At 74.5% G+C, this 55,551-nt stretch carries 55 protein-coding genes and 1 pseudogene (2 of these 56 cut by a window edge); 29 read left to right on the plus strand and 27 right to left on the minus strand.

The window, feature by feature from the left end; genetic code table 11:
• The 4 genes from ACZ6Y7_RS13905 to ACZ6Y7_RS13920 all read left to right on the plus strand — a co-directional run.
• Positions 1-459 carry the 3' portion of an ABC transporter permease gene (locus ACZ6Y7_RS13905; protein ID WP_465758382.1) on the plus strand. 456 nt of this gene lie to the left of the window's left edge, so 459 of the gene's 915 nt are visible here — the last part of the coding sequence; its start codon lies beyond the left edge, outside the window; its stop codon occupies positions 457-459.
• A 16-nt stretch (positions 460-475) separates the two neighbouring features.
• Positions 476-1,528 carry an ABC transporter ATP-binding protein gene (locus ACZ6Y7_RS13910; RefSeq protein ID WP_465758133.1) on the plus strand — a complete coding sequence of 351 codons (1,053 nt, stop codon included), beginning with the start codon at positions 476-478 and terminating at the stop codon, positions 1,526-1,528.
• Positions 1,518-2,615 (plus strand): ABC transporter ATP-binding protein, encoded by a 1,098-nt coding sequence (locus ACZ6Y7_RS13915; protein ID WP_465758134.1) that lies wholly within the window; start codon positions 1,518-1,520, stop codon positions 2,613-2,615. The genes ACZ6Y7_RS13910 and ACZ6Y7_RS13915 overlap by 11 nt, the downstream gene beginning before the upstream one ends.
• A gap of 163 nt (positions 2,616-2,778) precedes the next feature.
• Entirely contained in the window at positions 2,779-3,828 is a 1,050-nt protein-coding gene (locus tag ACZ6Y7_RS13920; protein ID WP_465758135.1) for an ABC transporter ATP-binding protein, read from the plus strand.
• Between the two features lie 67 nt (positions 3,829-3,895).
• Here ACZ6Y7_RS13920 and ACZ6Y7_RS13925 read toward each other — a convergent pair whose 3' ends face one another.
• The 5 genes from ACZ6Y7_RS13925 to ACZ6Y7_RS13945 form a co-directional block, all read right to left on the minus strand.
• Complete coding sequence (locus ACZ6Y7_RS13925; RefSeq protein ID WP_465758136.1) at positions 3,896-5,623, minus strand: ABC transporter family substrate-binding protein; 1,728 nt, start codon at positions 5,621-5,623, stop codon at positions 3,896-3,898.
• Positions 5,624-5,740: 117 nt separating this feature from the next.
• Positions 5,741-8,125 carry a peptidoglycan binding domain-containing protein gene (locus tag ACZ6Y7_RS13930; RefSeq protein WP_465758137.1) on the minus strand — a complete coding sequence of 795 codons (2,385 nt, stop codon included), beginning with the start codon at positions 8,123-8,125 and terminating at the stop codon, positions 5,741-5,743.
• Positions 8,126-8,368: 243 nt separating this feature from the next.
• Positions 8,369-8,827 (minus strand): DUF6113 family protein, encoded by a 459-nt coding sequence (locus tag ACZ6Y7_RS13935; protein WP_465758138.1) that lies wholly within the window; start codon positions 8,825-8,827, stop codon positions 8,369-8,371.
• Positions 8,824-9,732 (minus strand): N-acetyl-1-D-myo-inositol-2-amino-2-deoxy-alpha-D-glucopyranoside deacetylase, encoded by a 909-nt coding sequence (gene mshB / locus ACZ6Y7_RS13940; protein WP_465758139.1) that lies wholly within the window; start codon positions 9,730-9,732, stop codon positions 8,824-8,826. Before mshB ends, ACZ6Y7_RS13935 begins: the two co-directional genes overlap by 4 nt.
• Positions 9,733-9,763: 31 nt before the next feature.
• The gene (locus tag ACZ6Y7_RS13945) at positions 9,764-9,958 is read right to left on the minus strand and encodes a DUF2304 family protein (protein ID WP_402219191.1); all 195 of its coding nucleotides are present in this window, start codon (positions 9,956-9,958) and stop codon (positions 9,764-9,766) included.
• A 318-nt stretch (positions 9,959-10,276) separates the two neighbouring features.
• Here ACZ6Y7_RS13945 and ACZ6Y7_RS13950 point away from each other — a divergent pair, with 318 nt between their 5' ends.
• From ACZ6Y7_RS13950 to ACZ6Y7_RS13975, 6 genes and pseudogenes are all read left to right on the plus strand, one after another.
• Positions 10,277-12,430 (plus strand): S9 family peptidase, encoded by a 2,154-nt coding sequence (locus tag ACZ6Y7_RS13950; protein WP_465758140.1) that lies wholly within the window; start codon positions 10,277-10,279, stop codon positions 12,428-12,430.
• A 257-nt stretch (positions 12,431-12,687) separates the two neighbouring features.
• Positions 12,688-13,578: pseudogene (locus tag ACZ6Y7_RS13955) on the plus strand (ABC transporter ATP-binding protein); the annotation flags it as partial.
• A complete protein-coding gene (locus ACZ6Y7_RS13960; RefSeq protein ID WP_465758141.1) occupies positions 13,575-14,297 on the plus strand; it encodes an ABC transporter permease in 723 nt (240 codons plus the stop codon). The pseudogene ACZ6Y7_RS13955 and the gene ACZ6Y7_RS13960, both read left to right, overlap by 4 nt.
• 8 nt (positions 14,298-14,305) lie before the next feature.
• Positions 14,306-15,607: a sensor histidine kinase gene (locus tag ACZ6Y7_RS13965; RefSeq protein ID WP_465758142.1), complete on the plus strand. Its 1,302-nt coding sequence runs from the start codon at positions 14,306-14,308 to the stop codon at positions 15,605-15,607.
• Between the two features lie 54 nt (positions 15,608-15,661).
• The gene (locus tag ACZ6Y7_RS13970) at positions 15,662-15,844 is read left to right on the plus strand and encodes a hypothetical protein (protein WP_465758143.1); all 183 of its coding nucleotides are present in this window, start codon (positions 15,662-15,664) and stop codon (positions 15,842-15,844) included.
• A gap of 13 nt (positions 15,845-15,857) precedes the next feature.
• Positions 15,858-16,208, plus strand: a complete 351-nt coding sequence (locus tag ACZ6Y7_RS13975) for a hypothetical protein (RefSeq protein WP_465758144.1) — start codon at positions 15,858-15,860, stop codon at positions 16,206-16,208.
• A gap of 115 nt (positions 16,209-16,323) precedes the next feature.
• On the opposite strand, the gene ACZ6Y7_RS13980 is transcribed toward ACZ6Y7_RS13975, so the two are convergent.
• Positions 16,324-16,824, minus strand: coding sequence for a GNAT family N-acetyltransferase (locus ACZ6Y7_RS13980; protein ID WP_465758145.1), 501 nt, complete (start codon positions 16,822-16,824; stop codon positions 16,324-16,326).
• On the minus strand, positions 16,818-17,759 hold the full coding sequence (locus ACZ6Y7_RS13985) for a helix-turn-helix domain-containing protein (protein ID WP_465758383.1): 942 nt from the start codon (positions 17,757-17,759) through the stop codon (positions 16,818-16,820). The genes ACZ6Y7_RS13980 and ACZ6Y7_RS13985 overlap by 7 nt, the downstream gene beginning before the upstream one ends.
• 106 nt (positions 17,760-17,865) lie before the next feature.
• Here ACZ6Y7_RS13985 and ACZ6Y7_RS13990 point away from each other — a divergent pair, with 106 nt between their 5' ends.
• The gene (locus ACZ6Y7_RS13990) at positions 17,866-18,495 is read left to right on the plus strand and encodes a response regulator (RefSeq protein WP_465758146.1); all 630 of its coding nucleotides are present in this window, start codon (positions 17,866-17,868) and stop codon (positions 18,493-18,495) included.
• A gap of 62 nt (positions 18,496-18,557) precedes the next feature.
• Here ACZ6Y7_RS13990 and ACZ6Y7_RS13995 read toward each other — a convergent pair whose 3' ends face one another.
• Entirely contained in the window at positions 18,558-19,466 is a 909-nt protein-coding gene (locus ACZ6Y7_RS13995; protein WP_465758147.1) for a transglutaminase family protein, read from the minus strand.
• A 96-nt stretch (positions 19,467-19,562) separates the two neighbouring features.
• The gene (locus ACZ6Y7_RS14000; protein ID WP_465758148.1) at positions 19,563-20,576 is read right to left on the minus strand and encodes a GNAT family N-acetyltransferase; all 1,014 of its coding nucleotides are present in this window, start codon (positions 20,574-20,576) and stop codon (positions 19,563-19,565) included.
• Between the two features lie 130 nt (positions 20,577-20,706).
• Here ACZ6Y7_RS14000 and fdxA point away from each other — a divergent pair, with 130 nt between their 5' ends.
• Positions 20,707-21,033, plus strand: a complete 327-nt coding sequence (gene fdxA / locus ACZ6Y7_RS14005; protein WP_465758149.1) for a ferredoxin — start codon at positions 20,707-20,709, stop codon at positions 21,031-21,033.
• Between the two features lie 20 nt (positions 21,034-21,053).
• A complete protein-coding gene (gene dapC, locus ACZ6Y7_RS14010) occupies positions 21,054-22,202 on the plus strand; it encodes a succinyldiaminopimelate transaminase (protein ID WP_465758150.1) in 1,149 nt (382 codons plus the stop codon).
• Positions 22,203-22,303: 101 nt separating this feature from the next.
• Here the strand turns inward: dapC and ACZ6Y7_RS14015 are convergent, their stop codons facing one another.
• Together ACZ6Y7_RS14015 and ACZ6Y7_RS14020 are read right to left on the minus strand one after the other, a co-directional pair.
• Positions 22,304-23,107, minus strand: a complete 804-nt coding sequence (locus ACZ6Y7_RS14015; protein WP_465758151.1) for a hypothetical protein — start codon at positions 23,105-23,107, stop codon at positions 22,304-22,306.
• Positions 23,108-23,412: 305 nt separating this feature from the next.
• Positions 23,413-24,477, minus strand: coding sequence for a VldE C-terminal domain-containing protein (locus ACZ6Y7_RS14020; RefSeq protein WP_465758152.1), 1,065 nt, complete (start codon positions 24,475-24,477; stop codon positions 23,413-23,415).
• A 133-nt stretch (positions 24,478-24,610) separates the two neighbouring features.
• On the opposite strand from ACZ6Y7_RS14020, the gene dapE reads away from it, so the two are divergent.
• Together dapE and ACZ6Y7_RS14030 are read left to right on the plus strand one after the other, a co-directional pair.
• Positions 24,611-25,687 carry a succinyl-diaminopimelate desuccinylase gene (gene dapE, locus ACZ6Y7_RS14025; RefSeq protein WP_465758153.1) on the plus strand — a complete coding sequence of 359 codons (1,077 nt, stop codon included), beginning with the start codon at positions 24,611-24,613 and terminating at the stop codon, positions 25,685-25,687.
• Between the two features lie 115 nt (positions 25,688-25,802).
• On the plus strand, positions 25,803-26,612 hold the full coding sequence (locus ACZ6Y7_RS14030; RefSeq protein WP_402219147.1) for an LOG family protein: 810 nt from the start codon (positions 25,803-25,805) through the stop codon (positions 26,610-26,612).
• Between the two features lie 65 nt (positions 26,613-26,677).
• Here ACZ6Y7_RS14030 and folP read toward each other — a convergent pair whose 3' ends face one another.
• Positions 26,678-27,490 (minus strand): dihydropteroate synthase, encoded by an 813-nt coding sequence (gene folP / locus ACZ6Y7_RS14035; protein WP_465758384.1) that lies wholly within the window; start codon positions 27,488-27,490, stop codon positions 26,678-26,680.
• 181 nt (positions 27,491-27,671) lie between these two features.
• On the opposite strand from folP, the gene ACZ6Y7_RS14040 reads away from it, so the two are divergent.
• Both ACZ6Y7_RS14040 and ACZ6Y7_RS14045 read left to right on the plus strand, forming a co-directional pair.
• A complete protein-coding gene (locus ACZ6Y7_RS14040; RefSeq protein WP_465758154.1) occupies positions 27,672-28,172 on the plus strand; it encodes a DivIVA domain-containing protein in 501 nt (166 codons plus the stop codon).
• A complete protein-coding gene (locus tag ACZ6Y7_RS14045) occupies positions 28,169-28,795 on the plus strand; it encodes a DNA-3-methyladenine glycosylase I (protein WP_465758155.1) in 627 nt (208 codons plus the stop codon). Before ACZ6Y7_RS14040 ends, ACZ6Y7_RS14045 begins: the two co-directional genes overlap by 4 nt.
• Here the strand turns inward: ACZ6Y7_RS14045 and ACZ6Y7_RS14050 are convergent.
• A complete protein-coding gene (locus tag ACZ6Y7_RS14050) occupies positions 28,792-29,592 on the minus strand; it encodes an enoyl-CoA hydratase-related protein (RefSeq protein ID WP_465758156.1) in 801 nt (266 codons plus the stop codon). The two genes, ACZ6Y7_RS14045 and ACZ6Y7_RS14050, sit on opposite strands and share 4 nt — an antisense overlap.
• Positions 29,593-29,891: 299 nt before the next feature.
• Between ACZ6Y7_RS14050 and ACZ6Y7_RS14055 the strand changes: the two genes are divergently transcribed.
• On the plus strand, positions 29,892-30,059 hold the full coding sequence (locus ACZ6Y7_RS14055) for a DUF3117 domain-containing protein (protein ID WP_014137929.1): 168 nt from the start codon (positions 29,892-29,894) through the stop codon (positions 30,057-30,059).
• A 108-nt stretch (positions 30,060-30,167) separates the two neighbouring features.
• Here ACZ6Y7_RS14055 and ACZ6Y7_RS14060 read toward each other — a convergent pair whose 3' ends face one another.
• On the minus strand, positions 30,168-30,806 hold the full coding sequence (locus ACZ6Y7_RS14060; RefSeq protein WP_465758385.1) for an O-methyltransferase: 639 nt from the start codon (positions 30,804-30,806) through the stop codon (positions 30,168-30,170).
• 287 nt (positions 30,807-31,093) lie between these two features.
• Here ACZ6Y7_RS14060 and sigE point away from each other — a divergent pair, with 287 nt between their 5' ends.
• From sigE to ACZ6Y7_RS14080, 4 genes are all read left to right on the plus strand, one after another.
• Positions 31,094-31,825, plus strand: coding sequence for an RNA polymerase sigma factor SigE (gene sigE, locus ACZ6Y7_RS14065; RefSeq protein WP_465758386.1), 732 nt, complete (start codon positions 31,094-31,096; stop codon positions 31,823-31,825).
• Positions 31,822-32,847 (plus strand): zf-HC2 domain-containing protein, encoded by a 1,026-nt coding sequence (locus ACZ6Y7_RS14070; protein ID WP_465758157.1) that lies wholly within the window; start codon positions 31,822-31,824, stop codon positions 32,845-32,847. Before sigE ends, ACZ6Y7_RS14070 begins: the two co-directional genes overlap by 4 nt.
• A gap of 170 nt (positions 32,848-33,017) precedes the next feature.
• On the plus strand, positions 33,018-33,452 hold the full coding sequence (locus ACZ6Y7_RS14075; RefSeq protein ID WP_465758158.1) for a sec-independent translocase: 435 nt from the start codon (positions 33,018-33,020) through the stop codon (positions 33,450-33,452).
• Between the two features lie 223 nt (positions 33,453-33,675).
• A complete protein-coding gene (locus ACZ6Y7_RS14080; protein ID WP_465758159.1) occupies positions 33,676-34,344 on the plus strand; it encodes a hypothetical protein in 669 nt (222 codons plus the stop codon).
• Between the two features lie 100 nt (positions 34,345-34,444).
• On the opposite strand, the gene ACZ6Y7_RS14085 is transcribed toward ACZ6Y7_RS14080, so the two are convergent.
• The 4 genes from ACZ6Y7_RS14085 to ACZ6Y7_RS14100 all read right to left on the minus strand — a co-directional run bounded on the left by ACZ6Y7_RS14085 (position 34,445) and on the right by ACZ6Y7_RS14100 (position 38,248).
• Positions 34,445-35,605, minus strand: coding sequence for an Mrp/NBP35 family ATP-binding protein (locus tag ACZ6Y7_RS14085; protein WP_396532441.1), 1,161 nt, complete (start codon positions 35,603-35,605; stop codon positions 34,445-34,447).
• Positions 35,606-35,661: 56 nt separating this feature from the next.
• A complete protein-coding gene (locus tag ACZ6Y7_RS14090; RefSeq protein WP_465758387.1) occupies positions 35,662-36,237 on the minus strand; it encodes a DUF1003 domain-containing protein in 576 nt (191 codons plus the stop codon).
• A 49-nt stretch (positions 36,238-36,286) separates the two neighbouring features.
• Positions 36,287-37,579, minus strand: a complete 1,293-nt coding sequence (locus ACZ6Y7_RS14095) for a magnesium transporter MgtE N-terminal domain-containing protein (protein WP_465758160.1) — start codon at positions 37,577-37,579, stop codon at positions 36,287-36,289.
• Between the two features lie 129 nt (positions 37,580-37,708).
• Complete coding sequence (locus ACZ6Y7_RS14100) at positions 37,709-38,248, minus strand: hypothetical protein (protein ID WP_465758161.1); 540 nt, start codon at positions 38,246-38,248, stop codon at positions 37,709-37,711.
• 141 nt (positions 38,249-38,389) lie between these two features.
• Here ACZ6Y7_RS14100 and ACZ6Y7_RS14105 point away from each other — a divergent pair, with 141 nt between their 5' ends.
• Positions 38,390-39,325, plus strand: a complete 936-nt coding sequence (locus tag ACZ6Y7_RS14105; RefSeq protein ID WP_465758162.1) for a DMT family transporter — start codon at positions 38,390-38,392, stop codon at positions 39,323-39,325.
• 3 nt (positions 39,326-39,328) lie between these two features.
• On the opposite strand, the gene corA is transcribed toward ACZ6Y7_RS14105, so the two are convergent.
• On the minus strand, positions 39,329-40,450 hold the full coding sequence (gene corA / locus ACZ6Y7_RS14110) for a magnesium/cobalt transporter CorA (RefSeq protein WP_465758163.1): 1,122 nt from the start codon (positions 40,448-40,450) through the stop codon (positions 39,329-39,331).
• A gap of 426 nt (positions 40,451-40,876) precedes the next feature.
• Here corA and ACZ6Y7_RS14115 point away from each other — a divergent pair, with 426 nt between their 5' ends.
• Positions 40,877-41,518, plus strand: a complete 642-nt coding sequence (locus ACZ6Y7_RS14115) for a suppressor of fused domain protein (protein WP_465758164.1) — start codon at positions 40,877-40,879, stop codon at positions 41,516-41,518.
• A 174-nt stretch (positions 41,519-41,692) separates the two neighbouring features.
• Here the strand turns inward: ACZ6Y7_RS14115 and ACZ6Y7_RS14120 are convergent, their stop codons facing one another.
• From ACZ6Y7_RS14120 to ACZ6Y7_RS14140, 5 genes are all read right to left on the minus strand, one after another.
• Positions 41,693-42,553, minus strand: a complete 861-nt coding sequence (locus ACZ6Y7_RS14120) for a PHP domain-containing protein (RefSeq protein WP_465758165.1) — start codon at positions 42,551-42,553, stop codon at positions 41,693-41,695.
• Between the two features lie 56 nt (positions 42,554-42,609).
• Positions 42,610-43,248: a DUF6758 family protein gene (locus tag ACZ6Y7_RS14125; RefSeq protein WP_391553644.1), complete on the minus strand. Its 639-nt coding sequence runs from the start codon at positions 43,246-43,248 to the stop codon at positions 42,610-42,612.
• Positions 43,249-43,553: 305 nt separating this feature from the next.
• Positions 43,554-43,712 carry a hypothetical protein gene (locus ACZ6Y7_RS14130; protein ID WP_157849739.1) on the minus strand — a complete coding sequence of 53 codons (159 nt, stop codon included), beginning with the start codon at positions 43,710-43,712 and terminating at the stop codon, positions 43,554-43,556.
• Positions 43,713-44,114: 402 nt separating this feature from the next.
• Positions 44,115-44,990 (minus strand): alpha/beta fold hydrolase, encoded by an 876-nt coding sequence (locus ACZ6Y7_RS14135; protein ID WP_465758166.1) that lies wholly within the window; start codon positions 44,988-44,990, stop codon positions 44,115-44,117.
• Positions 44,991-45,245: 255 nt separating this feature from the next.
• A complete protein-coding gene (locus ACZ6Y7_RS14140; RefSeq protein ID WP_465758167.1) occupies positions 45,246-47,288 on the minus strand; it encodes a DEAD/DEAH box helicase in 2,043 nt (680 codons plus the stop codon).
• Between the two features lie 694 nt (positions 47,289-47,982).
• On the opposite strand from ACZ6Y7_RS14140, the gene ACZ6Y7_RS14145 reads away from it, so the two are divergent.
• Entirely contained in the window at positions 47,983-48,714 is a 732-nt protein-coding gene (locus tag ACZ6Y7_RS14145) for a ferritin-like fold-containing protein (RefSeq protein ID WP_402219103.1), read from the plus strand.
• 27 nt (positions 48,715-48,741) lie between these two features.
• Here the strand turns inward: ACZ6Y7_RS14145 and ACZ6Y7_RS14150 are convergent, their stop codons facing one another.
• From ACZ6Y7_RS14150 to ACZ6Y7_RS14160, 3 genes are all read right to left on the minus strand, one after another.
• Positions 48,742-49,068, minus strand: a complete 327-nt coding sequence (locus ACZ6Y7_RS14150) for a hypothetical protein (RefSeq protein WP_465758168.1) — start codon at positions 49,066-49,068, stop codon at positions 48,742-48,744.
• A gap of 139 nt (positions 49,069-49,207) precedes the next feature.
• A complete protein-coding gene (locus tag ACZ6Y7_RS14155) occupies positions 49,208-49,435 on the minus strand; it encodes a DUF3107 domain-containing protein (protein ID WP_360259579.1) in 228 nt (75 codons plus the stop codon).
• A 131-nt stretch (positions 49,436-49,566) separates the two neighbouring features.
• Positions 49,567-50,229, minus strand: a complete 663-nt coding sequence (locus ACZ6Y7_RS14160) for a TetR/AcrR family transcriptional regulator (protein WP_465758169.1) — start codon at positions 50,227-50,229, stop codon at positions 49,567-49,569.
• A gap of 220 nt (positions 50,230-50,449) precedes the next feature.
• Between ACZ6Y7_RS14160 and ACZ6Y7_RS14165 the strand changes: the two genes are divergently transcribed.
• The 4 genes from ACZ6Y7_RS14165 to ACZ6Y7_RS14180 all read left to right on the plus strand — a co-directional run.
• Complete coding sequence (locus tag ACZ6Y7_RS14165) at positions 50,450-51,352, plus strand: alpha/beta fold hydrolase (RefSeq protein ID WP_465758170.1); 903 nt, start codon at positions 50,450-50,452, stop codon at positions 51,350-51,352.
• Positions 51,353-51,740: 388 nt separating this feature from the next.
• The gene (locus ACZ6Y7_RS14170; RefSeq protein ID WP_465758171.1) at positions 51,741-53,375 is read left to right on the plus strand and encodes a DUF3492 domain-containing protein; all 1,635 of its coding nucleotides are present in this window, start codon (positions 51,741-51,743) and stop codon (positions 53,373-53,375) included.
• A gap of 62 nt (positions 53,376-53,437) precedes the next feature.
• Positions 53,438-54,520: a hypothetical protein gene (locus tag ACZ6Y7_RS14175; protein WP_465758172.1), complete on the plus strand. Its 1,083-nt coding sequence runs from the start codon at positions 53,438-53,440 to the stop codon at positions 54,518-54,520.
• Between the two features lie 100 nt (positions 54,521-54,620).
• Positions 54,621-55,551: the 5' portion of an NAD-dependent epimerase/dehydratase family protein gene (locus tag ACZ6Y7_RS14180; protein WP_465758173.1), read on the plus strand. It continues 89 nt past the right edge of the window; the window shows 931 of its 1,020 coding nt (coding positions 1-931); its start codon is at positions 54,621-54,623; its stop codon lies beyond the right edge, outside the window.

Raw genomic sequence — 55,551 nt, forward strand, 5'->3', positions numbered from 1 at the left:
GGCGCCCTGGTGCTGCTGAACGCCTTCTCCACCCGCACGGTGTGGAGCGTGGTCATCGCGCTGGGCGTGCTCGGCTGGACCCAGATCGCCCGCGTGATGCGCGGCGCGGTGCTCACCGTCAAGCAGTCCGACTTCGTGGTGGCCGGGCGGGCGCTCGGAGCGGGGACGGGCCGGCTGATGTTCCGGCACATCCTGCCGAACGCGATCGCCCCGGTGATCGTCGTCGCGACCATCGCGCTGGGCGGCTACATCGCCACCGAGGCGACGCTGAGCTTCCTCGGCATCGGCCTGCAGGACCCCACCATCTCCTGGGGCATCGACATCTCCTCCGCCCAGAAGGTGATCCGGACGGCGCCCTACGTGCTGTTCTTCCCGGCCGCGGCGCTCTCCGTCACCGTGCTGGCCTTCATCATGCTGGGCGACGCGGTGCGCGACGCCCTCGATCCGAAGCTTCGCTGAGCGAGGGGAGCGCATCGTGAGTACAGCGGTGGACGCCGCCAAGGGCGAGCGGGAGGCGCCGTACGAGGGGCCGTTGCTCGACGTACGGGACCTGCACGTCGAGTTCGTCACCCGGGACGGCGTGGCCAGGGCCGTGAACGGCGTCAACTACGACGTCCGGGCCGGCGAGACGCTGGCCGTGCTCGGGGAGTCCGGCTCCGGGAAATCGGTGACGGCGCAGGCGATCATGGGCATCCTGGACATGCCGCCGGCCCGGATCCCGCGCGGTGAGATCCGCTTCCGCGGCCGGGACATGCTGAAGATGGGCAAGGAGGAACGGCGCAGGATCCGCGGCCAGAAGATCGCGATGATCTTCCAGGACGCGCTCTCCTCGCTCAACCCGGTGCTCAGCGTGGGCTACCAGCTCGGCGAGATGTACCGGGCCCACCACGGGAGCTCCCGCAAGGACGCCAAGGAGAAGGCCGTCGAGCTGATGGACCGGGTGCGCATCCCCGCCGCCCGGCAGCGGGTGAACGACTACCCGCACCAGTTCTCGGGCGGCATGCGCCAGCGGATCATGATCGCGATGGCGCTGGCGCTGGAGCCGGACCTGATCATCGCGGACGAGCCGACCACCGCTCTGGACGTCACCGTGCAGGCCCAGGTGATGGACCTGCTCGCCGAGCTGCAGGCCGAGTACCACATGGGCCTGATCCTGATCACCCACGACCTCGGCGTGGTCGCCGACGTCGCGGACAAGATCGCCGTGATGTACGCGGGCCGGATCGTGGAGACCGCCCCGGTGCACGAGCTGTACGCGCGGCCCGCGCACCCCTACACCCGGGGCCTGCTGGACTCCATCCCGCGGCTGGACCAGAAGGGCCAGGAGCTCTACGCGATCAAGGGCCTGCCGCCCAACCTGCTGCGGATCCCCCCGGGCTGCGCCTTCAACCCGCGCTGCCCCCGCGCGCAGGACATCTGCCGGGCCGAGGTGCCGGAGCTGTTCCCGGTCACCGAGGAGGACGGCACACCGCTGGAGGGGCGCGGCAGCGCCTGCTTCTTCTGGAAGGAGACCCTCCATGACCGCTGACGGGGCCGGCGCACTGGGCGCGGCGGTGCCGGAGGACGCCGCCTTCGCGCAGGAGGTGCCGCGCGGCGAGCCGATCCTCGAAGTCCGGGAGCTGGTCAAGCACTTCCCGCTGACCCGGGGCATCCTCTTCAAGAAGCAGGTCGGCGCGGTGAAGGCGGTCGACGGGGTCAGCTTCGACCTGATGCAGGGTGAGACGCTCGGCATCGTCGGCGAGTCCGGCTGCGGGAAGTCCACGCTGGCCAAGGTGCTGATGAACCTGGAGCCGGCCACGGCGGGCTCGGTCCGCTACAAGGGGGAGGAGATCTCCCGTTTGTCGGGGTCGGCGCTCAAGGCCGTCCGCCGGAACATCCAGATGGTGTTCCAGGACCCGTACACCTCGCTGAACCCGCGCATGACGGTCGGCGACATCATCGGTGAGCCGTTCGAGATCCACCCCGAGGTGGCGCCCAAGGGCGACCGCCGCAAGGCCGTCCAGGACCTGCTGGACGTGGTCGGGCTCAACCCGGAGTACATCAACCGGTACCCGCACCAGTTCTCCGGCGGCCAGCGCCAGCGCATCGGCATCGCCCGCGGTCTGGCGCTCAAGCCTGAGATCATCATCTGCGACGAGCCGGTGTCGGCGCTGGACGTGTCGGTGCAGGCGCAGGTGATCAACCTGCTGGAGCAGCTGCAGGGCGAGTTCAACCTGTCGTACATGTTCATCGCGCACGACCTCTCGATCGTCCGGCACATCTCGGACCGCGTCGGCGTGATGTACCTGGGCAAGATGGTCGAGATCGGCAGCGACGCCGAGATCTACGACCATGCCACGCATCCGTACACCCAGGCGCTGCTCTCCGCGGTGCCGGTGCCGGACCCGACGGCGCGCGAGTCGCGGGACCGGATCGTGCTCACCGGGGACGTCCCCTCGCCGGCGAACCCGCCGTCGGGCTGCCGCTTCCGCACCCGCTGCTGGAAGGCGCAGCAGCGGTGCGAGGTGGAGGTGCCGCTGCTCGCCTCGCCGGCCTGGCTGGAGGGGGCCGCGTTCCACGACTCGGCCTGCCACTTCGCCGCGGAGCGCGGGGCCGGGCAGGGCGCGGCGCAGTAGCCGCTCGGAGCGTCCAGGGCGCGTCCCCTTGCGGGGGCGCGCCCTTCCGGTTCGCCCCGTAATGGAAAAGAGATCTGCCGCGGGCTCGCCAAGTGTCCTCCGCTCCTTGATAGTTGCTCTGCGCCTGTCGATGGTCGCTGCTGCGCTGAGGAGGGCTGCCCACATGGACGCGGTGGAGGTGATCGGCGGCGGACGGGAGAGCCTGGCGCCCGGGACCCCGTTGCTGGAGGTCGAGGACCTGCACGTGGAGTTCCACACCCGGGACGGCGTCGCGCGGGCCGTCAACGGGGTGAGCTACGCGGTCGCGGCCGGCGAGACGCTGGCGGTGCTCGGGGAGTCCGGTTCGGGGAAGTCGGTGACGGCGCAGGCGGTCATGGGCATCCTGGACATGCCGCCGGGGCGGATCACCCGGGGGCGGATCCTGTTCCGCGGCGAGGACCTGCTGACCATGAGCGACAACGGCCGGCGGGCCGTGCGGGGCCGGCGGATCGCCATGATCTTCCAGGACGCGCTGTCCGCGCTCAACCCGGTGCTCAGCGTGGGCTACCAGCTGGGGGAGATGTTCCGGGTGCACCACGGTGTGACCCGCAAGGAGGCCCGGGAGAAGGCCGTCGAGCTGATGGACCGGGTGCGCATCCCCGCCGCCCGGCAGCGCGTCGGCGACTACCCGCACCAGTTCTCGGGCGGCATGCGCCAGCGGATCATGATCGCGATGGCGCTGGCGCTGGAGCCGGACCTGATCATCGCGGACGAGCCGACCACCGCCCTGGACGTCACCGTGCAGGCCCAGGTGATGGACCTCCTGGCCGAACTGCGGGAGGAGTTCGGCATGGGCCTGATCCTGATCACCCATGACCTCGGCGTGGTCGCCGACGTCGCGGACAAGATCGCGGTGATGTACGCGGGCCGGGTCGTGGAGACCGCCCCGGTGCGCGAACTGTACGCGCGGCCGGCGCACCCGTACACCCGGGGCCTGCTGGACTCCATCCCCCGGCTGGACCAGAAGGGCCAGGACCTGCACACCATCAAGGGCCTGCCGCCGAGCCTGCTGGCCGTCCCGGAGGGCTGCGCCTTCCACCCCCGTTGCGACCGGGCGCAGGACCGTTGCCGGGCCGAACTCCCTCCGCTGGTGCCCGTGGTGGGCGAGCGGGGGGAGGAGCTGGCGGGCCGCCGCAGCGCCTGCCACTACTGGCGCGAGACGCTGCACGGCTGAACCCGCCCGGCTCGCCCGGCTCGCCCGGCTCGCGCTGCCCGTCTGGCCCGCCCGGCGCGCCCGGCGGCTACTGCGGCTGCTTCACGAAGCCGACGTTCTCCCAGACGATGTCCGACAGGCCCTGCGCGCCGATGTTGGCGAGGTCGGCGCGGGCGCCGTACAGCTGCGGGCGCTGGTAGAGCGGCAGCACGCCGGCCACCTTCCAGAGCTCGCCGTCGGCCTGGTTGATCGCCTCGGAGACGGCGGCCGCGTCGGCCGCGGCGGCGGCCCGGTCGAGCGCGCCGTCGGCCGCCGGGCTGCCCGCGCCGGTGTGGTTGGTGCCGCCGTTCTGGGCGAAGTTGGCGCGGCTGCCGCTGGCCGGGAAGGGCGTGCCGATCAGCGAGTAGGCGGTGAGGTCGAAGTCGTTGCGGTTGATGTACTTGTCGAAGAACTCGTTGGCGGCGGCGGTCACGGTGGTGACCTTGATCCCGACGTCCTTGAGCATCTTGGTGGTGTTCGCGGCCTCGTTCTGGGCCGGGGTGACACCGGCCGGGACGACCATCCGCAGGTTCAGCTCGCGGCCGTCCTTCTTCCGTACGTCGCCGTCGAGCTTCCAGCCGGCCGCGTCCAGCTTGCGGGCAGCCTCGGCGGGGTCGTAGCGGGCCAGGCCCAGGGAGTTGTCGCGGTAGCCGTTCTGGTTGGCGACCAGCAGGTGGTTGTTGAGCGGGACGGCGGGCCAGTCCAGGCCGTTGAGGTCGGCGCGGATGACGGCGTCCCGGTTGATCGCCTGGAACACGGCCTGGCGCACGGTCGCGTCGCTCAGCGCGGGGGTGCGGGCGTTCAGGGTGAGCTGGCGGAAGTCGGGGCCGCCGGCCCGGCGGACGACGGCGCCCCTGGTGTTCCGGATGGTCTGGTAGCCGGCCACGTCCGGACCGTTGTCGACCAGGTCGAGCTGCCCCTTCGCGAAGGCGGCGGCCATCGCGTCGGGGAGCATCGCGTGGAAGACGATCCGGTCCAGCATCGGCTTGTCGCCCCACCACGCCGGGTCGGCGACCAGGGTGACGGTCTGCGCGGCGCGGTCGAGCTGTTCGACCTTGAACGGGCCGGCGGTGACCGGTATCGCGTCCAGGTAGGCGGTGTTGAACAGCTCCGGGGTGGAGATCCGGCCGGCCGGCAGCAGCGGGGCGTTGCCGGCGCCGTTGAACATCGACTGCCACTCCGAGAACGGCCGGTCGAAGGTCATCACGGCCTGGAAGTCGTCCTTGCCGCGCTCGACCGAGGAGACCAGCTCGAAGCCGGTGGTGCTGGACGGCTTGTACGCCGGGTCCTTGCCGTTCAGGGCGCGCCAGTTGGCCTCGATGTCCCGCCAGGTGATCGGGGTGCCGTCGGACCAGTGCGCCTTCGGGTTGAGCGTCCAGGTGACCACCTGCCGGCCGTCCTTCAGCTCGGAGTGCGCCTCCTGGAGGTAGGCGGGGTTGACGGTCTGGGCGCCGGCCGCGTCCGAGCGGAAGAAGGTCGGCAGCAGCGGCTTGGTGACGGCGATGGTCGAGGACTCGTTGCCGTCGTTGTGGATCGGCGACCACTGGTGGGAGAACTGGGTGATCGCCAGGTTCAGGGTGCCGCCCTGGCGCAGTCGGGCGCGGTCGTGCGGGTTGATGTCGACCGAGGTGAGCTTGGGCGTCGAGGGGGCGGACGGCAGGGCGTCGGCGTCGGCGTCGCCCTGGCCGGAGGCGCAGGAGCAGAGTGCCAGCGAGAGGGTGAGGGCGGTGAGGCCGGCGAGCAGGGCCGTCCCGTGGTGCTGGAGGCGGCGGGCCATCGGCGTGCTCCCGAGGTGGATGTGACGGAAGGTGTGGCGTCACATCTTGGTGACCGGGAGGGTGAGTTGTCGAGGGGCGGGACCGGATGCGGCCCCGCCCCCGACGGCGGCGGTGCGTCAGACGGCGAACTTGAAGGTGCGGTCCTTGTCGCCGGTCTTGTCGAAGACCGAGGCGACGCCGTCCGCGACATCCTGCGGGGTGATCGCGGCGAGCTGGCCGTTCTTCTTGACCTTCACCTTGTCGAACACGTTGCCCAGCTGGGCGGCGAGCGCGTCGAGGTCCCACTTGGGCACGATCTTGCCCGAGGCGTCCGGGACCAGAGTGAGCGCCTTGGCGGCCGTCTTCGCGCCGAAGTCCCAGGTCTTGGTGCCGGCCACGACGTGCACCTTGCCGGCGGCGATCTGCTTGCCGAGGCCGTCGGCCGCGGCCTGCAGGGCCTGGGCGGAGACCTTCGGCTGGGCGGCCGTGACGGCGAGGGCGATCGGCTGGTCGGGCTTGCCGGCCGCGCGGTCGCGGTAGGCCTGCTCGATGGCGTCCACGGCGCTCGCCGAGTCCACCGCCTGGCCGGCCCGTCCGGGGACGACGACCGGCTCGCCGTTGTCGCCGAACTTGACGTAGCCCTCCTGCAGGCCCTGGCCGGACCCGGCGGCCAGCGAGTCGAGGGCGGCCTTGAGCTTGGCCCGGTCGACCTTGACCTCCGGCGCGACGGCCTTGCTGCCGCCCTGGAGGGACTTGATGACGTCGACCGGGTTGTAGCTGTGCTGGGCCAGACCGTCCACCGTGGCGGTGGTGTCGAAGCCCAGGCCGGCGACCGTCGGGTCGAGGTCCACGGCCTGGTCGCCGATCTTCAGCTTGAGCGGCTGCTGACCGGCCTTGCCCACCGACTCGTCCAGGGTGTGGATCGCCTGGTCACGGCTGTCGCCCCCGATGTCGGTGCCGAGCACCACGGTGCCCTTGGGCACGTCGGACTGGTTGAGCATCAGACCGGTGCCGTACGCGGCGGCGCCGAGGAACAGCACGCCGGCGATGCCGTAGACGCCCAGCTTGACCAGCTTCTTGCCGCCGCCCCGCTTGGCCGTGGCCGGCGCCTTGGCGGACTCGGCCTTGGCCGGTGCCGGGGCGGGCGCCGGTGCGGGGGCGGGTGCGGGAGCGCCCTTGGCGCCGTCGGGCCGGGGGCCGGCGGCCGGCAGCGGGGTGACTGCGGTGGCCTCGGGGTCGAGGCCGGACTGCTGTGCGCGGCCGGGCTGCGGACCGGCGCCGGGGGCGCCGGGGAAGAGCCCGCCGGGGGCCGCCGGGGCGGCGGGGCCGTCCTGGCCGGGGGCGGCCGGACGCGGCTGGCCGGCGAACGGGTCGGTGCCGGTCGGCGCCGAGGCGAACAGGCCCGGCTGCGGGCGGCCGTCGCCGCCGCGCCGGCCGTCGTCGTGGGGCAGGCCGGGTATCCCGGCCGGCGGGGTGTTCGTACGGATCGGCGCGAAGCCGTCGACCGAGGTGTCCTCGGGGTTCGGCTCGGCGGTCGGCGCGCCCTGCGGGCCGTTCGGGCGGCCGTTCGGCTGGAAGCCGCCCCGCGGGCCGGGCTGCTGCGGGCCGCCCGGGCGGGGGCCGTTCTGCTGCGGCCGGTTCTGCTGCGGCCGGTTCGGCTGGGTACCGTTCTGCCGCGCGCCGTTCTGTCGGGCGCCGTTCTGCCGGTCGGCGCCGCCGCGCGGGCCGCGGGTGCCGGCGTCGGGGCCGGGGGTCGGGGCGAACGGGTCGGCGACGGGCGCGAACGGGTCCGCGGGCTCGTAGACGCCGGGCTCCTCCGCCGGGGCGGCGGCGCGGCGCGGCGCGGCGGGCGCCGAGGGAGCGCCCGGGTTGGGCGACGTGCCCTGGGCGGGCACCGGACGGCCGCCCGGGGCGCCGTTGGCGCGGGCGGCGGCTCCGCCGGCCGGACGGGCGGCCTGCGGCCGCGGTTCGGCGGCACCGGGCCCGGCCGGGGCGGTGGGCGCGCTCGGGGCGCCGGCCGCGACGGCGGCCGGGGCGGGCTCGGCGGCCGGGGCCTTCTTGGCGCGCGGCCGGAACCAGGCACCGGTGGACTCGGACTCCGAGGTCGCCGGCGGGATCGGCGGGATCTGCCACTCCGGCGGCAGGTTCGGCGGGGTGGCCGTGCCGCTGCCGCCCTCCATCACCCCGAGGACCGGCGAGGCGGGTGCCTGACGGTGCCGCGGGCCGCCCTGCTCGGGGGCCTCCTCGGCCGGGCCGTCCTCGTTCTTGACGGCACTGCGGACGACGACCGGCGGGATCGGACGCGAGCCGGGGATGTTGATCCGGACCCGGGTGGTCAGGGTGGTCTCGGTCTTCGGACCGTCGTCCTCGCCGCCCGACGCGGCGCCCTGGCCGGCGCCGGCCGCGGCCCGCTCGCCGCCGGGGAGCCCGGGCGTGCCGTAGGGCGGGGTGCCCGACGGGTAGGCGTCCGGGCCCGTGCGCCGAGGCGTCGGGTGGGCGTTGTCAGATTCGCGGCTGCTCAATGCTGCTCTGCTCCGGGTTCGCGGGCGGGCCGTGCGGCGCGACCGCGGTTCGTGGTCGCCGGGCCCGGCTGGGGCGGGCGGCGGTCGGGTACGGCGTTCTGCGGGACCACCATACTGGGAAGAACTGAGCGGTGAACGGCTTCGGACAGATCCTGATACGTCCGGTTCCTCCGGTATGAGAGTAAGGCCGTGTGCTCCTGACTGCGCGTCGTACGGGGTACCGTACGCAGCGCTCCGCCGGGCTCAGCGCGGTGGGCCGGGCACCCCGGGGAACCAGCTGGTCCGGGTCGGCAGGGTGGCGCAGATCACGCCCAGCACCGAGCCGGCGAACAGCCAGGCCAGCGAGGTGGCGTTGGACCACAGCACGTTGTCGCCCTCCGGCCGGGGCACGATCAGCAGCACCATCGCCAGGAACCACCCGGCCGCGGGCATGCCCGCGCCGAGCCGGGTGCCGGTGATCCGCAGGCCGGCGTAGAAGGTGGCGGCGGTCGCGGCCAGCGCCAGCAGGACTCCCACCGGCGGCCACAGGGCCTGCACAAAGGATCCGCAGACCGACACCGCGATGCCCAGCAGGAAGAACAGGACATACGCCGCGATCCGGGCGGGGCGCGGGGGTTGGGCCTCGGCCAGCCGCTGCTCGCGGGTGCCGAGGACGGTCGCCGCGATCGAGCGGCGGGGTGTCCGGGCGGCGGGCTTGCTCATCGTGCGTCCTCCCCGGCGCTCGCGGCGGTGTCGTCGAGGCCCGCGAAGAGGTCGTCCTCCGGGTGGCCCGGGCCCGCCTGGCCGCGCACCAACTGGTAGTACTCGGTGGCGAACAGGGGCTGGGCGAGGTGGTTGGAGAGCGCGAAGAAGGCGCCGTCCACGGTGATCTGGGTGGCGTGCGCGGCCAGCGCGGCGGTCTTGCGGTCGACGTACGCGGCGCCGTCCAGCTCGGTGGTGACCACCTCGTCGGCGACCACGCCGGGGACGTCGGACGGCTGGGCGACGCCCGGGAAGGACGCCTTGACGGCGGCTTCGGCGAGACCGGCCTCGATCACCGAGCGCGGCATCCGGTTCCAGTACACCTTGGCGATCCGCCAGGCCGGGCCCAGGTCGGGCCGGTGCGCCGGATCGCCGGCCAGCTCGTAGGCGCGCATCGCGACGCGGTGCGCCTGGATGTGGTCGGGGTGCCCGTAGCCGCCGTTCTCGTCGTAGGTGACCAGGACCTGCGGCCGCGTCTCGCGGACCACCGCGACCAGGTGGTCGGCGGCCTCGTCCACGTCCGCCTGCCAGAAGCAGCCGGGCGCGTCGTTGTCGGGCACGCCCATCATGCCGGAGTCGCGGTAGCGCCCCGGTCCGCCGAGGAAGCGGTGGTCGGTCACGCCGAGGGCGCGCATCGCCTCGGCGAGCTCGCCGATCCGGTGCGGGCCGAGGGTGTCGTCCCGATCGGCCGTCAGATGGGCCAGCTCCGGGGGGATCACCTCGCCGCCCTCGCCGAGGGTGCAGGTCACCAGGGTGACCCGGGCGCCTTCGGCGGCGTACCGGGCCATCGTGGCGCCGTTGCCGATCGACTCGTCGTCGGGGTGCGCGTGCACCAGGAGGAGTCGGCGGCCGGTAGTCGCGGTCATGGGAGGAAGCCTAACCACCGGCCGGGTGGGGTCAGAGCTTCAGGCCGTTGATCATCCCGGCGAGGTTGCTGGTGACCTGGCTGATCGACGGGGCGATCGAGCTGGAGGCCAGGTAGAAGCCGAGCAGCGCACAGACGATCGCGTGCGCCAGCTTCAGTCCGTTGCGGCGGATCAGCACCACCACGATGACCAGCATCAGCACGGCTGCGGAGATGTTCATGGCCATGTCGGCTCACACCCCTTCTCTCGGGCGCGCCGCCTCCCGGGGAAGGCGGCGGTGGGGACGGTGCGGGACTGGGGGCTGCGGGCGGCCGGGGCCCGGGACGGGGCCGACGATCACTCGCTCGACCAGTCATACCCGATGGGTAAGGGGAGCATTACATTCAGTGAGTCCGCGCGCGCCGGGACACGGGGGCACTCGCGGGGCGCATGGGCCGGTCGGAGGGGGTTTGGACCTCTTTGGGGCGTACTTGACGGTGATGCTCCGAACGAGTGATCACCAGCCTCCGGGCAGGGGCGGTTCGGCGTCGTAGGGTCTGGTGCCATGACCTCCCACACCCCTGCGGACACCTTCCCCCGGCAGTACGCGCGGACCCTGCGCTACACCGTCGGCGCGCCCCGCTCCTTCTCCGTCGCACCGGACGGCTCACGGGTCGTCTTCCTCCGCTCCCGCTCCGGCAGCGACCGGGCCAACCTGCTCTGGACCCTCGACACCGCCACCGGCGAGGAGCGGATCGCCGCCGACCCGGCGGTCCTGCTCGGCGGCGGCGAGGAGGACCTCTCGCCGGCCGAGCGGGCCCGCCGCGAGCGCAGCCGCGAGGGCTCGGCCGGCATCGTCGGCTACGCCCTGGACGCGGCCGGGACGCTGGCCGCCTTCGCCCTCTCCGGCCGGCTCTTCACCGCCGACCTGGTCACCGGCGCCACCGCCGAACTGCCCGCCCGCGGCCCGCTGCTGGACCCGCGGCCCGCCCCGGACGGCAGCTGCGTCGCGTACGCCAACACCGCCGGAGAGCTGCGGCTGACCCGGGCCGACGGCAGCGGCGACCGGGTGCTCGCCGAGCCGGACGGCCCGAACGTCACCTGGGGACAGGCCGAGTTCATCGCACAGGAGGAGATGGACCGGGACCGCGGCTTCTGGTGGTCCCCGGAGGGCGACCGGCTGCTGGTCGAGCGCGCCGACGACAGCCCGGTGGGACGCTGGTGGATCGCCGACCCGGCGAACCCGCAGCGCGAGCCCGCCGAGGTCGCCTACCCGGCGGCCGGCACCGCCAACGCCGAGGTCGGCCTCTGGCTGTTCGACCTGGACGGCGGGCGCACCGAGGTGGTCTGGGACCGCACGGCCTTCCCCTACCTCGGCCGGGTGCACTGGTCGAAGGGCGGCGTGCCGCTGCTGCAGGTGCAGTCCCGCGACCAGCGCAGCCGGCTGATCCTCGGTCTGGACGTGGCCACCGGCAGCACCGAGGTGCTGCACGAGGAGCACGACGACGCCTGGCTGGAGCTGTTCCCCGGCGTCCCGGCGTGGACCCCGGACGGCAAGCTGGTGCGGATCTCCGACGAGGGGGGCGTCCGGGCGCTGGTGGTCGGGGACCAGACCGTCACCGGGGCGGACCTGCACCTCAGGTCCGTCGTCGCCGTCACCGAGGACGAGGTCTTCTTCAGCGCCTGCGGCGGCGCCGCCGAGACCGACCCCGAGCCCGGCTGGATCGCCGTCGGCCGGATCAGCCACGACGGCAAGCGGCTCGGCTGGGAGTCCGCCAACGGGCGGCCGTTCACCTCCGTCACCAGCGCCGTGCACGGCGGCGGGATCACCGTCCGGGCCACCGCCGAGCCGGACCTGCCCGGCACCCTGGTGCGGGTCGCCCGCGACCTGCCCGAGGGCCTGGCGGTCGACGACGTGGCCACCATCGCCTCGTACGCCGAGACCCCGGTGATCACCGCCCGCCCGGTGTTCCGCTTCGCCGGCGAGCGCCGGATCCCCGCGGCCGTCTTCCTGCCCACCGGGTACGACCGCGAGCGCGACGGCCTGCTGCCCGTCCTGATGGACCCGTACGGCGGTCCGCACGGGCAGCGCGTCGTCCAGGCGCACAACCCGCACCTCAACTCCCAGTGGTTCGCCGACCAGGGCTTCGCGGTGATCGTCGCGGACGGGCGCGGCACCCCGGGGCGCGGGCCGGCCTGGGAGAAGTCGATCGCCTTCGACTTCGCCGGGGCCACCCTGGACGACCAGGTGGAGGCGCTGCACGCGCTCGCCGGGGAGTTCCCGCTGGACCTCGGCCGGGTCGCCATCCGCGGCTGGTCGTACGGCGGCTACCTCGCGGCGCTCGCCGTGCTGCGCCGCCCGGACGTCTTCCACGCGGCCGTCGCCGGCGCCCCCGTGACGGACTGGGCGCTCTACGACACCCACTACACCGAGCGCTACCTGGGCGACCCGGCCGAGCGGCCGGAGGTGTACGCCGCCAACTCGCTGAACGGGTACGCGGCCGGGCTGGAGCGCCCGCTGATGATCATCCACGGGCTGGCGGACGACAACGTGGTGGCCGCGCACACCCTGCGGCTCTCCTCGGCGCTGCTCGCCGCCGGGCGCCCGCACACCGTGCTGCCGCTGTCCGGCGTCACCCACATGACGCCGCAGGAGGAGGTCGCGGAGAACCTGCTGCTGCTCCAGGTCGACTTCGTGCGGCGCGCACTGGGCGAGTGACGCCGGCCTGACCGGGGAAACCGCCCCTGACCAGCCCTTTCGCGGCCGGTACCCGATGACGCGGGTACCGGCCGCCGGCATGACATCCGTCATACCGAAGGCACGACGGCGGACACTGCCGCCGCGGCCCGCCCGCGCGGGACCCTGAGGTGGTGCGAACAGCACCGGAGACGACACCATCAGGGAAGAGGAGCCGGGCGATGGACACCGAGGTGGCCGCCTTCCGCGGCGTGGGCAAGAGCTACGGGCGGGTGCGCGCCGTGGACGGACTGGACCTCGTGCTGCGGCCGGGCGAGACCGTCGCCCTGCTCGGCCCGAACGGCGCCGGGAAGTCCACCAGCCTGGACCTGCTGCTCGGACTGCGCGAGCCCGACCAGGGCAGCGTGACGCTGTTCGGCGGCACCCCGCGGGCGGCGATCGAGACCGGACGGGTCGGCGCCATGCTGCAGAGCGGCGGGCTGATGTCCGACGTCAAGGTGCGCGAGCTGGTCAAGCTCGCCTGCGACGTGCACCCGCGCGGCCGGTCGGTCGCGGAGGTGCTGACCGACGCCGGGATCGCCGAGCTGGCGGAGCGCCGGGTCGACAAGCTGTCCGGCGGCCAGGAGCAGCGCGTCCGCTTCGCCCTGGCGATCGCCGGCGACAACGACCTCATCGTGCTGGACGAGCCCACCACCGGCATGGACGTCGGCGTCCGGCAGTCGTTCTGGGCGAGCATGCGGGCGCAGGCCGACGCCGGGCGCACGGTGCTGTTCGCCACCCACTACCTGGAGGAGGCGGACTCCATCGCCGACCGCGTCCTGGTGCTGCACCGGGGCCGGCTGATCGCCGACGGCAGCTCCGCCGAGATCAAGGCCCGGGCCGGCGCCCGCCGGGTCGCCTTCGAACTCCACGACGCGGACGGACGGTTCGACGAGGCCGCGCTGCGCACCCTGCCGGGCGTGGAGTCGCTGGACGTCACCGCCCGGGTCCCCGGGGTGCGGACGGTGCGGATCCGGACCGCCGACGCCGACGCCACCGTCGCCGGGCTCTACCGGGCGGGCCTGTACCCGCGCGGTCTCGAGGTCACCGGCGTGGGCCTGGAGCAGGCCTTCCTGACCATCACCGGCGAGCTGGACCGGAACGACGCGGCCCTGGAGAGTGCGCGATGACCACCCTGATCAAGCTGGAGATCCTGCGGACCTTCCGCAACCGGCGCTACCTGTTCTTCACCGTGGCCTACCCGGCGCTGATGTACGTCTTCTTCATCCACGCCTACGGCGCCGCCAACCAGGCCGGCGGACTGCCGGTGAAGACCTACTTCATGGTCTCGATGGCCACCTTCGGCGCGGTCGGCGCGGTGCTGACCGGCAGCGCGCAGCGGATCTCGCTGGAGCGCAAGAGCGGCTGGACCCGGCAGCTGCGGCTGACCGCGCTGCCCGGCCGGGCGTACACCGTCGGCAAGATCGCGGCGAGCGCGGTCACCACGCTGCCCTCCATCCTGGTGGTCTTCGCGGTGGGCGCGGCCCAGGGCGTCTCGCTCACCGGGCCGCAGTGGATCGGGCTGGGCGTCGCGTTGTGGCTCGGCAGCTTCGTCTTCGCGGCGCTGGGCGTGGCGCTCGGCTACGCGGCGACGCCGGACGCGGTGCAGCCGATCGTGATGATCACCTACATGGCGATGGCGCTGCTCGGCGGCACCTGGTTCCCGGTGAGCGGCTCGCTGGAGCGGTTCGCCCGGTTCAACCCGGTGTACCTCTACAACAAGCTGGCCACCTTCACCCAGCCCGGGCACTCCCTGGACATGGTCGCGGTCGTCGGACTGGCCGGCTTCCTCGCGGTGTTCGTCGCCGCCGCGGCGACCCTGTACCGCCGCGACACCCGACAGGCATGATGATCCGTATGAGCGACGCGCGCCGGACCCAGAGCCCCGACCGACCCACGGAGGCGGGCCCGGCGCGCGCGTCGTTCATGAACGTGCCCGGATCCCCGGTGGAGACCAGGCGGCAGCTGCTGGTGAAGGTCGCCTGGATGCTGCTGTGGATGATCTACCTGGCCTACCCGGTCAGCCGGCTGGTGAACGGCGTCCACAGCACCGCCGCGCAGGTGCTCGGCTGGAGCTGCCTGGCGTTCTTCGTGGCCGGCTACGTGCTGCTGGTGATCTTCCGCTCGACCCAGGGGATGCGGCCGCGCGCCTGCCAGGCGGTCGTCACGATGATGCTGGTGCTCGCCGTCGCGTGCTCCTTCGTGCTCGGCGAAGCCTTCCTGACCCTGTTCATCTACACCTCGGTGTGCGTCGCGATCGTCACCCCGCCGCGGTACTCGCTGCGCGCCCTGGCCGGCATGGCCGCGCTGATCGCCGCCGTCGGCCTGCTCATCCACGCGAGCACGGACAACATCGCCACCTTCGCGCTGAGCGGGTTCCTCTCCGGCGCCGCGATGACCGGCCTGCAGCGGCTGGTCGCCACCATGAAGGAGCTGCGCGAGGCCCGCGCCGCCGTCGCGCACCTGGCCGCCTCCGAGGAACGGCTGCGGCTCGCCCGCGACCTGCACGACCTGCTCGGGCACTCGCTCTCGCTGATCACCCTGAAGAGCGAGCTGGCCGGGCGGTTCATGGACGCCGGGGCGGACGAGAAGGCGCGGGCGCAGGTCGCCGACATCGAGCAGGTCGCCCGGCAGTCGCTGATCGACGTCCGGGAGGCGGTCACCGGCTTCCGCCGGCCGACCCTGCCGGTCGAACTCGCCGCCGCCCGGACCGCGCTGGCCGCCGCGCAGATCCGGCTGGACGCCGCGCCGGAGCTGGTGGACAGCTGGCCGGGGCTGGCCAACGAGGAGGCGGGCGCGCTGGCCTGGGCCCTGCGCGAGGCCGTCACCAACGTCGTGCGGCACGGCGAGGGCGCCACCGTCTGCACCGTCACGGCGGACGAGAGCTGGGAGGCGAGCGGCGAGCGCTACGCCGTGCTGGAGGTCGCCGACGACGGACGCGGGCCGGGCAAGGCGCAGCCGGGGAACGGGCTCTCCGGGTTGGAGGAGCGGCTGGCGCTGGTCGGCGGGCGGCTGGAGAGCGGCCCGGGGGAGCGGGGGAAGGGCTTCCGGCTGCGGGCCGCGGTGCCGCTGCGGACGGTGTCCGCATCGGCGCCCGGGGCGTCCGGGGCCGCCGTGACCGGCTCGGCCGACGCCGGCCGAGCGGTGCGGAAGGGCTAGACCGAGACCGGGACGGCCGGCGGGGCAGAGCCCCGGGCGGACGACTGGGGGGTGGTGACCAGGCTCTCCACGCTCGCCGGCGCCCGGGCCGCCGCAGCCGGGCCGCCCGGCGTCGGGTACACGGCGTACAGCAGCGCGTACCTGCTGTGGACCGTGCCGCACGGCGTGGTCACGGTGCCCCTGGTCACCGCCGTCGTCGCCCGCTTCCCGCGCGGGGAACCCGACGGCCCGAGCTGATCGTTCCTCCGCCATGTCCTCCGTTCTCATCCTCGGTTTCGACCCGCACGCCGTCCCCGGCATGGACGGTGACGGCATGCGGGCCGTCCTCGACGCCGAACTCGCCCGCTTCGCCGACCACGGCATCCACGCGGCGATGACCCTGGTCGCCCCGGACGACACCGCCGAGGCGACGATCGTCGCCGCGCTCGACGGGCGCGGGTGGGACGTCGTCGTCATCGGCGGCGGCATCCGCAAGCCCGAACCGGCGCTGCCCTTCTTCGAGCTGGTGGTCAACCTCGTCCGCAGGCACGCTCCCGGAGCCGCCATCGCCTTCAACACCAGCGGCGCCGACAGCCTGGAAGCCGCCCAGCGCTGGCTCTGACCCGCCCCCACCTCACCCCACCCCGCCCCACCCTCGCCTCCGGAGCGGCCGGGGCAGGAGCCCGGGCCGGTTCCCGTTCCCGGCCGTTCCCGTTCCCGGCCGTTCCCGCCCGCGGTCACCCCGCGGGGCGCAGGCCCCCGAGGTCGCGGTGGTAGGCGAGGCCGGGCAGGTCGCCGAGCCGGCACTCGTGCGTGAACCGGAAGCCGTTGCGGGCGAGGACGGCCCGCGAGGCGGCGTTGTCGACGGTGGTGGCGGCGGTCAGGCCGGTCAGGCCGTACGCGGTGGCGGCGAGTCGGCAGGCCTGCGCCAGGGCGGCGGAGGCGACGCCGTGCCCGGCGGCGGACTCGGCGACGCGGTAGCCGACCTCGGCGCTGCCCCCGGCCAGATCGACCAGGTTGACCCGGCCGACGAGCTCCCCGGCCGCGTCCCGGACGACGTGGAAGCGGCAGGTGCCCGCGGCCTGTTCGGCGAGCAGGGCGGCGTGACGGGCGGGGAACTCGGCGAAGTAGGCGTCGCCGCGGTCGGGGATGCTGCGGGCGAAGTACGCGCGGTTGGCGCGTTCGAAGGCCAGCAGTTCCTCGGCGTGGTCGGGGCGGAGCGGTTCCAACGTCAGCATCGGGCCAGTCTGGCGCGCAGGGCCTCGATGAACCACTGGAATACCTCCCGCAGGCTCTCCGGGACCGGCCAGCCGTTGATGGTCGCCATCAGGTGCCAGTAGCGCTCGGCGCGCGGGTCGTTCGCGGTCCCGAGGCGGTCGAGCAGCCACCGTCGCAGGGCTTCGTCGTCGGGGCGCCCGAAGGTCTCGGCGTAGGCGGCGGTGAGCGCGTCGAGCACCGGACCGGCCTCGGGGGAGGCCGGCGCGATGCCCGCGGCCGCCGCGGCGCGGATCCGGGAGGTCACCGTCCCGGTGAGCGCGGTGTGCAGGCCGCCGCGGTCGCCGTCGGCCCGCTCGGCGGCCTGCTGCTCGGCCATCTTCCGTACGGCGGTCCGGAAGCCCCGGTCCTGGACGAGTTCGCCCAGTTCGACCCAGGCCTCGACCTGCTCCGGCCGCGGCTCGTCGGGCAGTTCGGGCATCGCCGAGCGCATCATGGCGACGAACTCGGGGTTGGCGTCCAGCCCGCCGAAGGCCTCGTCGATGAAGTCGTGGACGAGGCGCCGGCGTTCGGCGTCCGAGAGCTTGGCGAGCTTGTGCATGAGTCTCATCTCCTCGGTGTCGGAACCGCGTCGGGCGACCGTCCGCAGCACCGCTCGGCGCAGCCGCAGGGTGCGGATCTGCACCTCCAGGGCCTCCGCATGCGCGGCGGCGACCTCCCGCAGCGGGGCCTCCCGACGCAGGACGCGCCGGATGGCCGGCAGCCCGAGCCCGAGCTCGCGCAGGGTGCGGACGAGGTCGAGGCGGGCGAGCGCGTGGACGTCGTACCGCCGGTGGCCCGCGGCGCTGCGGTCGGTGGGCGGTACGAGACCGCTGTCGGCGTAGAAACGGATGGTCTTGACGGTGAGTCCGGTGCGGCGGGCGAGGTCGCCGATCGAGTAGAGCGCGTCGTCGGGCACGCCGTCCGCGCCCGGCACGCCGGGCATGCCGTCCGTGTCGTCCATGAGGCCAACTCTGGCGTCTCCCCCTACGGGAGGAGCAACCCCGCCCTCTAAGGTCGTGGTCATGAACGACACGGACAACGGGGCGTCGATCCGGGTGCTGCTCGCCGAGGATCAGGGGATGGTCCGGGAGGCGCTGGCCGCGCTGCTCGGGCTGGAGGGGGACATCGACGTCGTCGCGCAGGTCGGGCGCGGGGACGAGGTGGTGGCGGCGGTGCTGGCGAACGACGTGCAGGTCGCCGTGCTGGACATCGAGATGCCGGGGATGACCGGCATCGAGGCCGCGGCCGAGCTGCACCGGCGGGCGCCGCGCACCAAGGTGGTCATCGCGACGACCTTCGGCCGCCCCGGGTACCTGCGCCGGGCGATGGAGTCGGGCGCCGACGCGTTCCTGGTGAAGGACGCGCCCGCCTCCGAGCTGGCCGAGGCGATCCGCCGGGTGCTGCGCGGCGAGCGGGTGATCGACCCGGCGCTGGCGGCCGCCGCGCTGGCCGAGGGCGCCAACCCGCTGACCCCGCGCGAGCGGGACGTGCTGGGCGCCGCCGCCGACGGTGCGGTGAACGTGGAGATCGCCAAGCGGCTGCACCTGTCGGAGGGGACGGTCCGCAACTACCTGTCGATGGCGATCCAGAAGACCGAGGCCCGCAACCGCGCCGAGGCGGTCCGGATCGCCCGCGAGAAGGGCTGGCTCTAGGCGTCCGGCAGTTGGCGCGCCCGGCGGGAATCGTCGGACACGCCCTCGGCGCTCTCCGGTGCTCAGTTGAGCCGGTGCCGGGCCGCCCGGGCCTCCTGGCGGACCTTGGTGGCGCCGTCCGGGTCGAAGGCGTCCAGGATCTGCGCGTAGGCGTCCATCTCTGCCGAGCCGCCGAGGAAGTCCCCGGTGCGGACGAGGAGTTCGGCCCGCTCCAGGCGGAGCTGGGCCGGGTGCCGGGGCAGCAGCAGGGCGAGTTCGGTGGCCCAGAGCTGGGTGCGGGCGTGCTCCGGGCGGTCGGCCGCCCAGGCGCGGATGTTGCCGAGCACCCGCAGCACGATGTCCAGCGGCTGGGCCGGGGTGAGCAGATCGGGCGTGAACTCCTGACCGGCGGCGGCGACCAGGCGCTCGACGTCCCCGGGGTCGAGCAGCCGGCCGCCGTGGAACGGGTCGGCCAGCACGTACTCCTCGCCGCCGGCCGGCCCGCCGACGGCGACGATGAAGTGCCCGGGCAGCGCCACGCCGTGGACGGTGAGCCCGGCTCGCCGCCCGACCGCCATCCACACCAACGAGAGCATGATCGGCAGCCCGCGCCGGCGCCGCAGCACCTCGGGCAGCAGCGAGGACTCCAGCCGCCGGTAGTCCGACTGCCGCCCGTGGAAGCGCTCCCGCCCGCCGAGGACGGCGGCGAGCAGGGCGGCGGTCTCCTCCGGCCCGGCGGGCGCCCGCTCGGCGACGGCCTGCCGGACGGCGGCCGCGTGCCGCTCCAGCGCGGCCTCGCAGGCGGCGAGCAGGGCGTCCACGCCCGGCGGCTCGCCGGGATCGCCCGGGTCGAGTGCCGGGCCGTGTTCGGCGGCGGCGAGCACACAGAGCAGCACCGGATCGGGCTGTTCGGCGCGGGCGGCGGTCCGGAAGCGGTCTCTGCTCTGCTCGGTCACGGTGACGGCGACGGCTTTCGTACGGCGGACGGACAAGACGGGGAACGGCGGTCGGACAAGCGGACAAGCGGAAAAGCAGACGAACGGACGGGCGGGGCGACGGGCCGGCCGGCGGACGGACCGCCCCGACCGCTACCCCTGGGGAAGGAGCGCGTAGTGGTAAGTGTGACTGGTCGTGAAGCCGAGTCCGTCATAGAGCGCGATCGCCCCCGCGTTCTCCCCCTCGACCTGCAGGTATCCGCCGCTCGCCCCCTCCTCGGCCGCACGCGAGGCGAGCACCGCCATGACCGCCGTCCCCAGCCCGGCCCGCCGGGCGTACGGCTGGACCTCGATCGCGCCGAAGCACGCCCACGGACCGTCGATGACGCAGCGTCCGATCGCGAGCGGCGGCTGCCCGGGCGCGCCGGGCACGGCGGCGAACCAGACCGAAGGACCGCCGTGCAGCACCGTGCGCGCCGCCTCCTCGACCGTCGGGTCGCCGCTCACCCGCCGGTACAGCGACAGCCACGCCGCGTCGGCCGTGCGCGCCAGCCGGACCCGCTCGTGCCCGCGGCCGGCCCGGGCGAGCCCGGCGAGCGGGACGGTGCGCACCAAGGTGGGCGAGTAGGCGGCGCCGAGCCGGTCGAGTTCGGTCCGCAGCGCCTCCGGCGACCCGGGGGTGACCACCTCGACGTACGCCGGCAGCCCGCGTTCCGCGTACCAGGCCCGGACGGCCGCCAGTGCCCGCGGCAGCGGCATCCCCGGGTCCCCGAGCGCCTGCACGGAGTTGGCCCGCCGGGTGAACCCGGCCGAGGCGCGCAGCGTCCACGCGCCGAGCGCCTCCTGCTCGACGGCGGGCCAGCCGCGTCCCGCGATCCGCTGCAGCTCGACCGGCGTCGCGACCGGCAGCGGAGCGCGCCGGGCGGGAAACGGCGGCACGACCTTGCCCGCGACCAGCAGCTTCTCCGGAAGGAAGACCGGGTCTCCGGACCGCGGTACGACCGTCAACCCGTGATCGTCCCACGATGTGAGCACGCCGATCGCATCCCGGAACACCGGCCGGTCGTCCACGAACTCGGACAGGCGCCGAACGGACACGCGAAGTCCCACGTCAGAGCGATCTATCCGGACCTCCGGACGGCTCTCGACCGGGTTGCCCGTCGTCATCTGGCCACCTCCTGTGCATTTGCGGTCTCCGACCCGCGATACTAGGGGCGGGCATCGACGACGCCGCGCTCACCGCGCACGCGAGCAGAACAGAACGGGCCACCAGGCCCTTCCGAGGAGGAACGACAGCGTGACTTACGTCATCGCGCAGCCTTGTGTCGACGTGAAGGACAAGGCGTGCATCGAAGAGTGCCCGGTTGACTGCATCTACGAGGGCGAGCGATCGCTCTACATCCACCCGGATGAGTGTGTCGACTGTGGCGCGTGCGAGCCGGTCTGCCCGGTCGAGGCGATCTTCTACGAGGACGACACTCCGGAGGAGTGGAAGGACTACTACAAGGCGAACGTCGAGTTCTTCGACGACCTGGGCTCGCCCGGGGGCGCCTCGAAGCTGGGCCTGATCGAGCGCGACCACCCGTTCATCGCCGCTCTGCCGCCGCAGAACGCCGACAACTGACGATCGGTGGCACAGAAGCTGTGAGCAACGACAGCACGCGCGCGCCGTTCCCGGGCCACCCGGGGGCGGCGCGCCGCGTTTCCGACCTCCTGCCGGTCTTCCCCTGGGACAACCTGGAGCCGTACAAGAAGACGGCTCTGGCCCACCCGGGCGGTCTGTGCGACTTCTCCGTCGGCACCCCGGTGGACCCGGTCCCCGAGGTGATCCAGAAGGCGCTGGCCGCACACACCGACACGCCCGGCTACCCGACCGTCTGGGGCCCGCTGGAGCTGCGCGAGTCGATCGCGGGCTGGCTGCAACGCCGGCTCGGCGCCGAGATCGGCCCCGCGGCCGTCCTGCCGACCGTCGGCTCCAAGGAGCTGGTGGCCTGGCTGCCGACCCAGCTCGGCCTCGGCCCCGGTGACCAGGTCGCCTACCCGCGCCTGGCCTACCCGACGTACGAGGTGGGCGCGCGGCTGTGCGGCGCCGAGCCGGTCGAGTACGACTCGGTGGACGAGCTGGACGGCTCCCGGGTGCGCCTGGTCTGGGTGAACTCCCCGTCGAACCCGACCGGCCGGGTGCTCGGCGCCGACGAGCTGCGCCGCACCGTCGAGTGGGCCCGTGAGCACCGCGCGCTGCTGGTCAGCGACGAGTGCTACCTGGAGCTGGGCTGGGAGGCCGACCCGGTCTCCGTCCTGCACCCGGAGGTGTGCGGCGGCGGCCACGAGGGCCTGCTGGCCGTCCACTCGCTCTCCAAGCGCTCCAACCTGGCGGGCTACCGCGCCTCCTTCGTCGCGGGCGACGCGGTGGTGGTCGCGGAGCTGCTGGGGGTGCGCAAGCACGGCGGCATGATCGTGCCCGCCCCGGTCCAGGCGGCGACGGTCGCCGCGCTCGCGGACGACGCGCACGTGGCCGAGCAGCGGGAGCGCTACGCGGCCCGGCGCTCGGCGCTGCGGGCGGCGCTGGAGGCGTACGGCTTCCGGATCGAGCACTCGGAGGCGAGCCTCTACCTGTGGGCGACCCAGGACCGCCCGTGCTGGGAGACCGTCGGCGAACTGGCCGAGCTGGGCATCCTGGTGGCGCCCGGCGACTTCTACGGGCCGGCCGGCGGCCGCTTCGTCCGGGTCGCGTTCACCGCGACCGACGAACGGGTCGCCGCGGCCGTGGAGCGGCTGACCGCGGCCCGCTGAGCAGACGCCGGAGGCCCGGTGTTCCGAGGAGGAACACCGGGCCTCCGGCGTGCGGACCGGCCGTGGTGCGGACCGGCCGAACGCGCGGCGGCGCGCGAGGACTACACCGGCAGGCCGCTGATGCTGCCGCCGTTCACGCCGTTCAGCAGCCCGCCGACCGGGCCGAGCGCGCCGGTGAGGCCGGACAGCGGGTTGTTCGGGCCGAGGTCGGCGCCGCCGAGGCGGTTGGCCGAACCGTGCTCGGCCAGGCCCAGGACGTCGGTGCCGGGCAGACCGCCCGGAACGGCGTGCTGGACCGAGTCCAGCGGCAGCGCGCGCTCCACCGAGCCCAGCGGCAGCGCGTCGGTGACGGCGTTGGTGCCGGGGACGGCGCCGGAGAGCTTGTCGGCGCCCGGCAGGGCCTGGGCGACGGAACCGGCCTGGGAGAGCCCGCCGACCGGGCTGGCACCGGCCTCGGCGCTGCGGGTGCCCATGCCCTTGCCGGTGACGGCCTCGCCGAGCTTGCCGGCCAGCGCCGAGGCGACCTTCGGGGTGACGGCGGAGAGCTGGCCGGTGGTGGCGGCGGTCTGGTCGACCGGGGCGGTCAGCGAGCTGGCCTTCTCGTTCGCCTCGGGGAGCTGGTGGGCGACGATGTTGCCGGCCGCGTCGGCGGAGGCCGGTACGCCCGCCGCGACGGTGGCCGCCCCGGTGGTGCCGGCGGCCTGGCCGAGCTGGTGGGTGGTGTGCTGCAGGGTGGAACCGGTGTCGGTGTTGGTCAGCTGGCCCAGCGGCGCCGCGAGGTCGCTCTTGGGCAGCAGGGCGTCCCCGCCCAGGGCGGACGCGGAGCCGGCCGCGACCAGCGGGGTCGCTCCGGCAGCCACGACCAGCGCGGCCTGAGCGATCCGGCGCGTGAGGGGGTGAGACATGGGGCTCCTCGAAGGGGTCTGGGTGTCCGTCCCGTCCGCCCATGGGACCGGGCGTGGACGACCGGGCGGACGACGTTGTTACCGCTTGAGAAGCCAGAAGGTTTCGGCCGGTGCAAGGAAAGTGCCTGGCGGACCATCGGATCGTATGACCGCGACCAGGACCTCTCCCGGGCCGCGTCGGGCGCCGTCGGACCGGCCCCGGCCAAGGGGAGTGACGGTTCTCCACCTGGGTCGCCGGAACGGGCGGCCGGTCCACCGGAGTTGACCGGAATCACCCGTCCGGCGGCTACCCGTACACCTGTGCGTCAGCCCTTGTCGGACGGGGCCAGGGTGACCTGGACCAGCTTGGTCGAGGTGCCCGAGGTCTGCGGCTGCCAGCCGTCCTCCGACTTGGTCTTGCGCCAGATCTTCCCGTCGTAGGCGACCGTCGCGATGCCCAGCTGCTGGGCCTGGGCGACCGCCCAGTGGGCCACCTCCCAGCCGCTGGCCCGCTCGGCGCTCACCCCGCCGTCGGCGTCCGCGTCCGAGGAGGAGGTCAGCGCGGCGGTGGCCGGGTCCGGGGTCAGGGCGACGGCGTTCTCGGCGCCCTTGATGGTCGAGGCGTAGCCGGTGGCCGGGGTGACGGTGCGGCCGAACTCCCGGCGCACCCGGTCGGACAGCACCTGGGCACGGTCCGGGGCCGCCGCCGGGGTGGCGGAGGCGGAGGCGGTCGCGGTGGGGGAGGAGGAGTCCTCCGGGTCCGGCTTGGCGTAGTCGTGCACGACGCAGGAGAAGGACCCGGGCTCCCGGCCCGCCAGCGCCGAGGTGAGCAGGGTCGCCTTGGTCTCGTGCTTGGCGTACGCCTGCGGGTAGCCGCTCTTTTGCACCGCCTGCGCGGCGTCGGTCAGCGGCAGCCGGGTGTAGCCGGGGACCTTGACCAGCCCGTCCAGGAACTTGTTCGTCGCGTACACCGGGTCCGCGATCTGCGCCGGAGTGCCCCAGCCCATCGAGGGGCGCTGCTGGAAGAGGCCGATCGAGTCCCGGTCGCCGCCCGCCAGGTTGCGCAGCTTGGACTCCTGCATGGCGGTCGCCAGCGAGATCGTGGTGGCCCGGTCCGGCAGCCCGCGGGAGCGGGCCACCGCGGCGATCGTCGCGGCGTTGGCGGCCTGCGGCAGCTCCAGGGTGCCGCTGCCGGCCGCGGTCTTCACCGTGCAGCCCTCGGACTCGCCGGGCTTGAAGCCGAACCACCAGATGCCGACCACGGCCAGCCCCGCGACCAGCGCGAGGCCGAGCAGCCCGACGATCACCATCAGCAGCGCGCGCAGCGGCCCGCGGCGGCGGGCGGGCGCCGTCCCGTCGCCCGGCTCCTCGCTGCTCCTTCTCCTGGCCACCGTCGCCCCTCTCGCGCCTGCTCCTTGATCCGACACCGTACCCACTCGGACGGATGTGCGGCGTCCGTACCGTGTCACAGCACGGCCACGGACGGCCACGCAGGGCGCACGCGGGGCGCACTAGGCTGACGCCATGAGCAGCCCGAACCCGACGCCCCTGGACCTGACCCTCGACGGCGGCGCGCTGACCGCCAGGCTCGTCGACTTCCCCTCGGTGAGCGGCGACGAGCAGGCGCTCGCCGACGCCGTGGAGGCCGCGCTGCGCGGCTACCCGCACCTCACCGTGGACCGGTACGGCAACAACGTGGTCGCTCGGACGAACCTGGGCCGCGCCGAGCGGGTCCTGCTGGCCGGCCACCTGGACACCGTGCCGATCGCCGACAACCTGCCCTCGTACGTCGAGGGCGACCTGCTCTACGGCTGCGGCACCTCGGACATGAAGTCCGGCGTGGCCGTCCAGCTGCGGCTCGCCGCCACCGTGCCCGAGCCCAACCGCGACCTCACCTTCGTCTTCTACGACTGCGAGGAGGTGGAGGCCCACCGCAACGGCCTCGGCCACCTCGCCAAGGACCGCCCGGACTGGCTGACCGCCGACTTCGCGGTGCTCATGGAGCCCAGCGGCGCCATGGTCGAGGGCGGCTGCCAGGGCACCCTGCGGGCGCAGGTCCGACTCAGCGGCGTGCGCGCCCACGCGGCCCGCAGCTGGCTCGGCGACAACGCCATCCACCGCGCCGCCGAGGTGCTCACCCGGCTCGCGCGGTACCAGCCGCGCCGGGTGGAGATCGACGGCCTGGAGTACCGCGAGGGCCTGAACGCGGTCCGGATCGACGGCGGCGTGGCCGGCAACGTGATCCCGGACGAGTGCGTCGTCACGGTCAACTTCCGCTTCGCCCCGGACCGCAGCGAGGCGGAGGCGGAGAAGCACGTCCGCGAGGTCTTCGACGGCTTCGAGGTGACCGTCACCGACTTCGCCCCGGGCGCGCTGCCCGGCCTCTCCCAGCCGGCCGCGCAGGCCTTCCTGGCGGCCACCGGCGGCCAGGCCCGGGCCAAGTTCGGCTGGACGGACGTGGCCCGGTTCAGCGCGCTGGGCGTCCCGGCGGTCAACTACGGCCCCGGCGACCCGAACCTCGCGCACAAGCGGGAGGAGCACTGCTCGCTCAGCGCCATCGCCGAGACCGAGGCGCGGCTGCGCGCCTGGCTGACCGGCTGACCCCCCAGGGCCCCGCACCGCTGATCCGATCAGCGGTCGAACGCCACCTTCCGGTTGCCCAACCGACCTTCCCCTGTTGCCTGAAAACGGGGGAAGGCGGGCGTAGGGTTTCGTCATGACAGGCACAGGAGACGAAAAGCACTACGGACACGGCCCCGAGCAGGTCGGCGTGCCGCGGAAGAAGAAGGCCTGGCCCGAGAAGCAGAAGGGCCCGGTGCTGGTGCGCCGGGACCAGGTCGGCACGAGCACCACGGACCAGCGCCTGCTGGACACCACCGGCCCCACCGACTGGCTGCACACCGATCCGTGGCGGGTGCTGCGGATCACCTCCGAGTTCGTCGAGGGCTTCGGCGCCCTCGCCGAACTCCCGCCCGCGATCAGCGTCTTCGGCTCCGCCCGGACCCCGGCCGACTCACCCGAGTACGAGGCGGGCATGGCCATCGGACGAGCCCTCGCCGAGGCCGGCTACGCGGTGATCACCGGCGGCGGTCCGGGCGCCATGGAGGCCGCCAACCGCGGCGCCTCCGAGGCCGGCGGCCTCAGCGTCGGGCTCGGCATCGAGCTGCCCTTCGAACAGGGCCTCAACGAGTACGTCGACCTCGGACTGAACTTCCGTTACTTCTTCGTCCGCAAGACGATGTTCGTGAAGTACGCGCAGGGCTTCGTGGTCCTGCCCGGCGGCCTCGGCACCCTGGACGAGCTGTTCGAGGCGCTCACCCTGGTGCAGACGAAGAAGGTCACCCGCTTCCCGGTGATCCTCTACGGCACGGCGTACTGGGGCGGCCTCTTCGAGTGGCTGAAGAACACCCTGGTCGCGCAGGGCAAGGCGGCCCCGCACGACCTGGAGCTCTTCCACATCACCGACGAGGTCGACGAGGTCATGAAGATCCTCGCCGACACCCGCCGGCCCGCCGACGAGATCTGACGGGATCCGGCGCGAGCGAGCCGAAGGGCCGCGCCGGGCGCCGGCGAAGGCCGGCGCCGCGGCCCCTAGGCCAGCCCCCGGCGGGCGACCGCCGGGGGGCGGGTCCCCCGGATCGAGGCGACCATGTCCAGCACCTGGCGGGTCTCCGCGACCTGGTGCGCCCGGTAGATCCGGGCGCCCAGCCAGGCCGAGACCGCCGTGGTGGCCAGGGTGCCGAGCAGCCGCTCGTCCACCGGCTTGTCCAGGGTCTCGCCGACGAAGTCCTTGTTGGAGAGCGAGACCAGCACCGGGAAGCCGGTCGCGGTCATCTCCGGCAGCCGCCGGGTCGCCTCCAGCGAGTGCCGGGTGTTCTTGCCGAAGTCGTGCCCCGGGTCGATGATCACCGCGTCGCGCCGCACGCCCAGCTCCACCGCGCGCTCGGCCAGGCCCACGGTCACCCGCAGGATGTCCGCCATCACGTCCTCGTACCCGACCCGGTGCGGGCGGGTGCGGGGCTCGGCGCCCCCCGCGTGGGTGCAGACCAGCCCGACGTCGTGGCGGGCGGCCACCTCGGCCAGCTTCGGGTCGACCCCGCCCCAGGCGTCGTTCAGCAGGTCCGCGCCGGCCGCGCAGACCGCCTCGCCGACCTCGTGCCGCCAGGTGTCCACGCTGATCACCGCGTCGGGGTGGCGCTTGCGCAGCTCGGCGACGAAGGGCACGGTGCGCCGCAGCTCCTCCTCGACCGTGACCTCGTCGCCCGGCCCGGCCTTCACCCCGCCGATGTCCAGGATCGCCGCGCCCTCGGCCACCGCCCGGTCGGCGGCGGCGAACGCGGCCTCGTCGGCGAAGGTCGCCCCCTTGTCGAAGAACGAGTCCGGCGTGCGGTTGACGATCGCCATGATCACCAGCTCGTCGTCACCGAATTCCCGCGGTCCCAGGCGCAGTGCCACCGATGTCTCCTCCAGAGCTCCTACGGGTGCGATGATGGCCCCCGGCCTCACCAGGGGACCATGCTGTCATGATCAGTCTGGTTCCCCGGCACCTCGACCGAGGCCGACCGGGAGTTCGGGAGGACAGCTCGTGTTCTGGGTGATCGTGGTCGCCATGGCCGTGGTGGTCGGCGGCGCCGCCCTGGTGGCGCTCGGCGGGGGCGGCTCGATGCCGGAGGCGGTCCCGGACCGCATCGCGGCGCGGCTCCCGCAGGACCGCCCGCTGGGCAAGGCGGACGTGGACGAGCTGCGACTGCCGATGGCCCTGCGCGGCTACCGGATGGACGAGGTGGACGACGTCCTGGACCGCCTCGGCGCCGAGCTCGCCTACCGCGACGCGCGGATCGCCGAGCTGGAGGCCGTCGCCCACCTGCGCGGCGCCGTCGAGGCGACCAACGGCCCCGACCCGGCGGCCGAACCCCTGCCCGGCCTGGAGCAGTTCGCCAAGGTCGTCGAGCCGGCCGTCGCCCTCACCAAGCCGCAGACCGGGCCGCAGACCGGGCCGCGGACCGCGGAGCCGGCCCAGGCCCCCGCCACGGCCGACGCCCCCGCGCCGGCGCCCGAGGACGCGAAGCCGGGGACGGAGCAGTGACCGGACCGGTCGACGGCTCGGTGCTCGGCGCGGACGGGCTGCTCCGCTGCGCCTGGGGCGACTCCACCGACGACTACCGCGTCTACCACGACACCGAGTGGGGCCGCCCGGTGCACGGCGACGACGCCCTGTTCGAGCGGGTCTGCCTGGAGGCCTTCCAGTCCGGCCTGTCCTGGCTGACGATCCTGCGCCGCCGCGAGGGCTTCCGGGCCGCGTTCGCCGGTTTCCGGATCGCCGAGGTCGCCGAGTTCGGCGAGGCCGACAAGGAGCGGCTGCTGGCCGACCCCGGCATCATCCGCAACCGGGCCAAGATCGAGGCGGCGATCGCCAACGCCCGGGTCGCCCGTGGCCTGGAGGGCGGCCTGGACGCACTGATCTGGGGGTTCGCCCCCGAGCCGGGCGGGCCGGCCCCCCGCCGGATGAGCGAGGTGCCGGCCGTCACGCCCGAGTCGACGGCGCTGGCGAAGGCGCTGAAGAAGGCGGGCTTCCGCTTCGTCGGCCCGACCACCGCCTACGCCCTGATGCAGGCCTGCGGGCTGGTGGACGACCACCTGGCGGACTGCCACGTCCGCACGGCCGGGGGCCGACCCCCGGCCGAGGAGCGCGGACTGAGCGCAGGCTAGCGGCCGACGTACTTCGGCTTCTCCTTGGCGATGAAGGCGCGCACCGCGATCCGGTGGTCCTCGCTCTCCCCCGCCAGGGTCTGCAGCTCGTCCTCCTTGTCGAGGAGTTCGGACAGCGAGTGCGAAGCGCCGTACGCCAGCGACTCCTTGATGGCGCCGTAGGCGACCGTCGGGCCCTCGGCCAGCTCGCGGGCGAAGACCCGTGCGGTGGCGGCGAGTTCCTCGGCCGGCACCACCTTGGTGGCCAGGCCCAGCTCCATCGCCTCGGTGGCCTTGACCGTCCGGGGCAGCATCAGCAGCTCGGTGGCCTTGGCGTGCCCGACCAGGCGCGGCAGCGTCCAGGAGGCGCCCGAGTCGGCGGTCAGGCCGATGCCGGCGAAGGCGGTGTTGAAGCCGGCCCGGTCGGACAGGATCCGGAAGTCGCAGGCGAAGGCGAGCGAGGCGCCCGCGCCGGCGGCCACCCCGCCGACTGCGGCGACGGTCGGCTTGCGCATCCCGGCCAGCGCCCGGGTCAGCGGGTTGTAGTGCTCGGCGACGGTCCGCAGCGCGCCCTCGCCGGTCTCCTCGGCGTGCTTCAGCATCGCCAGGTGCTCGTTCAGGTCCTGCCCGACGCAGAACGCGCGCTCGCCCGCCCCGGTGAGCAGCACCGCCCGGACGGCCGGGTCCTCGGCCGCGGCGGTCACGGTGTCGCGCAGCGCGACCTTGGTGGCGACGTCGAGGGCGTTCATCGCCTCCGGGCGGTTGATGGTGATGACGGCCAGGCCGCCGTCGAGTTCGTACAGCACGGAATCGGACATGGGCGAGGGCTCCCCGGTGATCGTCGTGGTGTCGGTGTCGTGTGCCAGGATGCCGGAGCACGCGGTGGCCTGGGGAGTGTGAGGTATCGCACCTTCCGGCCGTGTCCGCGCCGCCGCCACGCCGGGGCTTATGACGTGAATTGCGGCGGTTGGGGGCGGTCCGGCCGAGGTTGCACCGAGAGTGATGTTGGTCATCAGCCCGTGGCATGCGGGATAATGGCTTCCGATCAATGCGTTCGATACCGGCGGTGGACGGACTTCCGGTGCGTAGCTGAGCGGTTGCAGGAAGGGGAACGAGCATGGCGGCCATGAAGCCGCGGACGGGTGACGGCCCGCTCGAGGTCACCAAAGAGGGACGGGGCATCATCATGCGCGTTCCGCTCGAAGGCGGTGGACGCCTTGTGGTGGAGCTCACGCCCGACGAGGCCGACGCGCTCGGCGAGGCCCTGAAGAAGGCCTGCGGCTGACCGCAGCGGGTGCTCGCCATCTCCTGGAGATGCGCTGCCGGGCCCGGGTACGACGTCATGTCGGCCCGGGTCCGCTCGTTTTCCGGCGGGCTGCGCGGCCGGGCCGGGTCAGGCCTGGCGTTTGACGGCGCAGAGCAGCCCGTCCGAGACCGGCAGCAGCGCCGGCAGCAGCAAGTCGCTCTCCCGTACGTCCCGGACCAGGTCCCGCACCGCGCCGGTCTGCGGGTCCTGCAGGTCCGGTTCGGCCAGCCGGCCCTCCTGGAAGACCCCCTCGAAGCAGACCATCCCGCCCGGCCGCAGCAGTCGCAGCGACTCCAGCAGGTACTCCCGCGACTCGGCCGGATCGCCGTCGCAGAACACCAGGTCGTACTGGCCGTCGGCGAGCCTGGGCAGCACCTCCAGTGCCCGGCCGGGTATGAACCGGGACCGGTTGGCCGCGAACCCGGCCGCCTGGTAGGCCTCGCGGGCCAGTTGCTGGCGCACCGGCTCGGAGTCGACCGTGGTGAGCACGCCGTCCGGTCGCATCCCGCGCAGCAGGTAGACCCCGGACACCCCGGTGCCGGTGCCGATCTCGGCGACCGCCTTGGCGTCCAGCGCGGCCGCCAGCAGCCGCAGGCAGGCCCCGCCGCTCGGCCCGATCGCGCGTATGCCGGTCCGCGCGGACTGCGCCCGGGCGTAGGTCAGCACCGCGTCCTCGCCCACGTAGGTGTCGGCGAGGGCCGCGCGCGCGGGCCCGAACTCGCTGATGGCTGCCTCTTTCGGAGCCCCGGGTGGCGGCCCGGTGCCGGGGGATGTCGATATTTCCTGGCACAGATTACTGGCCGGGCGGGAACCGCGTACGGCGGCGGGCCGTTGTCATGGCGGACCGGGCGCGCAGACCTCCCGGGCACTTTTATCCGGGCTTGACGGGTGAGGTGGATATGGTGGTGGCCCTGCTGGGCAGAAGAGCCGACCGAGGAGGTGTGGCCGAGGGCGACGTCCCCGTGCGGCGGCACTTCCGCGGCACCGCGTCGGCCCGTACGCCGAAGCCCGTGATGAACCAGCCTGCGCACTCCGACCTGGACCAGCCCGCCGCCGAAACGCCGGCCGCCGGTACCACCGAGGCCCCCGCCCTCGCGACCTTCACCGAGGGCCCCGACGCGCAGACCTGGACTCCGCCCTCCTGGGAGGAGATCGTCGAGGCGCACAGCGCCCGCGTCTACCGCCTCGCCTACCGCCTGACGGGCAACCAGCACGACGCCGAGGACCTCACCCAGGAGGTCTTCGTCCGGGTGTTCCGTTCGCTGTCCACCTACACCCCCGGCACGTTCGAGGGCTGGCTGCACCGGATCACCACCAACCTCTTCCTGGACATGGTCCGCCGCCGCCAGCGCATCCGCTTCGACGCGCTGGGCGAGGACGCGGCCGAGCGGCTCGCCTCCCGCGAGCCCAGCCCGGCGCAGCACTTCAGCGACACCCACTTCGACGCCGACGTGCAGCAGGCCCTGGACACCCTCGCCCCGGAGTTCCGCGCGGCCGTGGTGCTCTGCGACATCGAGGGCCTGTCGTACGAGGAGATCGCCGCCACGCTGGGCGTCAAGCTCGGCACCGTCCGCAGCCGCATCCACCGCGGCCGCTCGCACCTGCGCGCCGCGCTCAAGCACCGTGCCCCCGGCCAGGCCCCCGGCCGTGAGCGCCGCGGCGGCTCGGAGGAGCCGGTGCCGGTCGGCGTCGGCCCGGTCGAGGCCGCGGTCGCGCCCGGTGGGCGCGGACGGAGGCGACCGTGAGCGGAACCAGCCGGTCCGGCTCGGACCGGCCGGACGCGTCCGGCCGGTCCCTGAACCGGCGGAGCTGGGCGCTGCCGGGTCGTCGTGGTACGGACGAACCCGGTGAGCCCGTGCTGCCCGCGCTGGCGCTGCCCGCCGACACGGCCCTGCACCCGCTGCCCGTACGGCCCGTCGAACCCGCCGTCGAGGAGCACCACCTCGGCGAGCGCCTCTCCGCCTTCCTGGACGGCGAGCTCGGGCACGATTCGCGCGAGCGCGTCCAGGCGCACCTGGCGACCTGTCCGCAGTGCCTCGCCGAGGCCGACGAGGGCCGCGCCGTCAAGCACCTGCTGACCCGGACGGGCACGCCCGGCCCGTCCGCCGGGTTGATGGCCCGGCTGATGGCCGTCGGCAACCTCCCCGAGGACGGCCCGGGGGACGGCGACTGGCCGCCCGGCCGCGGCCACCACGATGACGACGACGACCTGCCCGGTGGCGGGGTCGCCGCCACCGGCACGCTCGGCGGCAGCCGGCTCGACGGCGGCTCCTTCGGCCGCGGCGCCGGTGCCTCCTTCGGCGCGGGCGCGCTCGGCGCGGGTGCCCCGGTGCCCGGGGTCGACCCGCGCGCCTTCGGCCGCGGCGCGGTGCTGCGGCCGCTGATGGGCCGGCGCACCGCGCGTCCCGAGCCCGCCGCCGCACCGGACCGCGCCGCCCGTCCGCAGCCGTCCGCGGCCGCCCTCCGCTCCTCCGCGCGCGGCCGCCGCCTGGTCTTCGCCGCCGCGGGCGCCTTCTCCGTGGCCGCGGTCACGCTCGGCGGCGTCGGCGGGCTCTCCGCGCAGGGCGAGGGCGGCCACGGTACGACCGTCAGCCCGGCCGGCGGCACCACCGGCACCGGCCGCGGTGGCGGCCTCGTCCCGATGACCGCGCAGATCCCGGTGGACTTCCCCGGCCGCCCGGTCGCGGCGACCCGCGACGCGTCCCCGCCGTCCTCCCCGGAGCGTTACCCCGGCGGCGTCGCCGCCCTGCGCCAGCAGACCCGCTAGAGCGGCGCCGGAGCGGCGTCGTAGCGGCACCGGACGGTCCCTCGCGCCCGGAACGCGGCGGCCTCGGCCATCGGCAGGTCTTTACCACGGCTTCATCGCAGCGTGGAGCAGGGACTCGCCGGTGGCCATTACCCTGTAGGAACCGTCGTCCGACGAGCTAGGGAGCAAAGGTGTTCAGCGACGTAGGCGGGCTGGAGATCCTGACCCTGGTCGTCATGGCGATCATCATCTTCGGCCCGGACAAGCTCCCGAAGCTGATCCAGGACACCATGGGCTTCATCCGGAAGATCCGTTCCTTCGCTGACAACGCGAAGGAGGACATCCGCAACGAGCTGGGCCCGGAGTTCCAGGACTTCGAGTTCGAGGACCTCAACCCCAAGAACTTCGTGCGCAAGCAGCTCATGGGCGGCCAGGAGGACCCGCTGGGCCTCAAGGACATGAAGGACACCCTCGACATCCGCTCCGTCCTGGACGACAAGCCCGCGGCGCCGGTGAACGGCCGCAGCGGCAGCGTCAGCTTCGACAAGGCCGCCCCGGCGCCCGCCTCCGCCGGCGCTCCGCTGGCGCCCGGCGAGCGGCCGCCGTTCGACCCCGACGCCACCTGACCCGTACGCCGGCGGCGCGCTCCGTCGGCACGCCACCGCCCCGCCCGGCCGCCCGGCTGAGCGGGGCGGTGGTGCGTGCGCCGCTATTGTGCTGATTGTTCCCGCTGAGCCGTCCGTCACATTCCACGCCGTCGTGGACCAGGAACGGCCCCCGGGAACGCCGCGGTACGCCACCATGGGAGCGCGCCACGGCAGGCACACGTGCGTTTGAGGAGGCCCGGGGATGGACACGACGAGTCAGGCGGGAGGGGCGACGGCCACGGCCGGCGGCCCGGTGGTCGGCGGACAGGCCGGCCCGGCGGACCCGCTGGTGCCCTACCTCGCGGCCGACTTCCCCTGGTACGGGCTGGACGAGGGGTGGAGCGGCCGCCGCTACCTGATGCAGGCCGGCGCGGGCAGCCGCGCCCCGGGCAGCGTCGACTACGGCTCGCTCGGCCACGGCGACGAGCCCGCCAAGCAGTACGAGCCGCGCGACATGCGGAAGTTCGCGGCCGTGGTCACCGTCGCCCGCCGCGACAGCCGCCGCAGCTCCGACAACACCGGCACCCTGGAGGCGACCAGCGCCTCCTCCGCCGCCTGGCTGGCCGGCTCCGGCCTGCTCGCCGCGACCTGGCCCGGCCAACTGGACCGCGCCCTGCGCCAGGACTGGCTGGACCAGCAGAGCAGCCTCGCCTGGGACCTCGCCGACGACCTGGCCGGCCCGGGCTGGTCCACCCTCAGCCTGCCGGTCAACGGCCTGCCGCAGCCCTTCCGCTACCGCGAGTCCGAGTACGGCTGGGTGCTGGCCGGCGAGGCCCCGGGCGTGCTGCTCGGCGCCTACGGACGCGGCGTCAGCGCCTACGGCGTCGGCTTCTCCACCATCCCGGACCTCTCGGCCTACACCCGTCCGTAGCGGCCGCGAACACGGCAGGGGCCGGCAGTGCGAACACCGCCGGCCCCCGACTCGCCCCCTCGCCGATCCCGTGGGCTCGGGGCGGGGGTCGACCACCGCCTCAGAACTTGTTCTTGGGCGTCAGACCGAGCGACATCCCGGACAGGCCGCGCTGGCGGCCGCCGAGCTTGCCGGCCACCGCGCGCAGGGCGGCGCCGGCCGGGGAGTCGGGCGCGGCGAGCACGACCGGGCGGCCGTCGTCGCCGCCCTCGCGCAGCCGCACGTCGATCGGGATCGAGCCGAGCACCGGGACGGTCGCGCCGACGGTGCGGGTGAGGGCGTCCGCGACGGTCTGGCCGCCGCCGGTGCCGAAGACGTCGATCATCTCGTCGCAGTGCGGGCACGGCATGCCGGACATGTTCTCGATCACGCCGACGATCTTCTGGTGGGTCTGCACCGCGATCGTGCCGGCCCGCTCGGCCACCTCCGCGGCGGCCATCTGCGGGGTGGTGACGATCAGGATCTCCGCGTTGGGGACCAGCTGGGCCACCGAGATCGCGATGTCGCCGGTGCCGGGCGGCAGGTCCAGCAGCAGCACGTCCAGGTCGCCCCACCAGACGTCGGCGAGGAACTGCTGGAGCGCGCGGTGCAGCATCGGGCCGCGCCAGACCACCGGGGCGTTGCCCGGGGTGAACATGCCGATCGAGATGACCTTCACGCCGTTCGCCTGCGGCGGCATGATCATGTCCTGGACCTGGGTCGGCCGGCCCTCGACGCCCAGCATGCGCGGCACGCTGTGGCCGTAGATGTCGGCGTCCACGACGGCGACCTTCAGGCCGTCCGCGGCCATCGCGGCCGCCAGGTTGACCGTCACCGAGGACTTGCCGACGCCGCCCTTGCCGGAGGCGACCGCGTAGACGCGGGTCAGCGTGCCCGGCTTGGCGAACGGGATCTCCCGCTCGGGGGCGCCGCCGCGCAGCAGCTGGGAGAGCTCCTTGCGCTGCTCGTCGCTCATCACGTCGAGCTCGACCTCGACGCCGGTGACTCCGGCGACCTTGCCGACCGCCTCACGGACCCGGGTGACGATGGTGTCGCGCATCGGGCAGCCGGAGACCGTCAGGTAGACCGCGACGCGCACCGCGCCGCCCTCGGCGATCTCGACCGATTTCACCATGCCGATCTCGGTGATCGGACGGTTGATCTCCGGGTCGTTGACGGTCGCCAGCGCCTGGCGTACGGAGTCCTCCGTGACGCCGGCCGCGACCTCTGTCTCGTTGGCCATGCCTTGATGGTACGGCGCCGACGGATGCCCTTAACCCGCCGGTAGCGTGCCGCCGGTCACAGCGACTCGGTGGTCTCCCGGCGCTCCTCGATCTCCCGCAGCAGCGACTGCAGTTCGGAGCGGATGAAGTCGCGGGTGGCGACCTCGCCGAGCCCGTGCCGCAGGGCCGCGACCTCGCGGGTCAGGTACTCGGTGTCCGCGATGTTGCGGTCGCTGCGGGCCCGGTCCTGCTCCATGTTGACGCGGTCCCGGTTGTCCTGGCGGTTCTGCGCGAGCAGGATCAGCGGCGCCGCGTACGAGGCCTGCAGCGACAGCGCCAGGGTCAGGAAGATGAACGGGTACTCGTCGAAGCGCACGGTCGCCGGCAGCAGGGTGTTCCACCCTATCCAGACGACCACCACCACCGTCATCCAGACGATGAACCGCCCGGTGCCGAGGAAGCGAGCGATCCGTTCGGAGAGGACGCCGAAGGCCTCCGGGTCGTAGGAGGGCAGCGAGAGCAGGCCGGGGCGGGCGGTGCGCGGCTGGTCGAGCCGGGCACGGCCGGTGCCGGAGATCGGGGAGGTCTCCGGCCGGCGTTCGCGGGCGCCCTCGCGGGTGCGCAGTTCGCGCAGCCGGCGCAGCTGCCGCAGTTCGCCCTGCAGACGCCGGCGTGCGGAGTCGTCCGGCCGGCCGTTGCGGTCACCGTCCACCGGTCACCCCTTCCCAGTCGTCGTGCCGGGTGTCGTCGTGCAGTGCGGCGTCGCGCCAGTCGTCCGGCAGCAGGTGGTCGAGCACGTCGTCGACGGTCACCGTGCCGAGCAGGTGGTCGGCCTCGTCCACGACCGGCGCGGCGACCAGGTTGTAGGTCGCCAGGTAGCTGGTGATCAACGACAGCGGGGTGTCCGGCGGCAGCGGGTCCAGGTCGTCGTCGACCAGCGAGCCGACCAGGACGTACGGGGGCTCGCGCAGCAGCCGCTGGAAGTGCACGGTGCCCAGGTAGCGGCCGGTCGGGGTCTCGCTCGGCGGGCGGCAGACGAAGACCTGCGCGGCGAGCGCCGGCTTGTGGTCGCTGACCCGGACCCGGGCCAGCGCCTCGGCGACCGTGGCGTCCGGCTCCAGGACGATCGGCTCGGTGGTCATCAGACCGCCGGCGGTGTCCTCCTCGTAGGTGAGCAGGCGGCGCACCGGCGCGGCCTCGTCCGGCTCCATCAGCTGGAGGAGCCGCTCGGCCTCCTCGCCGGGCAGCTCGGAGAGCAGGTCGGCGGCGTCGTCCGGGTCCATCGCCTCCAGGACGTCGGCGGCGCGCTCCTCCTTCAGCTTGCCGATGATCTCGACCTGGTCGTCCTCGGGCAGCTCCTCCAGGACGTCGGCCAGCCGCTCGTCGTCCAGCGCGGCGGCCACCTCGGCCCGGCGCTTGGCGGAGAGGTGGTGCAGCATGCTGGCGAGGTCGGCGGGGCGGAGCTGGTCGAAGGTGGCGAGCAGGTTGGCGGCGCCCTGGTCCTGCTCGGGCAGCGCGAAGCCGGTGACGTCCTGCCAGTCCAGGGTGAGCCGCTCGCCCTTGCCCTTGCGCAGCCGTCCGGCCCGGCCGACCTGGACGAAGACCTTGCTGATCTCCCACTCGCGCAGCCGGGTCTGCACCATGCCGACGTCCAGCACGGTGACCTCCTCACCGGTCTTGGACCAGGTGACGGTGCGGTCCAGCAGTTCGGCGAGCACCAGGGTCTCGGAGGGGCGCTGCTCGAAGCGGCGCAGGTTGATCACGCCGGTGGTGAGCACCTGGCCGGACTCCAGGCTGGTCACCCTGGTCATCGGCAGGAAGATCCGGCGCCGTCCGACCACCTCGACCACCAGGCCGAGCACGCGCGGCGGGCGCCCGCCGAGGCGCAGCGAGACGACCACGTCCCGGACCCGGCCGACCTGGTCGCCGTTCGGGTCGAAGACCGCGATGGCGGACAGATGGGAGATGAAGACCCGGGTGCCTGGCCCTGCCATGGACTCCCTCGACTCGCTCGACGCCGTACGGGGTGCGCCGGGGCGCACTCGCGGCCAAATCTACCCGTGAGCGCGGGGCCCGGCCCGACGAGGCACGGTAGTGGGCGGAGGCGTCCTGGGCGTGAACCTTTAACGGCGCTTGAACAGCAGTTTGGGCAGGCCGGCCGGGATCGGGCGGCGGGTGGTGGCCGGGGTGGGCATCGGTGCGGCGGCGTGCGAACCGTCCGGCATCGCACCCGGGCGCTCGGTGAGCGCGCCGGCGGGCTCCAGCCGCAGCACCCGGCACTCGCGGGCCCAGCGCTCGGTGATCGCGTCGGTGTCGGGCGCGTTCAGCCGCTTGCCCTTGAGCTCCTCGACCGCGCCCAGCCAGGCCTCGCCGCCGGGCGCTAGTTCGACCACCCGGGTGTTCCAGCCGGTCAGCCGGCCGCCCTTGTCCTTGCTGCGGACGGTCACCACGGCCGCGGTCCCGGCCGCCAGACCGTGCAGCGGCTGCTCGCCGCCCTCGCCGACCACCACGACCGCGCCGTCGTGCCAGGCGTGCCACAGCGGGCGGGCCTGCTCCTGGCCGTCCGCGCGCACCCAGAGCAGCCCGGACTTCTTCGCGGCCTCCTCCAGCAGGGCCTGGTCGAGGAAGGCGTCGGCGGTCGGGGCGGCGGGCGTACGGTCCATGGCCGACAGCGTACGGGTTTCCGGCGGTTTCCCGCCCGCCCCGTCCACACGATGTCTCAGCCTCCGGGCGACAGTTCCATTGTGGCGCCACGGGCCTTACGGTATGACCGCCCCACCCATCGCGACCAGCAGAGGAGCGCCGTGCCCGCCGCCCGGCCCGCGACCGCCCCCGCCCCCGCTCCCGCGACCGCCGTCGGACCGCGGCCGACGCACCCGCTCCCCACCCTCGACCTGCTGCTGCTCGCCGTCTCGATCGGCGGCATCTCGCTGTCCGGTCCGCTGATCAGCGCCACCGCCGCGCCCGCGCTGGCGATCGCCTTCTGGCGCAACGTCATGTCGGTCGGCGTCCTCGGTCCGTACGCGCTGCTGCGCCACCGCGCCGAGCTGCGCGGGATCGGCCGGCGGGCGCTGCTGCTGGCGGTCGCGGCCGGGGCGCTGCTCGGTGTCCACTTCGCGCTCTGGATGCCCAGTCTGCGGATGACCTCGGTGGCCTCCGCCACCGCTCTGGTCACCACCACCCCGCTGTGGACCATCCTGCTGATGCGGCTGATGGGCGTCCGGGCGCCCCGGGCGGTCTGGCTGGGCACGGGCGTGGCGTTCGCCGGCGTACTGGTGCTGACCGGGGTCGACCTCTCGCTCTCCCCGCGCGCGCTGCTCGGCGACGCGCTCGCCCTCGGCGCCGGGCTGGCCGCGGCCGGGTACATGCTGCTGGGCGCCGAGGTCCGCAAGACCGTCAGCACCACCGCGTACACCCTGGTCTGCTACGCCACCACGGCGGTGGTCCTGCTCGGGATCTGCCTGGTCGCCGGGACGCCGATGACCGGGTGGCCGGCCGGGGTGTGGTGGCAGATCGTGCTGCTGATGGTCGCCGCCCAGCTGCTCGGCCACTCGCTGAGCAACCGGGTGGTGCGCAACCTCGGCCCGTCGATCACCTCCACCGCGATCCTGCTGGAGACCCCGGGGGCGGCGCTGATCGCGGCCCTCTGGCTGGGCCAGTGGCCCCCGGCGGCCGCCTACCCGGCGGTGGTGCTGATCCTGCTCGGGCTGGTGCTGGTCGCCCGCGGCGGGCGCCGGTAGCGCTCAGAGCCAGCCGTTGCGGCGGAAGCCCCGGTACATCCCGACGCAGATCAGCACGATCGCGCCGAGCACCATCGGATAGCCGTACTTGTGGTGCAGCTCGGGCATGTACTCGAAGTTCATGCCGTAGACGCCGGTGATCATGGTGGGTACCGCGAAGATCGCCGCCCAGGCGGTGATCTTGCGCATGTCCTCGTTCTGGGCCACCGAGACCTGCGCCAGGTTGGCCTGCAGCAGCGAGTTCAGCAGCTCGTCGAAGCCGTGCACCTGCTCCGCGACCCGGGCCAGGTGGTCGGCGACGTCCCGGAAGTACTTCTGGATGTCCGGGTCCACCAGGCGCTGCAGCGGCTCGGACAGCTGCTGCATCGGGCGCAGCAGCGGCACCACGGCGCGCTTGAACTCCAGCACCTCGCGCTTGAGTTGGTAGACGCGGCCGACGTCGGCGCTGCGGCCGCCCTTGGCCGAGAAGACGCCGTACTCGATCTCGTCCACGTCGTTCTGCAGCCGCTCGGCGACCAGCAGGTAGTTGTCCACGACGTGGTCGGCGATCGCGTGCAGCACCGCCGCCGGGCCCTTGGCGAGCAGTCCGGCCTCGTCCGCGTCGGCCTCCAGGCGGTGGCGCAGCTCCTGCAGCGAGCCGTGGCCGCCGTGCCGGACGGTGATCACGAAGTCCCGCCCGGCGAACACCATCAGCTCGCCGGTGTCCACCACCTCGCTGGTGGGCGTGAGCTGGTCGTGCTCGACGTAGCGGATGGTCTTGAAGACGGCGAACAGCACGTCGTCGTAGCGCTCCACCTTGGGCCGCTGGTGCGCGTGCACCGCGTCCTCGACCGCGAGCGGGTGCAGGCCGAAGCGCTGGGCGATCCCCTCGAACTCGGCCTCGGTCGGCTCGTGCAGCCCGATCCAGCTGAACGATCCGGCACCGTCCGGGAGTTGCTGCTCGGCCTTGACCCGGCGGGCGGCCTCGCGCGGGCTGCAGGCCTCGCCCTTGCGCTTGCCGTGCTGGTAGACCGCGCAGTCCACGACCGCCGAGGAGGCGTCCTCGGTCAGGACGTCGTACACCCCGGCCGCGCCGCGACGGCGGTTGGTGCGGACGGCGGCACGCAGGCTGTTGATCATCGACATGGCAGGCTCCCAGGGGCAGGGAGCCGTCGCAATACGGCGGATGAAGAAACGTTCGGCCGCGGTACGACGGCGAAGAACACCGGTGAAGGGGGGGATGAAAGTGCTCTCCCGGCCGGTCCGTCCGCCGTGGGGCCTGCGCCCGGGCTACCGCGGCTGGTTCAGCCGACGGGGCCTGCGAGGCGCGGGGTACGGGGAAGTCGGGGCCGGGCAGAGCTGCCGGTACTGCATGGTCGGCCGGTATCCACCGCAACCACCTCCTTCGCGCCGCCGCCCCGAGACGGAAGCATCCCGGTGGCCAGTCGCTCACCCTAACATCTGACCGGCCATCGACGGCGAGGGGTTCCCAAGGCTTTACGGCCCCTTGACGAGTCGCTGCCCGGCCGCCCGCCCACGGCCCGCGCCCCGCGGCGGGTTACGCTCACCGGCATGGCCCACGACTTCCCGCTCTTCGGCGACCCCCACGGCGGCAGCTCCCCGGAGCTCTCCCGGGAGGCGGTGCTGGCCGCCGTCGAGGCCCGGCTGATCTCCACCTTCGGCGAACCGAGCGGCCGCGCCGCGGTCACCTTCCTCGGCACCGACCGGATCGAGGTGCTGCGCTTCGGGCCGGACGCCGAGGGCCTGGTGCGCTACGCGACGCTCGGCATGGCCGCCGCTCCGATGGCCGACCCGACCGCCATGGTCGCCGACCAGCTGCGCGGCCCGCGCGCCGAACTGGTGCTGACCGTCCGCGGCGGGCACGACAGCGTGCTGCGCAGCCTGGCCACCTTCGCCGCGACCCCGCAGGTCGAGGGACTGGTGGTGGCCCCGGGCGGCTCGCTGGACCTGGGCGCCCCGCTCTGGGACGGCGCGCCCTTCACCTCGGTGCTGGCCGCCGAGCCGGGCGGCCTGGTCGAGGACCTCGAACTGGCCGAGCCGGCCGAGCCGGTCCGCTTCCTGCCACTGCTGCCGATGACGCCCAACGAGGCCGGCTGGAAGCGGGTGCACGGCGCGGCCGCGCTCCAGGAACGCTGGCTGAACCAGGGCACCGACCTGCGCGACCCGCAGCGCCGGAGCGTCCGGCTGGACTGACGACCGCTCAGCCGGAGCCTGTGCGGGGCCGGGTCGTGCCCGAGCGCGCTCCGAGCGGTGTCCGGGCGAGCCCCGGCGGACCGGTTTCGCGCCCTTCCGGCTCCGCCGGGGCGTGCGGGCCGTGACCGCTCGCCCGCGCCGCGCCCCGCGCGCCGGAGTGCGGCGGTCCGGGCCTCAGCGCTCGATCGGCTTCGCGCCGGTCGCCTGCGCCAGCAGCGCCTCGTACACCGCCGGATCGGTGGTGTGCTCGCCGAGCCGGACGGTCTTGCGGGTGCCGTGGTAGTCACTGGAGCCGGTGACCAGCAGGCCGAGCTCGCCGGCCAGTCCGCGCAGCCGGGCCCTGGTCTCCTCGTCGTGGTCGGTGTGGTCGACCTCCAGGGCGGCCAGTCCGGCCGCCGCGAGTTCGGCGATCACCCCGTCCGGCACGGTCCGCCCGCGCTTGACCGCGCCCGGATGCGCGAAGACCGGCACCCCGCCGGCCGCCCGCACCAGCCGGACCGCCTCGATCGGGTCGGTCTCGTGCTTGCGGACGTCCGCCCGGCCGCCGTTGGCCAGCCACTCGGCGGTGAAGGCGTCCGAGACGGTGGCCACCACGCCCGCTTCGACCAGGGCGCTGGCGATGTGCGGCCGCCCGACCGAGCCGGCGCCCGCGATCCGCTGCACCTGCTCCCAGCTGATGTCCGCGCCGAGCTCCCGGCAGCGTTCGACGACCGCCCGCCCGCGCCGGAAGCGGTCGGTGCGCACCAGCTCCCGTTCGGCCGCGAACCGCGGCTCCTCGGGGTCGAACAGGTACGCCAGCAGGTGCATGCTCACGTCGTCCACGACGCAGGACAGCTCCGCGCCCGGGACGACGGTCAGCCGGGCGCCGTCGGGCAGCGCGTGCACCGCCCGGGCGGCCTCGGCGTGGCCGGCCACCGTGTCGTGGTCGGTGAGCGCCACGACGTCGAGGCCCGCGGCGACGGCCGCGGCGACCAGCTCGGCCGGGCTGTCGGTGCCGTCGGAGGCGTTGCTGTGGGCGTGCAGGTCGATGCGCACGGGTCGGCTCCTCGGGGCTCGTGGGTGCCGCCCAGGATAGGCCGTCGGGGTGGCGGTCAGCCGAGCAGCCGGGGCGAGAGCGCCCCGCAGGGCAGCAGGTCCAGCTCGGCGCCGGCCTCGCGCAGATCGGTGAGCACCAGTTCGTCGTACATCACCAGCGCGGACTGCTCCGGCCAGGCGATCGCCCAGAGCCACAGCCCGCGGGCCTCGCCGACGAACACCGCGCGGTCGGCCGGGGCGTCCGGGACGTGGAACATCGGGGTGGGCCGCCCGGCGGCCATCAACTTGGCGTCGGCGGGCTTGTAGAGGCCGACGGAGTCGCCCGGGTCCGGCCCGGGGAGCCCGGCGTAGCGGGCGCCGAGGCCGACCCCCAACTCTTCGGCGACCAGCACCAGCTCGCCGAAGCCGCCGAGCGGCGCCGGGCCGGAGCAGGCGACGGCGGTCGCCCGGGCACCGGAGACGTCGTCGCCGACGTGGGCGATGCCGGTGTAGAGCCAGCCGACCGGGAGCGGCCAGGGCAGCCAGACGGGGACCTGGGAACGGGCGACGGCGACGCCGAGGGCCTCGACGCTCGGGGGCAGCACGGGCTGCATCGGGTGCACGGCTCCGTGCCGGTCGCACTGCCAGGTGTCTGAGAACAGACCGGGGGCGCGGACCCGACCGGCGCACCTCGGGCAGCTTGGCTCGCCCCTCATAGCCGACAACGCTCCTCCCTCCGGCCCCGCCGCGTCAAGGACGATCACCCGTACGGAGGGCTCGGCGGTACCTGTCGGTGGCGGACGCCCGGCCGACTCCGGATGGGCGCGGCGCGGGGGTTCCCGTTGGGGCATGTCCCGTGACGGGCGGCGGCAAACGTCGGGAGCCGACCCCGGACGCACTGACGCCCCGTCATCGGCGATCGCGGTGACGGGGCGTCAGTCGGGTATCGGAACGTCCGGATCGGGCGATCCCGGCTCGTCGGCGGCGGGTGAGGGCTCCCGGTCGGAGCCGCCGCGCGGGGTCAGACGGTCGGGCACGGCCGGATGAGCAGGCGTTCGCCGGTGCGGGCGGCGGCCTGGACGTGCTCACGCACGGTCGCGGCGTCGGCGATCAGGCGGTCGGTGGCGGAGCCGTTGGCGTCGTCCAGTCGGACGATCTCGAAGCGCATGGTCTTCGTCATGGGCGTCTCCTTTCCTTGCCCCGCGGAGCGGGGCTCTTGCGGCTGAGTCGGTATCAGCCCTTTCGGGGTCCTGCGGGACCGGCGAAGCGGCCGGAGCGGGCGGGTCGTACGTGCGGCGGTCTGCTGCGGCAAGGGCTCCCCCTGCTTGCCTGGTGCGTCCAGTGCCTCGTGAACCACGGTGTCGTGGCGGTGCTACCGGGCCGTTGCCCGTCCGTGAAGTCCAGGTTTCGGGTGATGTGCATCGGCGTCGAGGCCGACGATGATTCCCGGACAGAATCAAAGATTACCGTAACTAACGACTTTTGTCCCGCGGTGGAGCCGCCGAATGTTCCAGAAGTGGTACAGACCACTCCACGGTGACGTGCGGTGAGCAGGGCAGGTCGGGCCCGTGGCGGTGCCGGCTCAGGCCCAGAAGGCGGCCAGGGCCTCGGCGGTGGCGGCCGGCTGCTCGGCGTTGGGGGAGTGGCCGGCATCCGCGACCACCACCCGGTGGGCCCCCAGGCGCTCGGCCATCGCGGTCTGCTCCGGGACCGGCCAGGCGTAGTCCCGCACCCCGGAGAGCACCAGCACCGGCAGCCCGGCGGTGGCGGCGGCCAGCTCGGCCACCCGGTCCGGCGCGGCGATCAGGTGGCCTCCGGTGACGGACAGCGACTGCGGCACGTTGGCCAGCCAGCGGCGGTGCAGGAACTCGGCGACCTCCGGCTCCAGGTGCGGCACCGGCTGCCCGCTGTCGGCCTCCATCTGCCGCATGACCTGCCAGATCTCCTCCAGGCTCATCGCCTGCAGCGCGTCCAGCAGCAGTTTGGTGCGGGCCGCCTCGGCCGGGTCGATCGCGCCCGGCCCGGTGGACATCAGGGTCAGCGACCGCCACGGCAGCGGGCCCTGCGCGGCCGCGGCGAGCACCGCCTCGCGCGCCACCTGGCCGCCGAAGGAGTGCCCCACCAGGTGCAGCGGGCCGCCGTCCGCCGCCAGCGCCCCGGTGAGCGCCCGGACGTCCTCGCCCAGCTCGCCCACGGCGTACGCGGCCGGATCGTCCGTCCCGCCGGTCTCGTTCTGCCCCCGCTGGTCCACGGCGGTCACCCGGTACCCGGCCGCCGCCAGCGGTTCGAGCAGCCCGATGAAGTCCTCCTTGCTGCCCGTGAAGCCGGGCACCAGCAGCGCCGATCCGCGCACCGGCCCGGCCGGCTCCGCCCGCAGCGCCGCGAACTCCCCGCGGCCGGTCACCACCCGCTCGGCCCGCGCACACCCGGGCAAGCTCAGAAACGGCGGCGTGCTCATGGGCGGTGCTCCCTGCTCTGCTGCGTGCGACTCCCGGACGCCCCCGAGCTTAGGCCCTGTCCGGCGGCTCTCGCCGGGCGCGCGACACCGGGCATCCCGCCTCGACGCACGCGCGAAGCGTCCAGGTACGCCCGGTGCGAGGCCGACTCGGCGCACGCCCTGCCGGGCGCGGCCCGCGGTGGTGGGGCGGGAACGCCCGAGGGGGCGGGCCGGGCCGGGTGGCCTGGTCCGCCCCCTCGGAGGGTGCGCCGTCGGTCAGCTCTCCGGGGTCGCCTCGACGGGCGCGGCGGCCTTGCGGGTGCGGGTGCGCTTGCGCGGGGCCGGGACCTCGGAGGCGGCCTCGGCGGCCGGGGCCGGCGGGGCGGTCTCGGCGGTGGCCGCGGCCTTGCGGGTGCGCTTGCGCGGGGCGGGCTTCTCCTCGGCGGGGGCCTCGGAGACGACCGCCTCGGCGGCCTCGGCCGGGGCCTCGGCGGCCTCCGCCTTCGGCTTGCGCGTCCGGGTGCGGGCGGGCTTCTCCGCCACCGGTGCCTCGGCGGCGGCCTCGACCGCCTCCAAGGCCTCGGCCTTCGGCTTGCGGGTGCGCTTGCGCGGGGCGGGCTTCTCCTCGGCGGGGGCCTCGGAGACGACCGCCTCGGCGGCCTCGGCGGGGGCCTCGACGGCCTCCGCCTTCGGCTTGCGCGTCCGGGTGCGGGTCCGGGTGGCGGGCTTCTCCTCCGCCGGGGCCTGAGCGACGACGGTCTCGGCGACGGCAGCGGCCTCGGCGACCACCGCGGCCTCGGCGACGGCAGCGGCCTCGGCGACCACCGCGGCTTCGACGGCCGCAGCGGCCTCGCCCGCGGCGCCACCGCGCGAGCGGCGGCGGCGACGGCGCGGCGCGGCCTCGCCCTCGGTGCCCTCAACGGCCGGAGCCGGAGCCGCGGCGGCCTCGGTCACGGTCGCGGTGGCCTCGCCCTCGCCGACCGCCGAACCCCGACGGGTGCGGCGGCGCTCACGGGTGCGGCGCGGCTTCTGCTCCTCGGCCTCGGCCGGTGCGGCGGCCGGACGGCCCGGGCCGCCCTGTCCGGCGCGACCGCGGCCGGAACGGCCGGCGCGGCTGCCGCGTCCGCCGGTCTCGCCGAGGTCCTCGACCTCCTCCGCGCCGAGCCCCGCCCGGGTCCGCTCGGAGCGCGGCAGGACACCCTTGGTGCCCGGCGCGATCTTCAGCAGCTCGTACAGGTGCGGCGACGTGGAGTAGGTCTCCTCCGGGTCGTTGAACGGCAGGTCCAGCGCCTTGTTGATCAGCTGCCAGCGCGGGATGTCGTCCCAGTCGACCAGGGTGACGGCGGTGCCGGAGGCGCCGGCCCGGCCGGTGCGGCCGATCCGGTGCAGGTAGGTCTTCTCGTCCTCGGGGCACTGGTAGTTGATGACGTGCGTGACGCCCTCGACGTCGATGCCGCGGGCGGCGACGTCGGTGCAGACCAGCACGTCGACCTTGCCGTTGCGGAAGGCCCGCAGGGCCTGCTCGCGGGCGCCCTGGCCGAGGTCGCCGTGGACGGCGCCGGCCGCGAAGCCGCGCTGGGTCAGCTGGTCGGAGACGTCGGCGGCGGTGCGCTTGGTGCGGCAGAAGATCATCGCCAGCCCGCGGCCCTCGGCCTGCAGGATGCGCGAGACCATCTCGACCTTGTCCAGCGAGTGGGCGCGGAAGATGTGCTGCTCGATGTTGGCGACGGTGGTGCCGGTGTCGTCCGGGGCGGTGGCCCGGATGTGGGTCGGCTGGCTCATGTACCGGCGGGCGAGGCTGATGACCTGGCCCGGCATGGTGGCCGAGAACAGCAGGGTCTGCCGCTTGGCCGGCAGCATGGTGATGATCTTCTCGACGTCCGGCAGGAAGCCGAGGTCGAGCATCTCGTCGGCCTCGTCCAGGACCAGCGCGCGGACCTGGGACAGGTTCAGCTTCTTCTGGCCGGCCAGGTCGAGCAGTCGGCCCGGGGTGCCGACCACGATGTCGACGCCCTTGGTGAGCGCCTCGACCTGCGGCTCGTACGCCCGGCCGCCGTAGACGGCGAGGACGCGCACGTCGCGGACCTTGCCGGCGGTCTGCAGGTCGTTGGTGACCTGGGTGCAGAGCTCGCGGGTCGGGACGACGATCAGCGCCTGCGGGAAGTCGGTGAGCTGCTCCTCGGTGGCCCGGCCGGCGTCCACGTCGGCGCGCACGACGACCCGCTCGATCAGCGGGAGGCCGAAGCCGAGGGTCTTGCCGGTGCCGGTCTTGGCCTGGCCGATGACGTCGTGGCCGGTCAGCGCGACCGGGAGGGTCATCTCCTGGATGGGGAAGGGGTGGACGATGCCGACGGCTTCGAGGGCCTCGGCGGTCTCCGGGAGGATCCCCAGGTCCCGGAAGGTCGTCTTGATGGGTTCAGCGGTGGTGGACAGGGTGCTGCCTCTTCCGTGTGGAGGGGCCGAGAGCGAGCGGCGGGCGGGCAGCCGCGCGGCTGCGTACGGGCCTGGGCGGCCCTGATACAGCTGCGCGGACGCACAACCGCGCCGGTCCCTGCGGCCGGCCGGTGCGCGCGGCCCGGTGCGGGGCGCGTCGCCGGCGGCGTCGGGGAGGATTCCCGTGAGGGACCTGCGCGGGACCTTCGCCAGGGGGCGCGGTCTCGGCGGCCCTCGCTCGGCCACTGATGCGGTGCCAAGGCTTGAAGTCCAAGCCATGGTCGGAGCCGATCGGCTCTCCGACCGGGCATCCGCGTACGTGAGTACCCGTGCCTCCGGTGCGGACGCGTCCGGCTGGACGGTGCCGCTTCGGAGCGGGCTTGCGCGGGGTACCGAGACGGCGGTGACACCGTGCAAGCACGACGGGGCTCCGTACCACCATACAGTCAGGCGACGACTCGAACACGTGACGCGTCTGACATTGCCCCCGGCGCGGGCCGCGTGATCAGGCGATCCGGCCGGTCACCGGGGTGCGGCCGGTGGTGGGGGAGACGGGCCGCCGGGACTAAGGTGACGAGTCATGGAGACCCATGGTGAGACGCAGGACGACGCCGCGGCCGGCTCGATCGGCGACTGGGCCGCGTGCTCGGCCGACCCCGGCTACCGGGCGGCGGTGCTGGATCTGCTCGGTGCGCTCGCGTACGGCGAGCTGAGCGCCTTCGAGCGGCTCGCCGAGGACGCCAAGCTGGCACCCGACCTCGCGGACAAGGCGGCCCTGGCCCGGATGGCCTCCGCCGAGTTCCAGCACTACCAGCGCCTGCACGACCGGCTCGCCGAGATCGGCGCCGACCCGCAGGAGGCGATGCGTCCCTTCGTCGAGCCGCTGGAGCTGTTCCACCGCATGACGGCCCCCTCCGACTGGCTGGAGGGCCTGGTCAAGGCCTACGTCGGCGACGCCATCGCGACCGACTTCTACCGCGAGGTGGCCGTCCGGCTGGACGACGACACCCGTGAGCTGGTGCTCGGCGTCATGTCCGACACCGGTCACGCCCAGTTCGCCGTCGACAAGGTGCGCGAGGCGATCGAGGCCGACCCGCGGGCCGGCGGGCGGCTCGCGCTGTGGGGCCGGCGGCTGATGGGCGAGGCGCTCAGCCAGGCCCAGCGGGTGGTCGCCGAGCGCGACGCGCTGTCCAACCTGCTCGTCGGCGGCGTCCGGGTGCAGGGCTTCGACCTGGTCGAGGTCGGCAAGATGTTCAACCGGATCACCGAGGCGCACACCAAGCGGATGGCCGCCCTGGGCCTGGCCAGCTGACCGCCCGCCCCGTCGGCCCGCCCCGCGCTACGCGGGCCGGTGCCGCCGCGGTGCGCGGTGGGTCCCGGCGCGGTGCGGGTGGTGCCGGTGGGCGGGGGCCCGCCCGGCCGCGAGGTCGGGCCGGGCCAGCAGCGAGGTGAGGACGCCCGAGGCCAGTGCCGAGGCCGCCACCGACGCCGCCGGGTAGTGCCCGTCCAGGCAGAAGTGCGCCACGACTCCGCCGACCAGCGCCGCCGCCGGCGCGGTGCCGAGGGTCAGCGCGCGGGCCGCCCGGTAGTACCCGGGCAGGGCCAGCAGCGCGGCGCCGCCCGTGACCAGGCCGACGAGGGCGAAGGCGATCGACTCGACCAGCAAGAGTGCCTCCCGGGGGGACGGGCGCGCGGCACCGTCGCCGCACCTGCCGCCCTACCCGGTCCCACCGGTCCGTACACGCGACGGTGCCCCGCTCCCTCACGGGAACGGGGCACCGGGAACGACCTGCTCGGGCGGCGCCTCAGAGGGTGCCGAAGCCGACCTTGCGGACGGCTTGCTCGCCGATCTCCACGTACGCCAGGCGCTCGGCCGGGACGATGACGCGACGGCCGTGCTCGTCGGTCAGCGTGAGGAGCTTCTCCGGGCCCTCCAGCGCCTTCGCGACCGCGCTCTGGACCTCATCGGCAGTCTGCGAGCTCTCGATCACGATCTCGCGCGGCGCGTTCTGCACGCCGATCTTGACCTCCACGGCTTCCGTCCCTCCGGGGTTGCAGCCTCCACGCGCGGGCACCGGACCGCCTGGAACAAGCGTTCGCGGCGACCGCGCCGTACGGCTTCACCATAGAGCACCGGATCACCGGCCAGGCGAAGGTCGTCCGATCACCCCTGGTGGGCGGCAGCCTCCCCGGGCAGCTCGCCCGGGTGCATCGGGAAGCCCTTCAGGCCGCGCCAGGCCAGGCTGGCGACCAGCCGCACCGCCTCGTCGCGCGGGATCTCCAGGCCCTGGGACAGCCAGTAGCGGGCGGTGATCTGGGCCAGGCCGCAGACGCCGGCGGCGAGCAGCTTGGACTCCGCCTCGGGCAGGTCGGTGTCCTCCTGGATCACCTTGCTGACCAGCGTCGCGCTCGCCTCGGAGGCCCGCTCGACCCGCTCGCGCACGGCCGGCTCGTTGGTCAGGTCCGACTCGAAGACCAGGCGGAAGGCGCCCGACTCGCTGGAGACGTAGTTGAAGTACGCCTCCATGGTGTTGGCCACGCGCTGCTTGTTGTCGCTGGTCGTCGACAGCGCCTCGCGGGTCGACTCGACCAGGGCGTCGCAGTGCTTGTCCAGCAGCGCCAGGTAGAGCTCCAGCTTCCCCGGGAAGTGCTGGTATAGCACCGGCTTGCTGACCCCGGCACGGTCGGCGATGTCGTCCATGGCGGCCGCGTGGTAGCCCTGCGCGACGAACACCTCCTGGGCGGCACCGAGCAGTTGTTCACGGCGGGCGCTTCGCGGCAGGCGGGCACCGCGCGGGCGCTCCTGCGCCTCCTGGATGGCCGTCACGGCGCTCCTCACTTCGGGTCTGTTCGGGGCTGGCAAGATGGCCGATTCTACTTTTCGGTAACCGCGCCCGCGTCTGGCGAAGGCGAGAAAAGAGGTCGTCCTGGTTGTCAGGAGCCCACAATACGGCGCTGACCTCGGCCCCGGCAGTGGTGTGACGGCGGAACCGGGACGGCCCGCCGGCCCGGGTGCTGCCGGCCCCGGCTCACTACCATCGTCCACCATGAGCAGCGCTGAGCAGCAGGTACGTACGGTCGAGGTCCCCGGCGCGGTGCTCGCGGTGCACCGGCCCGCCGAGGAGGGCGCCGCCGACGGGCGCGAACCCGGCCTCTTCGTCCACGGGCTCGGCGGCTCGGCCGCCAACTGGACGGCCCTGATGGAGCGGCTCGCCGGCCTGGTCGACGGCGAGGCCGTGGACCTGCCGGGCTTCGGGCGCTCGCACCCGCCGACCGACGGCAACCTCACCGTCTCCGGCCACGTCCGCGCCGTGATCGGCTACCTGGAGGCCGCCGGCCGCGGCCCGGTCCACCTGTTCGGCAACTCCCTGGGCGGCGCGGTGGCCGTGCGGCTCGCCGCGCTCCGGCCGGACCTGGTACGCAGCCTCACCCTGGTCTCGCCCGCCCTGCCCGAGGTGCCCCCGCAGCGCTCCGCGTGGTCGACCGGCCTGCTGGCGGTGCCCGGGGTGCCGGCGGTGCTGCGCCGGCTGGCGGCGAACCGGCGCGACGTCGAGGCGGCCACCGAGGACCTGCTGCGACTGGTCTACGGGGACCCGGCGAGCCTGAGCCCGGCCGCCCGGGCCGAGGCGGTCGCCGAGTACCGGCGCCGGCTGGAGGTGCCGCACGCGATGCAGGCGCTGATCGGCTCCGCCCGCGGCATCGTCTCGGCGTACACCGAGCGCGGCGACCAGGCGCTGTGGCGGCAGGCCGAGCGGGTGGAGGCGCCGGTGCTGCTGGTGTACGGGCTGCGCGACAAGCTGGTCGGCTACCGGTCGGCCCGCCGCGCCTGCGCGGCCTTCGCGGACGCCCGGCTGCTGGTGCTGCCGGACTCGGGGCACGTGGCGATGCTGGAGCACCCCGACGCGGTCGCCCGCGCGGTGCGGGAGCTGATCGCGCACACCGCGGGCTGAGCACCCGGGCACGCGGGCGGCCGCGGACACCGGGCGGTAACGGCCCGGTTCGGGCCGAGGTCACGGCGTTTCACTCGTTCAGGTGGCAGCCAGGCATGTGACCGATGGATTGCCCGGAGCCGGTCCTACCTTTCTGCTGTCGGACCGAACAGGTGTGGGGGAGCCCGCGGCCGCCGGAGGAACCGGAGGAAGGTCGCGGCCAGGGGCCCGGCGACCCGGGCCCGAACGCCGGGGCGGGCGGGCGCCCCCGCCCGGTGCGGAACGCGGCACGGCCGCGGCCGTGCCCGCCGCCGCGCGGCGGCCTCCCCGACCCCGCCCGGGCCGCTCGGCCGTCCGTCGATCCGTCCGTGATCCGCCCGCGAATCCCACTCTGCCCTGGAGGTCTCCCGTGCGCGTTGCCCTGCTCACCGAGGGTGCCCCTGCGCATCCCCAGCGTGGCGCCGGAGGCTGGTGCGAGCGGCTGGCCGAGGGCCTGCCGGAGCACGAGTTCGAGCTGTACCTGCTGACCGGGCCGCAGGACCTCGGCGGCGTCGAGCGGCTGTCGCCGGTCTGGCACGGCGCGCGGGACCTCGCGCTCCGGGGCCGCAGGCCGGGCGGCCGGCCGCCCGGCGCGCTGCGCAGACGCCGGTACGCCGGCGCGTACGAGCAGCTGGTGCGGGCACTCGTGCTGCCGGCGGAGCGGGCCGGTTTCGGCCCCGGCCTGTACCGGCTGGCGGCGGCGGCCAGGGAGGACGGCTCGCTGCCCGCCTTCCTGGCCTCCGCGCACGCCCGCCGGATCCTGGAGCGGACCTGGCGGCTGCCCGGTGCGGACACCTCGGCCGGGCAGCCGTTGGTCCGGGACGTGCTGGTCGCGGCCGACCTGCTGGAGCAGTGCCTGCGGCCGCTGTCCGCGCCCTGGTACGGCACCGGAGCGGGCGGACTCGGCGCGGCCGACCTGTGCCACGTGGTCGGCGGCGGGCTCGCCGCCCTGCCCGCCCTGGTGGCCCGGCAGCTGCACGGGGTGCCGTTCGTGGTCACCGAGCACGGTCTCCACCTGCGGGAGCAGTACCTCGGCCGGCCGCCCCGGGGCGGGTGGGCGGGCCGCGAGTCGCCGTACCGGTGGCCGGTGCGGGCGCTGCTGCTGTCCTTCTTCCGGGCGCTCACCGCGGAGACCTACCGGCAGGCGGCCGTGCTGACCCCCGGCAGCGAGCACGACCGGAAGTGGCAGCACCGCTGCGGGGCCGACCCGGAGCGCACCCGGGTGGTCCCCGAGGGGACGCCGGCGGTGGACCGCCCGGCCGCCGGACCGGAACCGGCCGCGCCCACCCTGGTCTGGGCGGGCGCGCTGGAGCCCGGCCGGGACCCTGAGCTGGCGCTGCACGCCCTCGCCCTGGTCCGGGCCGACCTGCCCGGTGCCCGGCTGGTGCTGTACGGCGAGGAGGCGGCGCCCGGCTACCGGGCGCACTGCGCGGCGGTGGCCGAACGGCTCGGGGTTGCCGGGGCGGTGGACTTCGCGGGGCGCCCGCGGACGCTCGCCCAGGTCTGGGAGGCGGGCACGGTGGCCGTCTTCTCGGCGCTCTCCCAGCGCCGCCCCGGGCTGCTGGCGGACGCGATGCTCAGCGGCCGGGCCGTGGTGTCCACCGACGTCGGGGTGGCCCGCGAGGCGGTCGGCCCGACCGGGCTGCTGGTGCCCGCGCGCGACCCGCGGGCCCTGGCCGGCGCCTGCCTGGCGCTGCTGCACGACGAGGAGCGGCGGGCCCGGCTCGGGCTGGCGGGACGGCTGCGGGCGCAGGAACGCTTCGCCGTCGAGCCGGTGATCGGTGCCTTCCGGGAGATCTACCTGGAGCTGGTCTCGCAGTACCCGGCCTTTCCGGTGGGCGGACCGGACGCCGAGGGCGGCCCGGTGCCGCGTCCGTTCGCCCGGCCCGCGGAGTACTGGCTCGCGGACGGCCGGGGGGCCGCCGGGCAGCCCGTCGCGCCGGTGCCCGCCGCCCAGCCCGCCGCGCCGGTGCCCGCCGGGCAGTCCCTCGTCGAGGCCGTCTGATGTCCGGCCCAGGCCCAGGCCCAGGCCCAGCCCCAACCCCCACCCCGGCCCCAGGCCCCGCGGTGCTCGGCGGCAGCGCGGACCCGGTGCGCGAGGTGATGGCGGAGTACCGGGAGCTGTGCGAGCGCGCCGTCGATCCGCTGGAGATCGCCGCCGGGCTGGAGGAGGCCGGGCTCGGCCCGGACGCCGCCGCCCGCTGCCGGCACGCCGACCTGTTCTCGCTCGCCGAGGAGCTGTACGCCCGGGTGCCCCGCCGCCCGCCACCGCCGGGGCCGGCCGGGCCGCGGCGGCGCGGGGCCGACGCGCGGGCCGCGCTGACCGCCGCGGCGCTGGCCGTGCCGCCCTGCGCGGCGGTGGCCGTGCTCGGCGCCCGGTGGCCGGTGCTGCTGTGCGCCGCCGTACCGCTGGTGCTGCTGCCCGCGCTGACCGCGCCGCCGCCCGCCGACCCGGGCCCGCCGTTCGCGGTGCCGGCCTGCCCGGCGGACGCCCTCGGGCCGGTGCCGGTGAGGGGGTCGCGCCGGCCGGCCGGGCCCGGTCGGCACCCGGCCGTGTTCGGCTACGGGCTGGGGGTGGCCGCGCTGCTGCTGCTCCCGCCGGCCGCCCCCGGCGGGGACCGGCCGCTGGCCGTCGGGCTGGTGCTGGCGGCGGCGGTGTCGGCCGGGTCCGCCGAGCGGGCGGCCCGGTGGTACCGGCAGGTCGGCCGCGGCCATCTGGGCGCGGCGGCCACCCTGGCCGAGTTCCGGGCCCGGATGCGGCCGGTGCTGCCGGTCGCGATCGCCCTGCACCTGGCGGTGCTCGCGGTGCTGAGCTGCGCCGCGCTGGCCGTGCTGGCCGTCGTCGCACCGCGCCCCGGCCCGGGCCACGGCGGCGGGCTGCTGCACCTGGCGGCCGAGCGGGCGGGCCCCGTGTGGTGGGCGGCCCAGGGTGTGCTGGGACTGCTGCTGGCGCTGCCGGCGCTGCTGGCCCGCTGCGGCCGGACGACGGCCGCCGCGCTGGGTGCGTCGGCCGGGCCCGCCGCCGCGCTCGGGCTGCTCGCGCTGGGCCGGCCGCTGCCCTGGGCCCTGCTGCTCGGCGGCGGCGCCGTCGCCGCGGCGCTGCTGGGGTACGCCGGGGCGGTGCTCGGCCGGGCCGGCTCGCACCGCTGATCCGCCCCGTGCCGCCCGGCCCCGATCCGTGTTTCGTCCGTTCGTTGATGTCAGATCGCCAGGTCGTCCCCCGACCTCGCTTCGTGGAAGGACACCCCCGATGAGGGTGCTGCTGCTGGGCGCCGACGGCTTCATCGGCCGCCGGGTCACCGACCGTCTGCTGATGGACCAGGAGTTGCAGGTGACGGTGCTCGGCCGGCGCGACTCGGCCGACATCCGCTTCGACCTGACCACCGGGAGCCCGGGCGCGCTGGCCCGTTTCCTGGACGCGGTCGCGCCGCAGGTGGTGATCAACTGCGCGGGCGCCACCTACGGCAGCTCGCGCACCCTGATCCGGTCGAACACGCTGGCCGTCGCGACGGTCTGCGAGGCGATCCGGCGCAGCCGGGAGCCGGCCCGCCTGGTGCACGTCGGCTCGGCCGCCGAGTACGGCCCGGTGCCCGGCGGGGTGCCGGTGTCCGAGCAGGCCGAGCCGCGGCCGGTCGGCCCGTACGGGGTGTCCAAGCTGGCCGGGACGGAGCTGGTACTGGCCTCCGGGCTGGACGCCGCGGTGCTGCGGGTCTTCGACGTGGTGGGCCCGGGGGCGCCGACCGCCTCGCTGTTCGGCCGGCTGGCCGAGGGCCTGCGGCGGGCGCTGGAGCGCGACGAGCACCAGGTGCGGATGCCGGACCTGTCCGGATACCGGGACTTCGTGGACGTCCGGGACGTCGCGCGGGCCATCCAGGCGGCCGCGGTGTCGGCGGCGACCGGGGTGATCAACATCGGCAGCGGGCACGCCGTCCGGGCCCGGGACGCGGCCCAGCTGCTGGTGCGGGCCGCGGGCTTCGAGGGGTCGATCGTCGAGGAGAACCGGCAGGTCCTGCTGCCGGCGCAGGTCGGCGGGGCGGGCGGCGACCACCTGTCCGGCCACCCGCACCAGTCCGGCCCGTACGTGCCGGGACACCTGCCGGGCCACCGGGCGGAGGGGCAGCGGCCGGAGGGCCGGGCGGTGCCGGGGGAGCCGGTGCCGTGGCGGCAGGCGGACGTGCGCA

This window comes from Kitasatospora sp. NPDC053308, assembly GCF_055585785.1.

Coding starts and splice junctions, on each gene's coding strand:
- ACZ6Y7_RS13915 (WP_465758134.1), top strand. CDS start 1,518: ATGACCGCTGACGGGGCCGGCGCACTGGGCGCGGCGGTGCCGGAGGAC.
- ACZ6Y7_RS13920 (WP_465758135.1), top strand. CDS start 2,779: ATGGACGCGGTGGAGGTGATCGGCGGCGGACGGGAGAGCCTGGCGCCC.
- ACZ6Y7_RS13925 (WP_465758136.1), bottom strand. CDS start 5,623: ATGGCCCGCCGCCTCCAGCACCACGGGACGGCCCTGCTCGCCGGCCTC.
- ACZ6Y7_RS13935 (WP_465758138.1), bottom strand. CDS start 8,827: ATGAGCAAGCCCGCCGCCCGGACACCCCGCCGCTCGATCGCGGCGACC.
- mshB (WP_465758139.1), bottom strand. CDS start 9,732: ATGACCGCGACTACCGGCCGCCGACTCCTCCTGGTGCACGCGCACCCC.
- ACZ6Y7_RS13945 (WP_402219191.1), bottom strand. CDS start 9,958: ATGGCCATGAACATCTCCGCAGCCGTGCTGATGCTGGTCATCGTGGTG.
- ACZ6Y7_RS13950 (WP_465758140.1), top strand. CDS start 10,277: ATGACCTCCCACACCCCTGCGGACACCTTCCCCCGGCAGTACGCGCGG.
- ACZ6Y7_RS13960 (WP_465758141.1), top strand. CDS start 13,575: ATGACCACCCTGATCAAGCTGGAGATCCTGCGGACCTTCCGCAACCGG.
- ACZ6Y7_RS13965 (WP_465758142.1), top strand. CDS start 14,306: ATGAGCGACGCGCGCCGGACCCAGAGCCCCGACCGACCCACGGAGGCG.
- ACZ6Y7_RS13975 (WP_465758144.1), top strand. CDS start 15,858: ATGTCCTCCGTTCTCATCCTCGGTTTCGACCCGCACGCCGTCCCCGGC.
- ACZ6Y7_RS13980 (WP_465758145.1), bottom strand. CDS start 16,824: ATGCTGACGTTGGAACCGCTCCGCCCCGACCACGCCGAGGAACTGCTG.
- ACZ6Y7_RS13990 (WP_465758146.1), top strand. CDS start 17,866: ATGAACGACACGGACAACGGGGCGTCGATCCGGGTGCTGCTCGCCGAG.
- ACZ6Y7_RS14000 (WP_465758148.1), bottom strand. CDS start 20,576: ATGACGACGGGCAACCCGGTCGAGAGCCGTCCGGAGGTCCGGATAGAT.
- ACZ6Y7_RS14015 (WP_465758151.1), bottom strand. CDS start 23,107: ATGTCTCACCCCCTCACGCGCCGGATCGCTCAGGCCGCGCTGGTCGTG.
- dapE (WP_465758153.1), top strand. CDS start 24,611: ATGAGCAGCCCGAACCCGACGCCCCTGGACCTGACCCTCGACGGCGGC.
- ACZ6Y7_RS14030 (WP_402219147.1), top strand. CDS start 25,803: ATGACAGGCACAGGAGACGAAAAGCACTACGGACACGGCCCCGAGCAG.
- folP (WP_465758384.1), bottom strand. CDS start 27,490: ATGGCGATCGTCAACCGCACGCCGGACTCGTTCTTCGACAAGGGGGCG.
- ACZ6Y7_RS14050 (WP_465758156.1), bottom strand. CDS start 29,592: ATGTCCGATTCCGTGCTGTACGAACTCGACGGCGGCCTGGCCGTCATC.
- ACZ6Y7_RS14055 (WP_014137929.1), top strand. CDS start 29,892: ATGGCGGCCATGAAGCCGCGGACGGGTGACGGCCCGCTCGAGGTCACC.
- sigE (WP_465758386.1), top strand. CDS start 31,094: ATGAACCAGCCTGCGCACTCCGACCTGGACCAGCCCGCCGCCGAAACG.
- ACZ6Y7_RS14080 (WP_465758159.1), top strand. CDS start 33,676: ATGGACACGACGAGTCAGGCGGGAGGGGCGACGGCCACGGCCGGCGGC.
- ACZ6Y7_RS14085 (WP_396532441.1), bottom strand. CDS start 35,605: ATGGCCAACGAGACAGAGGTCGCGGCCGGCGTCACGGAGGACTCCGTA.
- ACZ6Y7_RS14095 (WP_465758160.1), bottom strand. CDS start 37,579: ATGGCAGGGCCAGGCACCCGGGTCTTCATCTCCCATCTGTCCGCCATC.
- ACZ6Y7_RS14100 (WP_465758161.1), bottom strand. CDS start 38,248: ATGGACCGTACGCCCGCCGCCCCGACCGCCGACGCCTTCCTCGACCAG.
- corA (WP_465758163.1), bottom strand. CDS start 40,450: ATGTCGATGATCAACAGCCTGCGTGCCGCCGTCCGCACCAACCGCCGT.
- ACZ6Y7_RS14115 (WP_465758164.1), top strand. CDS start 40,877: ATGGCCCACGACTTCCCGCTCTTCGGCGACCCCCACGGCGGCAGCTCC.
- ACZ6Y7_RS14125 (WP_391553644.1), bottom strand. CDS start 43,248: ATGAGGGGCGAGCCAAGCTGCCCGAGGTGCGCCGGTCGGGTCCGCGCC.
- ACZ6Y7_RS14130 (WP_157849739.1), bottom strand. CDS start 43,712: ATGACGAAGACCATGCGCTTCGAGATCGTCCGACTGGACGACGCCAAC.
- ACZ6Y7_RS14135 (WP_465758166.1), bottom strand. CDS start 44,990: ATGAGCACGCCGCCGTTTCTGAGCTTGCCCGGGTGTGCGCGGGCCGAG.
- ACZ6Y7_RS14140 (WP_465758167.1), bottom strand. CDS start 47,288: ATGACCCTCCCGGTCGCGCTGACCGGCCACGACGTCATCGGCCAGGCC.
- ACZ6Y7_RS14145 (WP_402219103.1), top strand. CDS start 47,983: ATGGAGACCCATGGTGAGACGCAGGACGACGCCGCGGCCGGCTCGATC.
- ACZ6Y7_RS14165 (WP_465758170.1), top strand. CDS start 50,450: ATGAGCAGCGCTGAGCAGCAGGTACGTACGGTCGAGGTCCCCGGCGCG.